This is a genomic window from Flavobacterium hibisci, assembly GCF_020026925.1.
Lineage (GTDB): Bacteria > Bacteroidota > Bacteroidia > Flavobacteriales > Flavobacteriaceae > Flavobacterium > Flavobacterium hibisci.
Genome location: NZ_JAIQDW010000009.1, coordinates 115,344 through 173,014, shown reverse-complemented (window position 1 = coordinate 173,014; position 57,671 = coordinate 115,344). Strand labels below are relative to the sequence as shown.

46 protein-coding genes (2 of these 46 cut by a window edge) are annotated in these 57,671 nt (G+C 33.4%); 22 read left to right on the top strand and 24 right to left on the bottom strand.

What is annotated here, in order from left to right; all coding sequences use genetic code 11:
- From K8B81_RS11430 to K8B81_RS11400, 7 genes are all read left to right on the top strand, one after another.
- Positions 1–397, top strand: the 3' end of a protein-coding gene (locus K8B81_RS11430; RefSeq protein WP_223681613.1) for a YfhO family protein. The gene continues 2,045 nt to the left of window position 1, outside the view; 397 of the gene's 2,442 nt are visible here — the last part of the coding sequence; the start codon falls outside the window, past its left edge; the stop codon is at positions 395–397.
- Positions 398–462: 65 nt separating this feature from the next.
- A complete protein-coding gene (locus K8B81_RS11425; protein ID WP_223681612.1) occupies positions 463–630 on the top strand; it encodes a hypothetical protein in 168 nt (55 codons plus the stop codon).
- Complete coding sequence (locus K8B81_RS11420; protein ID WP_223681611.1) at positions 627–926, top strand: hypothetical protein; 300 nt, start codon at positions 627–629, stop codon at positions 924–926. The genes K8B81_RS11425 and K8B81_RS11420 overlap by 4 nt, the downstream gene beginning before the upstream one ends.
- A gap of 13 nt (positions 927–939) precedes the next feature.
- A complete protein-coding gene (locus tag K8B81_RS11415; RefSeq protein ID WP_223681610.1) occupies positions 940–1,101 on the top strand; it encodes a hypothetical protein in 162 nt (53 codons plus the stop codon).
- A 32-nt stretch (positions 1,102–1,133) separates the two neighbouring features.
- Positions 1,134–2,417 (top strand): glycosyltransferase family 4 protein, encoded by a 1,284-nt coding sequence (locus tag K8B81_RS11410; RefSeq protein ID WP_223681609.1) that lies wholly within the window; start codon positions 1,134–1,136, stop codon positions 2,415–2,417.
- A gap of 53 nt (positions 2,418–2,470) precedes the next feature.
- Positions 2,471–3,940, top strand: coding sequence for an oligosaccharide flippase family protein (locus K8B81_RS11405; protein ID WP_223681608.1), 1,470 nt, complete (start codon positions 2,471–2,473; stop codon positions 3,938–3,940).
- 272 nt (positions 3,941–4,212) lie between these two features.
- Positions 4,213–4,512 (top strand): hypothetical protein, encoded by a 300-nt coding sequence (locus K8B81_RS11400; protein ID WP_223681607.1) that lies wholly within the window; start codon positions 4,213–4,215, stop codon positions 4,510–4,512.
- An 88-nt stretch (positions 4,513–4,600) separates the two neighbouring features.
- Here K8B81_RS11400 and uvrA read toward each other — a convergent pair whose 3' ends face one another.
- Positions 4,601–7,399, bottom strand: coding sequence for an excinuclease ABC subunit UvrA (gene uvrA / locus K8B81_RS11395; RefSeq protein WP_223681646.1), 2,799 nt, complete (start codon positions 7,397–7,399; stop codon positions 4,601–4,603).
- A gap of 188 nt (positions 7,400–7,587) precedes the next feature.
- Between uvrA and K8B81_RS11390 the strand changes: the two genes are divergently transcribed.
- The 10 genes from K8B81_RS11390 to K8B81_RS11345 all read left to right on the top strand — a co-directional run bounded on the left by K8B81_RS11390 (position 7,588) and on the right by K8B81_RS11345 (position 23,614).
- Complete coding sequence (locus tag K8B81_RS11390) at positions 7,588–10,389, top strand: triple tyrosine motif-containing protein (RefSeq protein WP_317196956.1); 2,802 nt, start codon at positions 7,588–7,590, stop codon at positions 10,387–10,389.
- Between the two features lie 242 nt (positions 10,390–10,631).
- Complete coding sequence (locus tag K8B81_RS11385; protein ID WP_223681606.1) at positions 10,632–13,667, top strand: SusC/RagA family TonB-linked outer membrane protein; 3,036 nt, start codon at positions 10,632–10,634, stop codon at positions 13,665–13,667.
- A gap of 11 nt (positions 13,668–13,678) precedes the next feature.
- Positions 13,679–15,166 (top strand): RagB/SusD family nutrient uptake outer membrane protein, encoded by a 1,488-nt coding sequence (locus K8B81_RS11380; protein WP_223681605.1) that lies wholly within the window; start codon positions 13,679–13,681, stop codon positions 15,164–15,166.
- Between the two features lie 8 nt (positions 15,167–15,174).
- On the top strand, positions 15,175–16,785 hold the full coding sequence (locus K8B81_RS11375; RefSeq protein ID WP_223681603.1) for a carbohydrate binding domain-containing protein: 1,611 nt from the start codon (positions 15,175–15,177) through the stop codon (positions 16,783–16,785).
- An 11-nt stretch (positions 16,786–16,796) separates the two neighbouring features.
- Positions 16,797–18,464, top strand: coding sequence for a glycoside hydrolase family 16 protein (locus tag K8B81_RS11370; RefSeq protein ID WP_223681601.1), 1,668 nt, complete (start codon positions 16,797–16,799; stop codon positions 18,462–18,464).
- An 81-nt stretch (positions 18,465–18,545) separates the two neighbouring features.
- A complete protein-coding gene (locus K8B81_RS11365) occupies positions 18,546–19,301 on the top strand; it encodes a glycoside hydrolase family 16 protein (protein WP_223681600.1) in 756 nt (251 codons plus the stop codon).
- A 318-nt stretch (positions 19,302–19,619) separates the two neighbouring features.
- A complete protein-coding gene (locus K8B81_RS11360) occupies positions 19,620–20,204 on the top strand; it encodes an RNA polymerase sigma factor (protein WP_223681599.1) in 585 nt (194 codons plus the stop codon).
- A 50-nt stretch (positions 20,205–20,254) separates the two neighbouring features.
- Positions 20,255–20,398 carry a hypothetical protein gene (locus tag K8B81_RS11355; protein ID WP_223681598.1) on the top strand — a complete coding sequence of 48 codons (144 nt, stop codon included), beginning with the start codon at positions 20,255–20,257 and terminating at the stop codon, positions 20,396–20,398.
- Between the two features lie 518 nt (positions 20,399–20,916).
- Entirely contained in the window at positions 20,917–21,981 is a 1,065-nt protein-coding gene (locus K8B81_RS11350) for a hypothetical protein (RefSeq protein WP_223681597.1), read from the top strand.
- Between the two features lie 568 nt (positions 21,982–22,549).
- Entirely contained in the window at positions 22,550–23,614 is a 1,065-nt protein-coding gene (locus tag K8B81_RS11345; RefSeq protein WP_223681596.1) for a tetratricopeptide repeat protein, read from the top strand.
- Positions 23,615–23,629: 15 nt separating this feature from the next.
- Here K8B81_RS11345 and K8B81_RS11340 read toward each other — a convergent pair whose 3' ends face one another.
- Positions 23,630–24,286, bottom strand: a complete 657-nt coding sequence (locus K8B81_RS11340; RefSeq protein ID WP_223681595.1) for an endonuclease III domain-containing protein — start codon at positions 24,284–24,286, stop codon at positions 23,630–23,632.
- 223 nt (positions 24,287–24,509) lie between these two features.
- On the opposite strand from K8B81_RS11340, the gene bcp reads away from it, so the two are divergent.
- Positions 24,510–24,962 carry a thioredoxin-dependent thiol peroxidase gene (gene bcp / locus K8B81_RS11335; RefSeq protein WP_223681594.1) on the top strand — a complete coding sequence of 151 codons (453 nt, stop codon included), beginning with the start codon at positions 24,510–24,512 and terminating at the stop codon, positions 24,960–24,962.
- A 224-nt stretch (positions 24,963–25,186) separates the two neighbouring features.
- Here the strand turns inward: bcp and K8B81_RS11330 are convergent, their stop codons facing one another.
- From K8B81_RS11330 to K8B81_RS11295, 8 genes are all read right to left on the bottom strand, one after another.
- Positions 25,187–27,907, bottom strand: a complete 2,721-nt coding sequence (locus K8B81_RS11330) for a DNA gyrase/topoisomerase IV subunit A (RefSeq protein WP_223681593.1) — start codon at positions 27,905–27,907, stop codon at positions 25,187–25,189.
- The gene (locus K8B81_RS11325; RefSeq protein ID WP_223681591.1) at positions 27,904–28,524 is read right to left on the bottom strand and encodes a hypothetical protein; all 621 of its coding nucleotides are present in this window, start codon (positions 28,522–28,524) and stop codon (positions 27,904–27,906) included. The genes K8B81_RS11330 and K8B81_RS11325 overlap by 4 nt, the downstream gene beginning before the upstream one ends.
- A gap of 10 nt (positions 28,525–28,534) precedes the next feature.
- The gene (locus tag K8B81_RS11320) at positions 28,535–29,605 is read right to left on the bottom strand and encodes a PDDEXK nuclease domain-containing protein (protein ID WP_223681589.1); all 1,071 of its coding nucleotides are present in this window, start codon (positions 29,603–29,605) and stop codon (positions 28,535–28,537) included.
- A gap of 11 nt (positions 29,606–29,616) precedes the next feature.
- Positions 29,617–31,491: a DNA topoisomerase IV subunit B gene (locus K8B81_RS11315; protein ID WP_223681587.1), complete on the bottom strand. Its 1,875-nt coding sequence runs from the start codon at positions 31,489–31,491 to the stop codon at positions 29,617–29,619.
- 162 nt (positions 31,492–31,653) lie between these two features.
- On the bottom strand, positions 31,654–32,829 hold the full coding sequence (gene pncB / locus K8B81_RS11310; RefSeq protein ID WP_223681585.1) for a nicotinate phosphoribosyltransferase: 1,176 nt from the start codon (positions 32,827–32,829) through the stop codon (positions 31,654–31,656).
- An 83-nt stretch (positions 32,830–32,912) separates the two neighbouring features.
- Positions 32,913–33,893, bottom strand: coding sequence for a transglutaminase domain-containing protein (locus tag K8B81_RS11305; protein ID WP_223681583.1), 981 nt, complete (start codon positions 33,891–33,893; stop codon positions 32,913–32,915).
- Entirely contained in the window at positions 33,893–34,420 is a 528-nt protein-coding gene (locus K8B81_RS11300) for an NADPH-dependent FMN reductase (protein ID WP_223681582.1), read from the bottom strand. Before K8B81_RS11300 ends, K8B81_RS11305 begins: the two co-directional genes overlap by 1 nt.
- Before the next feature lie 131 nt (positions 34,421–34,551).
- The gene (locus tag K8B81_RS11295) at positions 34,552–36,009 is read right to left on the bottom strand and encodes a TonB-dependent receptor (protein ID WP_223681580.1); all 1,458 of its coding nucleotides are present in this window, start codon (positions 36,007–36,009) and stop codon (positions 34,552–34,554) included.
- 91 nt (positions 36,010–36,100) lie between these two features.
- Here K8B81_RS11295 and K8B81_RS11290 point away from each other — a divergent pair, with 91 nt between their 5' ends.
- Both K8B81_RS11290 and K8B81_RS11285 read left to right on the top strand, forming a co-directional pair.
- A complete protein-coding gene (locus K8B81_RS11290) occupies positions 36,101–36,865 on the top strand; it encodes an MBL fold metallo-hydrolase (RefSeq protein ID WP_223681578.1) in 765 nt (254 codons plus the stop codon).
- A 13-nt stretch (positions 36,866–36,878) separates the two neighbouring features.
- A complete protein-coding gene (locus K8B81_RS11285; RefSeq protein WP_223681576.1) occupies positions 36,879–37,382 on the top strand; it encodes a hypothetical protein in 504 nt (167 codons plus the stop codon).
- An 83-nt stretch (positions 37,383–37,465) separates the two neighbouring features.
- Here the strand turns inward: K8B81_RS11285 and K8B81_RS11280 are convergent, their stop codons facing one another.
- The 4 genes from K8B81_RS11280 to K8B81_RS11265 form a co-directional block, all read right to left on the bottom strand.
- Positions 37,466–38,110, bottom strand: coding sequence for an alpha/beta hydrolase (locus K8B81_RS11280; protein ID WP_223681574.1), 645 nt, complete (start codon positions 38,108–38,110; stop codon positions 37,466–37,468).
- Positions 38,111–38,211: 101 nt separating this feature from the next.
- On the bottom strand, positions 38,212–38,538 hold the full coding sequence (locus tag K8B81_RS11275) for a hypothetical protein (RefSeq protein ID WP_223681573.1): 327 nt from the start codon (positions 38,536–38,538) through the stop codon (positions 38,212–38,214).
- 4 nt (positions 38,539–38,542) lie between these two features.
- Entirely contained in the window at positions 38,543–39,796 is a 1,254-nt protein-coding gene (locus K8B81_RS11270) for a dihydroorotase (RefSeq protein ID WP_223681572.1), read from the bottom strand.
- Between the two features lie 131 nt (positions 39,797–39,927).
- On the bottom strand, positions 39,928–41,856 hold the full coding sequence (locus tag K8B81_RS11265) for a vWA domain-containing protein (RefSeq protein ID WP_223681571.1): 1,929 nt from the start codon (positions 41,854–41,856) through the stop codon (positions 39,928–39,930).
- A 211-nt stretch (positions 41,857–42,067) separates the two neighbouring features.
- On the opposite strand from K8B81_RS11265, the gene K8B81_RS11260 reads away from it, so the two are divergent.
- Positions 42,068–43,180 (top strand): lactonase family protein, encoded by a 1,113-nt coding sequence (locus K8B81_RS11260; protein ID WP_223681569.1) that lies wholly within the window; start codon positions 42,068–42,070, stop codon positions 43,178–43,180.
- A 96-nt stretch (positions 43,181–43,276) separates the two neighbouring features.
- On the opposite strand, the gene K8B81_RS11255 is transcribed toward K8B81_RS11260, so the two are convergent.
- The 9 genes from K8B81_RS11255 to K8B81_RS11215 all read right to left on the bottom strand — a co-directional run bounded on the left by K8B81_RS11255 (position 43,277) and on the right by K8B81_RS11215 (position 56,903).
- Positions 43,277–44,626 carry a DEAD/DEAH box helicase gene (locus K8B81_RS11255; RefSeq protein WP_223681568.1) on the bottom strand — a complete coding sequence of 450 codons (1,350 nt, stop codon included), beginning with the start codon at positions 44,624–44,626 and terminating at the stop codon, positions 43,277–43,279.
- A gap of 96 nt (positions 44,627–44,722) precedes the next feature.
- Positions 44,723–45,085 carry a response regulator transcription factor gene (locus tag K8B81_RS11250; protein WP_223681567.1) on the bottom strand — a complete coding sequence of 121 codons (363 nt, stop codon included), beginning with the start codon at positions 45,083–45,085 and terminating at the stop codon, positions 44,723–44,725.
- A 19-nt stretch (positions 45,086–45,104) separates the two neighbouring features.
- Entirely contained in the window at positions 45,105–47,264 is a 2,160-nt protein-coding gene (locus tag K8B81_RS11245; RefSeq protein WP_223681566.1) for a DUF4838 domain-containing protein, read from the bottom strand.
- 178 nt (positions 47,265–47,442) lie between these two features.
- On the bottom strand, positions 47,443–48,648 hold the full coding sequence (locus K8B81_RS11240) for a YaiO family outer membrane beta-barrel protein (RefSeq protein WP_223681565.1): 1,206 nt from the start codon (positions 48,646–48,648) through the stop codon (positions 47,443–47,445).
- A gap of 84 nt (positions 48,649–48,732) precedes the next feature.
- Complete coding sequence (locus K8B81_RS11235; protein ID WP_223681564.1) at positions 48,733–52,533, bottom strand: sulfatase-like hydrolase/transferase; 3,801 nt, start codon at positions 52,531–52,533, stop codon at positions 48,733–48,735.
- A complete protein-coding gene (locus tag K8B81_RS11230) occupies positions 52,530–53,591 on the bottom strand; it encodes a HEAT repeat domain-containing protein (RefSeq protein ID WP_223681563.1) in 1,062 nt (353 codons plus the stop codon). The genes K8B81_RS11235 and K8B81_RS11230 overlap by 4 nt, the downstream gene beginning before the upstream one ends.
- Positions 53,592–53,778: 187 nt before the next feature.
- Positions 53,779–54,543: a TIGR02757 family protein gene (locus tag K8B81_RS11225; RefSeq protein WP_223681562.1), complete on the bottom strand. Its 765-nt coding sequence runs from the start codon at positions 54,541–54,543 to the stop codon at positions 53,779–53,781.
- Positions 54,536–56,236, bottom strand: coding sequence for an LIC_10190 family membrane protein (locus K8B81_RS11220; RefSeq protein WP_223681560.1), 1,701 nt, complete (start codon positions 56,234–56,236; stop codon positions 54,536–54,538). Before K8B81_RS11220 ends, K8B81_RS11225 begins: the two co-directional genes overlap by 8 nt.
- Before the next feature lies 1 nt (position 56,237).
- Positions 56,238–56,903: an ABC transporter ATP-binding protein gene (locus K8B81_RS11215; protein ID WP_223681558.1), complete on the bottom strand. Its 666-nt coding sequence runs from the start codon at positions 56,901–56,903 to the stop codon at positions 56,238–56,240.
- 187 nt (positions 56,904–57,090) lie between these two features.
- On the opposite strand from K8B81_RS11215, the gene K8B81_RS11210 reads away from it, so the two are divergent.
- Complete coding sequence (locus K8B81_RS11210; protein WP_223681556.1) at positions 57,091–57,381, top strand: hypothetical protein; 291 nt, start codon at positions 57,091–57,093, stop codon at positions 57,379–57,381.
- Positions 57,382–57,392: 11 nt separating this feature from the next.
- Here K8B81_RS11210 and K8B81_RS11205 read toward each other — a convergent pair whose 3' ends face one another.
- On the bottom strand, positions 57,393–57,671 hold the 3' portion of the coding sequence (locus K8B81_RS11205; protein ID WP_223681555.1) for a DUF6787 family protein. Its footprint extends 24 nt past the window's final position; the window shows 279 of its 303 coding nt (coding positions 25–303); its start codon lies beyond the right edge, outside the window; it ends in the stop codon at positions 57,393–57,395.

Here is a 57,671-nt window from a genome sequence, read left to right as displayed (position 1 = left end):
CAATGTACATGAACACGAAGGAAAATTTAGAAGTGCCCGTTTAAAAAAACAATGGGATACGACCGGAACAATCAAAGTGGTGCAATACAAACCAAATTATATCAAATACCAGTCGGATAATGGAAAAGACGGATTGGCTGTTTTCTCTGAAATGTATTATAAAAATGGCTGGAATGCTTACATCGATGGTAAGTTAACAGATCATTTTCCAGTGGATTATGTTTTAAGAGCTATGGAAATTCCGGGCGGAAAGCATACAATCGAATTTAAATTTGAGCCTCAGGTAATTAAAACCGGAAGTACCATTACCCTTGCAAGTTCAATTGGTATGTTGCTGCTTTTAATAGGAGGTGTTTATTTTGAAAAAAGAAAATCAATAGATCAAAGTCAAAGTTAATTTCTTTACCTATTGATTTTTATATCGTTTTGTATCTTTGTTTAAGATATTACAAAAGTTAGGTAATGAAAGATATTGTATTAAAATTTGGTACTCCAAAAGAATTGGAAGCTAAAAGAATTTTAGAAATAAAATCGCTTTCTTATTTAGAGAGACTAGAGCGATTGATGGCTATTGTTGAAATTTCCCATACATTGAAAACTGCTAAAATAATTCAATCTAAGAAACGATGAATGAGCAAATAATTGCTATTTGGAATAGTTTCTTTAAAAATAAGGTTAAGTATATAACTATTGGAGGTTTTGCGGTAAATATTTATGGCTATAGTAGAAATACAGTGGACATTGATATCTATTTAGAGGACACCATTGAAAATAGACTTAATTTACGAAAAGCATTAAAATCAATTAATTTAGGAGACTTTGAATCAATTGAAACAATGCAATTTATTCCTGGCTGGACAGATTTTACATTAAATTATGGTCTTAGGCTGGATATTATGGACCGCCGTAAAAGGTTTAGAAGATAAATCTTTTTCTTCTTTGTTAGAAGACGCAACAATTGTTATAATTGGTGAGACTCCTGTTTATTTTATTGATTATGAAAATTTAATTATTGCTAAAAAAGCTTCTAATAGACCGAAAGATATTTTGGATATTGAAGAATTAGGGAAAGTAAATAATGAGAATGAAGAAAATATTTAAATTTTGGATTAAGTTAAAATATTAAATTAAGATTGGAACAAAAGAAACTTTTAATAATTACCTATTATTTCCCGCCAGCAGGAGGGCCCGGTGTACAGCGCTGGCTTAAATTTGTAAAATACCTGCCGGAATTTGGTATTCAGCCAATTGTCTATGTGCCTGAAAATCCAACGTATCCAATTGTTGACGAAGGTTTAGTAAGTGAGATTTCAGATCAGGTAATTATTCTGAAAAATAAAATTTGGGAACCTTATCAGCTGGCTTCTGTTTTTTCAAAAAATAAAACGAAGAAGATCGCTTCGGGAATTATGCCCAATAAGAAAAAACAAAGCTTTCTTGATAAACTTTTTTTGTGGGTACGCGGCAATCTTTTTATACCGGACGCACGTGTTTTTTGGGTTAAACCTTCTGTTTCTTATTTAGAAAAATACATCACTGAAAATAATATTGATACGATTGTGACTTCGGGTCCTCCTCATAGTCTCCATCTGATAGGTTTGGAATTGCAGCAGAAACTGAAAGTAAAGTGGTTTGCTGATTTCCGTGATCCATGGACAACTATAGGATATCATAAAGCGCTCCGATTATCTTCGTATGCTGAAAAAAAACATAAAAAGTTAGAGCATAAAGTGCTTAATTCGGCAGATGAAATTATTGTAACAAGTAAAACGACTAAAGCAGAATTTCAGGAAATAACCGATAAACCTATTTCAGTTATTACAAATGGGTATGATATTGAAAATGTTGAGAAGCAGGTTTTAGATACTAAATTTACTCTTGCTCATATTGGTTCCTTTTTATCAGATCGAAATCCAAGGTTTTTATGGGAATGTCTGATTGAATTGTTAAATGAGGTACCTGATTTTAAATCATATTTAGAAATTAAATTAATTGGAGCTGTAAGTCAGGAAGTACTGGATTGTATTACTGAATTTAATCTCAATTCATATCTCAGCCTTCTCGGATATGTGTCGCATCATGAAGCAATTGCTCATCAAAAAAAATCTCAGGTTTTGCTACTAATCGAAATTAATTCTGAAGACACTAAAAGCATCATTCCGGGAAAATTATTTGAATACATGGTCTCAAATCGTCCAATAATTGCTATTGGACCTCAAGGTTCTGATTTTGCTGATATTATAAAACAAACCAATACAGGGGTATTTTTTGATTATTCTGAAAAAGCGAAATTAAAAAGTGTAATTTTGGACTTTTATAATCAGTTTTTAGCTGGAAACTTGCAGGCTCATGGAGTTGGCTTACCACAATATTCAAGGAAAAATCTCACCAGAGAATTGGCTGGACTGATAAAGTAACAAGTTTTACAAAACAAACCAAATAATCTAAATTCAACAATTTACACTCGAACATGGGTATTGTTTTAAATCAATCTTTCAAAAATACTATAATTACTTATATAGGTTTCGGTATTGGAGCCATTAATACGCTTTATTTGTATCCAATTTATTTAGGAGCAACGTATTATGCCTTAACAAATTATATTCTTTCTGCTGCAAATGTTATCATGCCTCTATTTGCTATCGGGATGCAAAATACATTAGTCAAATTTTATTCACAATATAATACTGAAGAGGAGAGAGAGCAGTTTTTATCTTTTACAGCATTGTTTCCGATATTAATGTGTATTCCTTTGGGGATTATCGGAATCTTTTTCTTTGATGATATAACAGATTTTGTTTCTAAGGAAAACCCTGTTGTCAGGGAGTTTATGCTTTTAATTCCGTTTATTGGAATTTGCATGGCCTATTTTGAAATTTTTTATGCGTGGGCAAGAGTACACATGCATTCCGTTTTTGGAAATTTTATAAAAGAAGTGGGATTGAGATTATTCTCCAGTTTTGCCTTAATTGGTTTGTATTTTAACTGGATATCCCTGGTTCAATTTGTTTACCTGACCGCAATAATTTATTTTGTAGCTTTTTTGATCACGATGTTTTACGCATTTTATATTAAAAGGCCGAATTTTCAAATTACAATTCCGGACAATGTAAAAAGTGTTATGGAATATACTTTTTATATTATTTTGTCTGGAAGTGTTGCGAATCTGCTTTTAGATGGTGATAAACTGATGCTGAATCAATACATGGAAATTAAGAATATTGCTTATTATTCTGTTGCAACTTATATTGCCTTAGTTATTTCAGTTCCAAGTCGCGCCATGCATCAAATCGTATATCCGATTACTGCTAAATTAATGCATGAAAACAAACATGACGAATTAAATATTTTATACAAAAAAACATCTATAAATCTTCAAATTGTAGGTGGTTTTGTAATGTTGTGCATATTTGTTAATATCAATCAGTTATATGAGATTGTTCCTGCCGAGTATAGGGGAGGGATTCCTGTAGTTTTTATGATTGGATTATCTAAATATTTTGATTTGATTTTAGGAAATAATAATGCTATTATTTTTAACACTAAATATTACAAAACAGTTTTGTTTCTTGGTTTAGGTTTGGTTGTATTAACGTTTATTTTAAATGTAATTTTCATACCCCTTTATGGCATTATGGGATCGGCATTTGCCACCCTGTTGTCAATTACTTTTTATAGTTTAGCCAAATTATTGTTTGTAGTTAAAAAACTTCATTTGTATCCTTTTACAATACAAAATTTATATTCTTTAGGAGTTACAACAGCTTTGTTTTTAGCATTTTATTTTTGGGATTTCCCAATTTATCCTTTGATTGGAATTGCTATGAAATCCATTTTGGTCACGATTTTATATCTATACCTGAATTATAAATTGAATATATCGCCAGATATAAATAAAGTTGTTGATGGTCTTCTAAGAAAAATTGGAATCAAAATTTAAACAAGATTTCTCTAGTACAAATAGTTAGCATTAAAAAAATGAATTAGTTTGATAAATATATAATCCATTTTCGATACTTCTAATCTAAATTTAACATTTGTTTTATTTGTAGTTTATAAGATAAAAACTACCTTTATGTTCTTGAATTAACAGAAAAATCTCTTTTACATTGAAAAATTATTTGTAAATCACTAAAAGTGGGTATTGTTAACAGTATTGAGTTTGTGTAATTTTGTTTAAAAATTTATAAGATTAGTTTTAATTTAATGATTATGAAAAACAATCAATTCAGCCAGGAGGAAAGTTTACAAGTATTTTCTAATATGATTTCTAAAAAGGTTCATAATGGATTTGTACTTGAGGAGCGCAATGACAAAATGCTTTTTGCGGTACTTTCAAAAGGAGGAAAAGCTGTAGATCATGGTTTCAATTTTATAATATTTTGTCTAACATTAGGTCTATGGTCAGTAGCATGGTTGTATCTTACAGTCCAGGCGTCTAAACAAAAAAAGATTTTAGTCGCTATAGATGAAGATGGTGTTCCCTTTGAAGAAAGATGTTTAGTTGCTTAACGCGCAGGACGAAGCAATTTTAAAAATTAGCCACAAATTATTACTTATTACAATTCAGTAAAAAGAATAATTTGTGGCTAATTTATTTTTAGTGCAGTTTTTCCTTTAAATAAATTCCTGTAACAGACTCGTTAATCTTTACAATGTCTTCAGGAGTTCCGGCTGCTAATAAATGACCGCCGTTTTCACCTCCTTCAGGACCTAAATCAATAATCCAGTCCGCACATTTTATGAGGTCAAGATTGTGCTCAATTACAATAATAGAATGCCCTTTTTCAATTAGGGCATCAAATGAAGCCAGTAGTTTTTTAATATCGTGAAAATGCAATCCTGTTGTCGGTTCGTCAAATACAAATAGAGCTTTATCTTTGGTTGCACCTTTTACTAAAAAAGAGGCGAGTTTAATACGTTGTGCTTCGCCTCCGGAAAGGGTAGAAGAAGATTGACCCAACTGTACATAGCCTAAACCCACATCCTGCAGCGGTTGCAGTTTTTGAGTAATTTTGGTTTGTTTGTTTTTTTCAAAAAAAGCAATAGCATCATCGATAGTCATGGTCAGGATGTCATTGATGTTTTTGTCGTCGAAATTAATTTCAAGAATCTCTTTTTTGAATCGTTTTCCTCCACAGGTTTCACACGGTAAAGAAACGTCTGCCATAAATACCATTTCGACATTTATAGAGCCTTCTCCTTTACAGGTTTCGCATCGGCCACCATCAACATTAAAAGAAAAATGCTTGGCCTGATAACCTCTTATTTTAGACAGTTTTTCTTTGGCGTACAAATCACGAATATCATCATACGCTTTTATATAAGTAACAGGGTTGGATCTGGAACTTCTTCCAATAGGATTCTGATCTACATACTCAATGTGTTTTATTTGAGAAAAAGATCCTTTTATGTCTGTAAACTGACCCGCTTTTTCTGAAGCACTTTCCAGTTTTTTCTGCATAGCCGGAAATAAAATCTTTTTAATAAGGGTACTTTTTCCGCTTCCTGAAACCCCTGTGACAACAGTTAAAACATCCAATGGAAAAATGACATTAATGTTTTTTAAATTGTTTTCCCTGGCCCCAATAATATCAATATGATTTTTGAATTTACGTCTTTTCTTAGGTACAGAAATTTCTAAATCACCATTTAAATATTTTGCAGTTAAAGACTCTGATTTTAAAATCTGATCATAAGTTCCCTGAGCAACAAGATTTCCTCCAAAAGTCCCTGCTTCAGGACCAATATCAATAATCATATCTGCAGCTTTCATAATATCTTCATCGTGTTCGACAACTATCACAGTGTTTCCTAAATCACGAAGTGATAGTAAAACTTTTATCAATCGTTCAGAATCTTTTGGATGTAAACCTATACTTGGCTCATCAAGGATATACATCGATCCTACTAAACTGCTTCCAAGCGAAGTGGCAAGATTAATTCTTTGGGATTCACCTCCTGATAGTGATGCTGAGTTTCTGTTTAAAGTAAGATAATCTAAACCAACTTCAGTCAAAAATGAGAGACGATTGTTAATTTCGACCATTAAGCGTTTGGCGATCTGTTGTTCGTAAACATTCAATTCGATGTTTTTGAAAAAAGTAACCAAGTGTTTTATTGGTAAGTCCACTAATTCAGAAACCGTTTTTCCACTGATTTTCACATATGAAGCTTCCTCACGTAAACGTTTGCCACGGCATGCATGACATTTAGTTTTTCCACGATAGCGTGACAACATTACACGATTTTGAATCTTATAATTTTTCTCCTCAAGTTCTTTAAAAAAGCTGTTTAATCCCTGAAAATACTGATTTCCTTTCCAGATTAAATCTTTTTGATCTTCTGTGAGTTCAAAATACGGTTTGTGAATTGGAAAATCAAATTTATAAGCATGTTTTACTAATTCATCTTTATACCAGCTCATGCTTTCGCCCCTCCATGGATAAATAGCACTTTCAAAAACAGATAATGCTGTGTTTGGTACAACTAAATCGGCATCAATACCAATGATGTTTCCGTAGCCTTCGCAAACCGGGCAGGCTCCATAAGGATTGTTAAAACTGAATAAATGAACGTTTGGTTCTAAAAATGTAATGCCGTCTAATTCGAAATTATTAGAATAAGAAAATCTTTTATCGGTACCTAATTCCTGAAGGAAACAAATTCCTTTTCCTTCAAAAAAAGCGGTTTGTACAGCATCTGCAAGACGGTTATAGAATTCTTCTTCCTCTTTAACAACGATTCTGTCAATGACTAATAAAATGTCTTTATTGTCTAATTTGTGAATATCGGAAGATGCAAATTCATCGAGACGAACCATTTCGTTATCAATTAATATACGCGCAAATCCCTGTTGCAAAAGGACTTTAAGTTTGTCTTCAAGCTTTCTTCCTTCTTCTAAATGAATAGGTGACAATAAAAGCCATTTGCTGTCAACTTCTAAAGTCTTTACATCTGAGATAACATCGGTTACGGTATTCTTTTTTACTTCTCTTCCGGAAACCGGAGAATAAGTACGGCCAATTCTGGCATATAAAAGTTTGATATAATCGTAAATTTCGGTTGACGTCCCTACAGTTGAACGGGCGTTGGTGGTGTTTACTTTCTGTTCAATTGCAATTGCCGGAGCAATTCCTTTGATGTATTCAACTTTAGGTTTGTCTAAACGCCCTAAGAACTGGCGTGCATATGATGATAAACTTTCAACATAACGGCGCTGTCCTTCGGCATATAAAGTATCAAATGCCAAACTGGATTTTCCAGATCCTGAAAGTCCTGTTATGACTACAAGTTTATTTCGCGGAATAGCAACATCTACATTTTTTAAATTATGTACCTGAGCGCCTTTAATGATGATATTATGTTTTGGGTCTAGTGTCGAAAGATCAATCTGCATAAAAAAGTCAATTTCTACAAAAGTAATCAATTTTGAAATGAGTTTTGTTAAGGTGGCTGTTCCAAATTTTAACAGAATCTGGATAGAAAACAATTTTTTAGACTTATATATTTTATATTAAAATTTGCTGGTTTGATTCAAAATAAGCTATTTTAGAACTGTTTTATAACAAATTAAACTGCATAAACTTGAAAACTAAACTTTCTTTACTTTGTTTTTTGATGTGTTTAAGCCTGTTTTCTCAGGAATTACCGCCAATTGTAAAATATCCTTCGACTGTTCATGGTGCAGGAAACCAAAGTTGGATGATTACGCAGGACGAACAAAATATAATGTATTTTGCCAATAATGAAGGACTCTTAGAGTATAATGGAACAAATTGGGAGTTATATCCAACGGCAAACGAAACCATAATGCGATCGGTAAAAGTAATCGATAATAAGATTTATACAGGTTGCTACATGAATTTTGGTTGCTGGACAAGACAATCAAATGGAAAATTAAAATACACTTCACTCAGCGACAAAATCAAAAACAAAATTCTGGACGATGAGCAGTTCTGGAATATTTTAAAATATGATCAATGGATTTTATTTCAGTCTTTGAACCGAATTTATATCTATAATACCAAAACAAAAAGATTTAAAATTATTGCGCCTAAAAATGGTGTTGTAAAATCATTTTGTACTAAAAATTCGATTTATTACCAAACTACAAATGAGGGGCTGTTCGAAATCGAAGAAGGAAAAGGAAAATTGATTTCAGAGCATCCAGTTCTTAAAAAAAATACCATTGTAAATGTTTTTACTGTTGATGACGGCTTACTGATTCTGACACAATTAGACGGATTTTATAAACTCAATGGAACAGTTTTAACTCCCTTTAAAACAGAAGTAGATTCACAGATAAAATCAGGATTTGTGTATAGCAGTCAAAAGCTTCATGACGGGAGTTATGCTTTAGGAACTGTTTCTGATGGGATTTTTATTTTATCGGATTCAGGAAAACTAAATTATCATATTTCACAAAGTAAAGGATTAAGTAATAATACTGCTTTGTCTTTGTTTGAAGATAAGGATCAGAATGTCTGGATTGGTCTTGATAACGGAATTAATTGTATCAATCTGCAGACTCCTGTACATAGTTTTACAGATGATACTGGAGTATTAGGGACTGTTTATGCTTCAATTGTACATAACGGAATATTATATGTAGGAACTAATCAGGGATTGTTTTGTAAAAGATACCAAAGCAATGGCGATTTTCAATTTATAAATGGAACAAAAGGGCAAGTCTGGTCATTATTTGAATATGACAATACTCTTTTTTGCGGTCATGATTCAGGTACTTTTATTGTAGAAAACACTTCGGCAAGAAATATTTTCAGGAATTCAGGAACATGGAAATTCGAGCCTACACCAAATCATAAAAATATATTGCTTCAGGGAAATTATTACGGGATTTCGGTTTTAGAAAAAATTAATAATCAATGGCGATTTAAAAATAAAATTGAAGGCTTTAATTATTCGTCGCGTTATTTTGAAATTGCTCCAAATCAGGAAATTTATGTGAGTCATGAATACAAAGGAGTTTTTAGGTTTAAAACTGATTATTCTTTTTTAAAGACAAAGGATTTTTATGCCTATTCTTCTCCCAAAAAAGGAAAAAATGCAAGTCTTACAAAATTTAATAATGCCATATATTATGCGTGTAAAGACGGAATATTCAAGTTAAATTCAGTTACAAAGCAGTTTGAAAAAGACAAATTACTGAGTTCTATTTTTGAAAAGGATGAATATACTTCGGGGAAATTGATTGTTGACAAATCAAATAAAATCTGGTTATTTTCTAAAAACTACATCCATTATTTTTCTGCCAGTAAGTTAAGTCATCAATTAAAGCAAAATGTGATTCCAATTCCTTCATCTTTAACGAATTCGATGCAGGGTTTTGAAAATATTACCCAAATTTCAAAGTCAGCTTATTTAATCGGGACTACAGATGGCTATTATACACTTAATATTGATGATTTAAGTTTTAAAAATTATACAGTTTCTATTTCGGAGATTTTAGTTAATAAACAGAATCAAACTTTAAAAAATGTAGTTTTAAATGAAGAAGGAAGTTTTAAATCGAATGAAAACAATATTACATTAAGTTATACTGTTCCGGAATACAATAAGTATATTAATTCAGAATACCAGTATTTATTAGAAGGTTTTCAGAATGAGTGGAGTGAATGGAGTACAAAATCTTCTGTAAATTTTAAAAATTTATCTCCCGGAAAATATACATTCAGAGTACGTGCAAAATATGCGAATACACTTTTACAGAACACTGCCACTTATACTTTTGTAGTTTTAAAACCGTGGTATTTAACGAATCTGGCACGTTTTATTTATTTGTTGCTGCTTGTTGTAATTGGCTACTTTATCAATAAAGCATATCGAAGTTTTTATCAGAAGCAAAAAGAGAAGTTAATAGAGGAAAATAATCTATTATTGGAGATCAAGGAACTTGAAAACGAACAGCAGTTAATGAAACTCAGAAACGAGCAATTGTCGAAGGATGTGGATAATAAAAACAGGGAATTAGCAGTTTCAACCATGAGTTTGAATAGTAAAAATGAACTTTTAGCTTTTATCAAAGAAGATTTAAAGAAAACGGCTCAGGATGACAATAGAAACATCAAATCCGTTATTAGAACTATAAATGACAATATTACTGAGGAAGATTCCTGGAAAGTTTTTAAAGAAGCTTTTGACAATGCCGACAAAGACTTTTTAAAAAGAATAAAACAGATACATCCCTTACTTACTCCTAACGATTTGAGGCTTTGTGCTTACCTGCGATTGAATCTTTCTTCAAAAGAAATAGCTCCCTTATTTAATATTTCGGTGAGAAGTGTCGAAATAAAACGATATCGTTTACGTAAAAAAATGGATTTGGAGCATGAAGTCGGCTTAGTAGAATATATTTTGTCTGTATAGTACATCCACAGTACGATATAAATACCTATACATCACCTCAACATTTGTGTTTTATTGTGAATTACACACTTATTTGTTAAAAAAATCAACATTTGTAATTCATGATAAGATAAAGGTATTTTTTGATGTATGTGTATTTTATATGCGTTTTTTTTGCGATGTATGTTTTTTGTTGAGGTTATTTTTATCTTATTCTTAAAGAGATACGATACATTTATCATTCAATAAAAAACTAACTAAATATGAAGCCAAAATTATTATTAATAGTATTGCTACTATTTACTTCTTTTGCATTTTCGCAGACATTTGATGTAAATGGTACAGTGCTGGATGCATCAGGTATGTCGCTGCCAGGTGTAAATGTAAAAGTTAAAAGTTCGTCACAAAGTACCACTACAGATTTTGACGGTTCTTTTAAATTATCAGGTCTTTCAAAAGGAACCGTAATTGTTTTAAGTTACATCGGTTTCCGGACACAAGAAGTTTCTGTGTCGGGTAACAAGATAACGGTCAAAATGAGCGATGATGCAAAGTCATTGGACGAAGTTGTCGTTATTGGTTACGGAAGCCAAAAAAAGAGAGAGGTTACAGGGGCGGTAGGAGTTGTTGACAGCAAAACTATTGAAGCATTAAAACCTGTAAAAGTAGAACAGGCTTTACAAGGGACTGTTTCAGGAGTCAATGTAACGAGCCAGTCAGGTGCACCTGGAGCTGGATTAGATATTCGTATACGTGGTATTGCAACTAATGGAGAAAATAAGCCAACGGCTATTATTGATGGTTATGTTGGAGATTTAAGTTTGCTTAATCCTGGTGATATCGAGACAATTACTGTTTTGAAAGATGCGCAGGCTGCTATTTATGGAACTATTGGAGCAAATGGGGTTATATTGATCACCACTAAAATGGGTAAACGAAACTCAAAAGCTAAGCTATCATATAACACTTATACAGGGTTTCAGGAAACTTCAAGAAAACTTCCTACTTTAAATGCCACAGAATATGTTCTTTTACTAAATGAAAGTTACGCAAATGCGGGACAGGGAATTAAATATCCAAATGTAAATGGTTTTGGGAAAGGGACAGATTGGCAAGAGGAAGTTTTTGGTAAAGGAGTGCCAATTATTAATCATGATTTATCTATTTCAGGAGGTTCTGAGAAAATTAATTATTCAGTAAGCGGATCACACCTTGATCAGGAAGGAATTGTTGGTGGAGAGAAATCCGGTTTTCTAAGAAATACTGCAAGAGTTGCAATAGGAGGTGATGTATCTGATAGATTGAAGTTTAAGACTAATGTGATTTATACCTATTTTACAAGAAAGACCTTGAATGAAAATGGACTTGGGTCTGTTCTCTTTAATGCATTAAATATTCCTGCTACAATAAGTCCTTATGATGCAAATGGTAATTTTACTATAATTCCACGTGATGGTTTAGGAAATGAGATTATTAACCCATTAGCGCAAATTGCTAATACATACAACACTTATAACTATAAGAAGATCAACGGCAATTTTGGTTTAGATTATAAGATTTTCAAAGGTTTTGTACTTTCTGGAAATATTGGTTTTAACACTTCAAATAGTGAATCGAAAAACTTTGCAAAACAAATAAGTTACGGTGATAAAGTATTTGATGTAAAACAAAGCTCTGTAACGCAGGGAGCCGTAAATGACAATGATTATTCATTTGATCTTTATGGTACCTATAGTAAACAAATAGGTGAAAATCACAATTTAGTTGGAACACTTGGTACTACAGTTTTTAAGACCTGGGGTAACGGACTCTCAGCTACAGGCTATGATGTGCCTTATAATTCCTGGGAATTTGCAGATCTTAGTTTGATAACAACTATTCCAAAAGTTTTGACTAACGGATCTTATAATTATGACCAAAGAAGATTGTCTTATTTTGGAAGAGTACAATATGATTATAAAGGCAAATATTTGTTATCTGCTATGATTAGGCGAGATGCCTCCACAAAATTTGGTCCTGATAATAAAATAGCATATTTCCCTTCTTTTACAGGAGGCTGGGTTGTTTCCGACGAAAATTTCTTTGGGAAACCAAAAGTAATTAACTTCTTGAAATTCAGAGCGAGTTACGGTACTTTAGGAAATGATCAGATTGGAGATTATCGTTATTTGAGCCAGCTTTCAGGAGAGGCAACCTATGTTTTTAATGATGAATTGGTTAGCGGCAGGGCTGAAGGCGTATTAGCAAACCCGAATGTTAAGTGGGAAGAGGCTAAAAAATTTGATGTCGGTTTCGATATGAAATTATTAGATCATAAAATTTCTGTTGTAGCTGATTATTTTATTGATACCAGAAAAGATTTATTAATACCTGGTATTGCAGTTACTGGTATTGGAGGTATAGGTGCTCCTGGTGCTGGTGCTCCAACAATAAATGCAGGTACAGTACGAAATTCAGGGATTGAATTTGCTATAGATTACAAAGAAAAATTTTCTGATGCTTTTTCAATGAGCGTTGGGTATAATGTAACTTTCCTTAAAAATGAAGTACTTGAAGTAAATAATGAAACTCATTATATAGAAAGAGGTGCTTTTTCTGTAGGTCAGCAAGCTCCAACAAGGATGGAAGAAGGAAAACCAATTGGCTATTTTTATGGCTATAAGACAGATGGTATTTTTCAAAACCAGGCCGAAGTTGATGCCCATCCATCACAGCTAGCTTTGGGAGCAAATGCGGTTCCTGGGGATTTGAGATTTGTAGATGTAAATGGTGACGGTGTCTTAGATAGTAAGGACAGAACCAATATCGGTGATCAGATACCAACTGCAACTATGGGTTTTAATTTACAAATGAATTACAAGAATCTTGATTTTGCTGTTTATACCTATGCTTCTTTAGGTAATGACTTAATAAGAAATTACGAGAGAAATCTTTCTGATGTTAATCATTTGGATTATGTATTAGACAGATGGACTGGTGAAGGGACTTCTAATTCAACACCGAGAGTGACAACAGGGGCTACAGCAAATAGCATATTCTCTGATTATTATGTAGAAGATGCTTCTTATTTGAGAATACAAAATGTACAGTTAGGGTACACATTAGATCCTAAATTAACTCAAAAAGCAGGAATTACAAAACTTAGGTTGTACGTCGGTGCTAACAATATTTACACCTTTACAAAATACAAAGGTTTTGATCCTGGAGCTTCTACCGGAGATCCTATTGCGGGAGGAATTGATTACGGGTTTTATCCTATACCAAGAACTTATCAATTAGGACTGAATCTTAACTTTTAATTGTTATCAAAATGAAAAAATATACACAAATATTTCTTTTAACAGGAATACTGTTTGCAGCACTTTTTATTTCTTGCTCGGATGATTTTGTAGAAACCAAACCACAATATTCTATAGATTCAGAAAATTATTTTAACTCAAAAAGTGATTATGACCAGGCTCTAGTGGCTGCTTATGACATACTTCAATCTACATATGTAAATGTTTTATTAGGAGAAATTGCTTCTGATAATACTTTGGCTGGGGGTGAAAGTCCTACTGATGTAGTGGGTTTTCAACAAGTAGATGATATGATTCATACACCAGTAAACAGCAATTTACATGATATATGGAACTGGATGTTTGCCGGAGTGCAAAGAACAAATTATATTCTTGAATTTAAGGATAAAACAGATTTTGAAGGAAAAGCACAACTCCTTGCAGAAACTCGTTTTCTTAGGGCATACTACCAATTTGAATTAGTAAAATGGTTTGGTGGCATCCCTATGAAGGGCGATGCAAGGTTTAAATTAGGGGATGAAGCTAAAATTCCGCGTTCTTCAGTAGCAGAGGTATATGCTTCAATAGAAGCTGATTTAACTTTTGCAATTGCCAATTTGTCTCCAACCACGACTCAAAAGGGAAGAGTGACTAAAGGTGCAGCACAGGCATTGTTAGGGAAGGCTTACCTATATCAGGATAAGTTTGCACAGGCTGCAACGACATTAGAAAGTTTAATCAGCACTTCTCCTTATTCTTTGGTAACAGATTATAATTCAATATTCGAAATGGATGGTGAGAATGGCCCGGAATCTATTTTTGAAGTACAATATACAGATGTTGAAGGTGCCGGGTTTGGGTGTTTACAGTGTAGCGAAGGGAATGTTGCTGTTGGTTTCAGTGGAATCAGGGGTTATGAGGGGCCTTTGTTTTCGCCTGGTTTTAGTTTTAATGTTCCAACTCAGGAAAGTGCGGATGCTTTTGAAGTTGGAGATAAACGTAAAGATGTAGCTATATTAGATATAAAAGCCTGGGCAGCAGCAAACCCGGGTGTTAAATATGGTAAAGGAAATGAAGATACAGGATTTTTTAACAGAAAGTATTTACCAAGAAAAAGAAGTGTCAATGCTGCAGGGGATTTGAATTTGACGAATCCGAATAATTACAGAGCGATCCGTTATGCAGATGTTCTTTTAATGGCAGCTGAGGCTTACAATCGCGGGGGAATTGATGACAGCAAAGCAAGAGGATATCTAAATGAAGTTAGAAAACGTGCTTTTGGAGACACTAATCACAATGTTTCTGCCTCAGGAGCTGCATTAACTGATTTTATTTTAGCTGAAAGAAGGCTGGAACTTTTCGGAGAAGGACATCGTTTCTTTGATTTGGTGAGAACGGGAAAAGCAGTTGGAACAATTCCTGGTTTTCAGGCTAACAAAAATGAATTATTTCCAATTCCAATTGAGGAAATTCAGTTTTCAAATGGAAACTGGCAACAAAATCCCGGATATATTAAATAACATCAATTATGAAAAAAATACATTTTATTATAAGTTTTTTCGTTTTTACAATCCTGATGGGTTGTGCAAGCGATGACAGCGATATTGATTTAGACGGTATAGCTGCACCTGAAAATATATCGGCTTTGACTACTGTAACACAGGATAATTCAGGCAAGGTCACTTTTTTGCCTAAAGGAGAAGGAGTAACAGAGTATAAAATAAATTATGGAGATGGTTCTGAGGAGTCCGATTACTTTTCTCCGGGAGGAACTGTTACTCATATTTATAAAGAAGGTGTTTATACTGCCAAAATCATAGCAACGGGATTAAATGGAAAAACTACAGAAGTAGCTCAGCAGGTAGTAGTCTCTTTTAAGGCTCCTGAGAATTTAGTAGTTATGGTAACAAATGATTTATCAGTTTCTAAAAAAGTAACTGTAAAGGCTAGCGCAGATTATGCTTTGTTTTATGATGTTTATTTTGGGGAAGCAGGAAAACCGGATCCAATTTCGGCAAATAACGGCGAATCGGTTTCCTATACGTACCAAAATGCAGGAGTATATACCATTCGTGTAGTTTCAAAAAGTGCTGCGATTGCCACAACAGAATATACCACTCAGGTTACCGCTACACTCGTTCTTAATCCAACAACTTCTGCGCCAGTTCCGCCAAACAGACAGGCAGGCGATGTAATTTCTATTTATAGTTCTAAATATACTGATATTTTAGGAACTGATTTTTATCCAAATTGGGGACAATCTACTGCTTTTACAGAATTTGATTTAGCAGGAGATAAAATGCTGAATTATAACAACCTGAATTACCAGGGTATTGGATTGGCAGAGGGTGTGACAATTGATGTATCCGGAATGGAGTTTTTCCATATGGATGTCTGGACTGCAGATTTAGGGAAAATCGAAACTTTCTTAATTAGTAAAACGAATGGAGAAAAACCGGTAAGTACAAACCTTACACTAAACGGATGGACCAGTATTGATATTCCAATTTCGGCATTTACAAGTCAGAATTTAACTGTTGCTGATATTTTTCAGTTGAAATTGGTTGGAACTCCTGCAGGAAAGAATGTTTACATAGATAATATTTATTTCTATAAAACAGCTGCTCAGTCTGTAAAATTGCCTCTTGATTTTGAATCTGCTTTAACGTATGCCTGGGGTGGTTTTGGAGATGCAGGTTTTGGACCAATTCCTGTTTCTGTAGTAACAAATCCTGATAAAACGGGGGTTAATGTATCTAACAAGGTGGTTAAAATTGAGAAAACATCCGGAGCTCAGGTTTGGGCTGGTGCAAGTCTTAATTTAGAAAATACAATTGATTTTACTAAAGGAACCACTGTGAAAGTAAGTGTGTGGTCACCTAAGGTTGGCGCAGATATTTTATACAAAATGGAAGTTTCAACATCGCCAAAAGACGGAAATGGAAACCCAACGGTATTTTTTGAAGCACATGCAACTACCACAACAGCAAATGCATGGCAGGTATTAACTTTTGACCTTACTACAGCGCCAAATTTTAGTACAGCAAATAAATACGACCGAGTAATTTTGTTTCCGGACTTCGGGCAAATGGGAACAGGTTCAACCTATTACTTCGATGATATAAAACAATCCAATTAAAAAAAGAAATCATGAGCAAAAAAATAATTATAAAAATAGTATCCTTATTTGCGATTCTCCTGATGATTGGTTGTCAGAAAGATGATTACGCTTTTGGAGACATAACTGCTCCAACAAATATTCAGATAACAGCAGAAATTGTTGGAAAAACAGCTGCAGAACCCTATGGAGACGGATCAGGAATTGTTAAACTTGTAGCAACCGGAGATGATGTTATTTCATATAAATATGTATTTAGTGACGGGACTTCAGAAAATTGCCCTGGTGGTCATTTTGATAAACGATTTACGAAAACAGGTGTAAACAAATACATCGTTACGGCTATTGCTTACGGAAAAGGGGGAATAGCTACCAATACTACAATTGAAGTTGAGGTCTTAAGTAATTTTAGTGATCCTGAAGCAGTTAATTTCCTGACTGGCGGAACATCTAAAAAATGGTATTGGTCGGCTTCTGAACCAGGACATTTAGGAGTGGGACAAAATGATGGTGATGCAACCAAAAATTATTATGCAAACTATTATCAGGCAGGTGCATTTGAAAAAGCAGCCTCACCAGCTAGCAGTTGCCTGTATGAAAATGTACTGACTTTTTCTTTGGATGGAGAACAATTAAAATACGAACTGAATAATGGGGGTTCAACCTTCTTTAATGCTGCTTTTGCAAGTGTTGCAGGAGGAAGTTCACCTGATGATGCCTGTTTGGCATACAATGCGGGAGGTGTGAAAAATGTATCCCTGAGTCCGTCAGAATCTGTTGTGACTAAAAATCCTAATCATGCCACTCAAACAAGAGGAACTATGCTAAACTTCTCAGATGGTGGATTTATGGGGTATTATATCGGTCAGAGTTCTTATGAGATTTTATCTATTACAGCTAACAGGATGGTCGTAAGAGCTGTTATGGGAGGTAATCCTGCCTTGGCATGGTATCATATTTTTACGACAACAAAGCCAACTCAGGTTCCGGGTACAGATGTAGATTATAGTAATTTAGTCTGGTCAGATGAGTTTAATACTGATGGTGCTCCTGATCCTTCTAAATGGGGTTATAATTTAGGAACCGGAGATAATGGCTGGGGAAATAATGAAAAACAGAATTACACTAATGCTGCTGCGAATGTAATCGTTCAGGGTGGAAATCTTAAGATTACGGCAAAGAAAGAATCTTCAGGAGGAGCGGCTTATTCATCAGCAAGATTGGTTTCTGAAAATAAATTTGAATTTAAGTACGGAAAAATAGAAGTAAGGGCTAAACTTCCTACAGGTGCCGGAACCTGGCCTGCCATCTGGATGTTAGGGCAAAATTATGCAACAAGTCCGTGGCCTGCCTGTGGTGAAATTGATATTATGGAGCATGTAGGAAACAATCAAAATGTAATTCATGGTACACTCCATTATCCAGGTCGCTCTGGAGGAAACGCTGATACAGGCAGTAAAACAATCGCAAATGTTTCAACTGAATTTCATGTTTATAAAGCGGTTTGGAGCCCGGCATCCATAAAAATATATACTGATGATACACTCATACATTCTGTTGCGAATACGGCTTCATTACCATTTAACAGCGACTTCTTTTTGATATTAAATGTAGCAATGGGAGGAAATCTTGGAGGGAATATCGATCCCTCTTTTACACAGTCTTCTATGGAGATTGATTATGTAAGGGTATATCAATAAAATAATTAATTAATATGATGAAAATTGGAAGGTCAGTTTTTGCTGGCCTTCTTAATTTCTTAATTTAAAAAAAATATTGACATGAAAAAAGTAATGTTGCTTTTTGTAATTAGTAGCTTCTGCATGGCTCAACAAGTAAAAAGAAAACTGATTTGGGAAGAAAATTTTAATAATAAGGTAAACGAATCTGTCTGGAATTTTGAAGTCGGTGACGGATGTCCTACTCTTTGCGGTTGGGGAAACAATGAAAGACAAATTTATACCAAAACCAATCATGAAATAAAAGAAGGTAATTTGGTCATTGAAGCCAGAAAAGAAGGCGAAAAATATACTTCGACAAAAATTACAACTAAAGGGAAAAAAGAGTTTTTGTATGGCAGGATCGAAGCAAGGGCCAAGCTGCCTGTTGGTCATGGCTTATGGCCTGCATTTTGGATGTTAGGGGCCAATATTGATGAGGTAAAATGGCCTAAAACGGGAGAAATCGATATTTTAGAATATATAGGAAGAGACCCGCATATGGTTTATACCACCCTGCATACTCAGGACAGTCATGGAAATACAATTAATACAAAAAGAACTGAGTTTCCTAATATAGAAGAAGGATATCATATTTATGCAATCGAATGGAATAAAGATAAAATTGATTTTTTCGTTGACGAAATTTTGGTTTATACTTTTAATCCTGAAGTTAAAAATGAAGATACCTGGCCTTTTGACAAGCCATTTTATATCATTATTAATTTAGCCATTGGAGGAAATTTTGGAGGACCGGCTGTTGATGATGCAGTTTTGCCTCAAAAATTTTATATTGATTATGTCCGTGTATATAAATAATATAAAATAACTACTATTAAAAAAAGAAGTGTAACTTGTTTAAAATAAATAATTTAGATGAGGATGCTTCTTTTTTTTAACTGTTAAAACATTTAAATTATTTAAGATTTAAACGCACTTTATCAATAAAAATTTAAAATTAATTAATATTATTTCGAATTTTACTACTAATTATTCTTCTGTTCATTTGCTTTTTAAAATAAAAATTTGTTAAATTTGGACAGATTATTAACAAACTCAAAAAACGATAAGCCTATACAATAAAATTACTTTTTAGAAAATTACTCCAAATTTAAACAACTAAAAAAGTAGTATATTATGGCTGATCTGCATATTCCTGACGCTCTATTGGTTAAAAATTATGTTGAAGGCAATGAAAATGCTTTAGCAACATTAATAAAAAGGCATGAGTCTAAAATCTATGGATTCATATATTCAAAGATTGCAGATAGAGATATTTCAAATGATATTTTTCAGGATACCTTTATTAAGGTTATTAAAACTTTAAAATCCAACTCATACAACGAAGAAGGTAAATTCCTGCCTTGGGTGATGCGAATTTCTCATAATTTAATTGTAGACCACTTTCGAAAAACCAAAAAAATGCCAATGTACAGAGAAACAGAAGAGTTTTCGATTTTTTCGATTATGTCTGATGATTCTTTAACTATTGAAGGTAAAATGATTTTGGACCAGGTCGAAGTTGATCTTAAAAAACTGATTCAGGAGCTTCCTGATGATCAAAAAGAAGTATTGATAATGCGCATGTATCAGGATATGAGTTTCAAGGAAATCTCTGAATTAACCGGTGTAAGTATCAACACGGCATTAGGCAGAATGCGTTATGCGTTAATGAATTTAAGAAAAATAATTGATAAGCATCAAATTATTTTAACCAATTAATACTATTTTAGATATTGTCGCGTTATACTGGTATAAAACATTTTCATAGTATGGCGAAAATTTACTCTAAAAAGACATTAGCTTCTAAAGATTTAAAACCAAACAAAGAAGTCGTTTCTTTTTTATTAAGTTATTCACAAGCTTTAAAAGTTGTGAAAATCGATAATAAAAGTTTTGAAGTTATAGCTAATTAAACAGCCCACTACTTTGTCGGATGTTTATTCGAAAGAGAACCAAATGGTCGTTTTGGTTGAAAGCTCACTATTCGTATGCAAATACAAATAGTGAGTTTTTTTTATAAAATAAATCCTAATTCATATGATGTCGTAAGACTGTTGGGAAATATTTGTAATAAAGAAATGGCGCAAAACAACTTGTTCTTGTAAGGAATTGTTTCTTTTAAACAGACTTTTGAAAAATAATTTGGATTTTATTTGTGTATTCGTTTTTTAATTCTATTTTTAGATAAAAAATAAATAACCTTCAAAAAATGATGTGAAAAAAAACATTTATAATTTTAATTCAGTTAAAAAATGAATTTTTTTATATGTATTGAGTGAACGTCTAACCGTATAAAATTTGTTGATATGATAAAAAACTACCCTAATTTTTCTATCTAGTTTGATGAAGCTTTTAAATCCCAGATTTACAAGCCTACAGTTTTGCATCTAAACGCAGCCCAAAATCTATTAACTATCAAACTAATCTAAACATGAAATTAAAATTTATAATGTTATCAATAGTATTGATACATGTTGGAGTATATTCTCAAAAGTCTCAGATAAAAGATGCCCAATCTTTGTTTGAAAAAGGAAAATCTGATGAGGCAATTGCAATTTTAAAAAAGACAGAATATCTAATTCTAAATGCCCCAGATGAGGAAAAATCAGATTTTTATTTCTTAAAAGGAAATGTGTTAAAGGACCTGGCTCTCAAAAACATTGATGCTGCCAATAATTTTTCTGCTGCATCACAATCTTATCAGGATGTAATTTTATATGAAAATGAAGCTGGTAAATACAAACTTTCCGTAAAAGCAAACCTGGCTTTAAAAGATATGAAGTCAAAACTTGTTAATGGTGCAATCAGTGATTTCAAGGCAGGTAATTTTAAAGAGAGTGCTGAAAAGAGCTATAAAGTATATTTATTCGATAAAAAGGATACAATGAATTTGTACAATGCAGCTGCTGCTTATTTAAATGCAAAGGAATATGTTTTGGCAATCCAATATTATGAGCAGTTAAAAAAAATCAACTTTTCAGGAAATGGAATTCTTTATTACGCAACCAATAAGAAAACAAAAGAAGAAGAAGCTTTTATCTCTCCAAAAGCAAGAGAATCCTATATTCAGGAAGGACTTTATGAAAAACCGAGAAATGAAGCTATTCCTTCCAGGAAGTTCGAGGTAAATAGAAACTTAGCATATGCTTATTTGGAGAGAAAGGAATTAATAAAAGCAGAGGCGACCTACAATTATCTTTTAGAATTAAATCCTAATTATATTGATGCGTACATCAATCTGGCTTATTTAAAGCTAGAATCAAAAAAAGAAATAGTAGACAAGATAGATGCTTTGGGGAATTCTAAAAAAGAAATGCTGGAGTATGATAAATTGTCAGCAAAAAAAGATGATATAACAAAAAGTGCCATTCCCTATCTTACAAAAGCACTTACTATCGACCCGAAAAATCCAGAAGTTAAAAAGATGCTTTTAGGGATTTACAGATCCTTGGATATGACAAAAGAGTATAATTCTCTAAAGACAATTAGTAATTAATAACAATGAATTTTATTAGATATTAATTGTTCAAAAGAGGCTTAGGGGGTTAAATTTTAAACTTTAAAGACTTTAGTTTTATCGAGATTTTTTATTTCGAAATAAAAACCAAATCGGCATTTTGCATCAAAGCTCACTATTCGTATGAAAATACTGATAGTGAGCTTTTTTATGCAATAATTTAATGATAAAATAGATAATCAATTTAAATGTGTGGTGACATAAATAACAGGATTTGCTGTTTAAATTTTTAATTAGTTAAAGTAATTGTGCTTTAATTAGGATTTTTATTATTACCGTGTTAAAGTTTAGTGCTTTGTTCGTTTGTCTGATTTTTATCTTTAGGTTATTGAAAAAAAGCTTTTATTTTGTACCAATTAATAGACCTAAATTTGTCTGATTAGAAATGAGTCAGAATAAAAAGAAATAATAATAAAATAAAAATTTAAAGCACCAATTTTACCATCTATGAAAAAAAACTACGATAATTTATTTTGTTTTGTTTGTGCCTTTTAAATGTATACTACATGCAATTAATCAATTATTTAATAATCAAACTAAACAAAAAATGAAAAATAATATTAAAATACTATCCTTTCTGTTATTGGTAAATGTTGGGGTATTTGCACAAAAAGATCAAATAAAAGAAGCTCAGTCTTTTTATGATAAAGGAAAAATCGAAGAGTCATTAACAATTTTAAAAAAAATTGAATATCTTATCGTAAATGCTCCTGACGTAACCAAATCTGATTTTTTTTATTTAAAAGGAAATAGTCATAAAGATTTAGCGAATAAGGACATAGATCCTAAAAATAATTTTACATTGGCTTCTGGGGCATATCAGGACGTACTTTTGTATGAAAATGATTCACGTCATTACAAATATGCTTTTAAGGCAGATTTAGCTTTAAAAGATATTAAATCAAAACTCGTTAAGGGTGCAATTAGCGATTTCAAAGAAGGGAAATACAAAGAAAGTGCTGATAAGAGTTATGAAGTTTACTTATTTGATAAAAAAGATACCTTAAACTTATACAATGCAGCAGCTGCTTCCCTAACAGGTAAAGATTATGTTTCATCTATCAAATATTACGAGGAACTTAAAAAAAAGAACTATACAGGAACAGGAACTATTTTTTATGCAACTCATAAAAAGACAAAAGTAGAAGATGCATTCGTTTCTTTAGGTGCGCGTGATTTGGCCGTTAGTGAAGGTGTATATGAGAAACCCAGAAATTTTTCGCCTCCTTCAAAAAGAGAAGAAGTTTTAACTAATCTGGCTTTTTCATATTTGGAGAGAAATGATTTTGCTAATGCAGAAAAAAATTATCAGGATGCTTTACATGTAAATCCTAATTGTATTAATTGTTGCATTAATCTCGTTTTTGTCAAAATGGAATTAAAAAAGGCATTGGTAGATCAGATGAATGCACTGGGAAATACTCCAAAAGAGGTAAAACAATATGATGAATTAAATGCTAAAAAAGATGAGATCGTAAAAAGTGCAATACCGATTCTTAAAAAGGCTTTAATTATCGAACCAGCCAATGAAGAAGCAAAAAAATCACTTTTAGGCATCTACAGAGCTCTGGAAATGACTAATGAATATAATGCTTTGAAAAACAGTAAATAATTTCTAAGGAAGCTGCTAAACTTTCTTTTTGGCAGCTTCTTCTATTATTGATTTTTTTCCAATAGTTCTCGTAATAATATCTTTTTCCAGACTCCAGCCCCTTGCAGGAGAATATTCACGTCCGTACCAGATAATCTGCAAGTGTAAATCATTCCATAAATCTCTTGGAAATAATCTTTTAGCATCTTTTTCTGTCTGGGCTACATTTTTTCCGTTCGAAAGATTCCATCGGTACATCAATCTGTGTATATGTGTATCAACCGGAAATGCCGGAACCCCAAATGCCTGAGACATTACCACACTTGCTGTCTTATGGCCAACAGCCGGCAAAGCTTCAAGAGCCTCAAAACTCTGAGGAACTTCTCCGTTATGTTTTTCAATTAAAATTTCAGATAATCCGTGAATCCCTTTTGATTTCATTGGTGACAACCCGCACGGACGAATAATTTCCTTAATTTCTTCTATAGACATTTTTACCATATCATATGGGTTATCGGCCTTAGCAAATAATAAAGGCGTAATCTGATTCACACGCACATCTGTACATTGTGCCGAAAGCAATACTGCTATCAATAAGGTATAAGGATCTTTGTGGTCAAGTGGGACAGGTATAGTAGGGTAGAGTTCTTTTAACGTATTTATAACAAATTGTACTCGGGCTTCTTTATTCATTTCCGTATTTTTATTACTGTAAAAATAGTATAATTTTAATGATGTGCCTAATCCGGCTTTCCGTTTCAACTCCTCATTGTCAAAGTAACATTTTTAAGCATTAACAAGAGCTTCCGCTGGTCGCTTTCTTAATGCAAAAAATGTAAACTTTCACAATTCCGGGGTTTTCACTGTAATCCGGGGCAGAAAACAAGTAACAATTCATAATTAACAATTATAAAACATGACGACATTACAAAAAGGGGATAAAGCCCCCAATTTTTCAGGAACAGATCAGGACGGAAAAACACATACACTGGCAGATTATAAAGGAAAAAAGCTGGTCGTTTTCTTTTATCCCAAAGCAAGCACACCGGGCTGTACCGCAGAAGCCTGTGATTTAAGGGATAATTTTGAGCGTTTTAAAGCTAATAATTACGAACTTTTAGGTGTAAGTGCTGATAGTCAGAAGGCGCAATTAAAATTCAAAGACAAATACGAATTTCCTTTTCCGCTTTTGGCAGATGAAGACAAATCAGTAATCAATGCTTTTGGAGTTTGGGGACCAAAGAAATTCATGGGAAAAGAATATGACGGAATTCACAGGACTACTTTCGTAATTGACGAAAACGGAATAATCGATGAGGTTATTTCACAGGTAAAAACAAAAGAACATGCAGCTCAAATTTTGAAATAATTAAGAGCCTGTTTAAATTTTAAATATTTAGATTTTTATGAGATTATTTTTCGATAGATGAGGCAAATTTTGAAATAATAATAGACTTATTTTTGAGTAAATTTAACGAAATATAGCGGAAAATAAGCCGTAAAAAGCAATTAGATAAAATTTAAACAGGCTCTAAGTAAAAAAAAATGCCCTTTTTTCGAAAAGGGCATTTTTTGTATATTTCTATTTTGAAATTATTCTAAAACCAGACCAATCTGGCCATCATCATCTAATTCAGTTTCTACAGGATCGTCTTCTGAAATTTCAGGTCTTTCTGGAACTTCTTCAACAGGTTCTTCGTAAGGAAGCGGTTCTAATAAATTGACTTGTCTTAACTTTTCTGTTGTTAATTGATTTCCTAAAGCTTTAAAACCTTTTACGGCTATAAAGTCTGCTACATCAATATGAAGATCTTCTTTCTGAACACCTTTTACTTTTGCAAAAACCAATTGTGCCACCGGACGATAATCTGTTGATACAATTTCCAACTGAGAATTCGGATGATCGGTAATGAAGCTTTCTTCTTTGCCTTCATTTTCCACAAGGAAACGCTTTAAGAAGTAGCGCTCTTTTTCACCATCGTAATAAATCGCAGAAATTGGTTTCTTAGGTTTCCACTTTTCCAGCACAATCATATCTTCTTCAAAGTGAGTAGATAACTCCGGAATAATTACTTTTAATTTACCGGATTGACTGATAACCAAAATCTTGTCGGTTGGTTTGAATTCGCCCAGTAATTCTCCTCTTCCGTCAACGTTTAGACGTTTAACGGTATCATCAAACCAGACTTTTCTAGGCAATAAAGTGGAAATTCCTTTTTCTTTTAATTCGATTTTCTTGATTGGATATTTGGTAACCAGATTTCCTTTCGAACTACGTCCTTTGATAGCTAATTTCGCAAAATCAATATCAAATTTCAGTTTTTTGATTGTTCCAATCTGGCGCAATAAAATCGTCACAACTTCAGCTTCACCGTTCGGATTGTGCGAGAAATAAACAACCTGAGAACCTTTGGTGCCATTCGTTAAATCATACGCTTTGTCTCTGGTGACTCCGCTAACATTGAAACGTTTAATATAAGACGGACCCGATTTTCCATCACGATAAATCATGTTGTAAATGGTGCGTTTATCGCTTTTATCAAATACTGCAACATGTATAATGTCTTTACCCACAAACGTTTTGCTATCAACTTTTGTAATCATCATTGTGCCATCACGCAAAAACACAATGACATCATCAATATCAGAACAGTCTCCAACGTATTCGTCTTTTTTTAAGCTGGTTCCTACGAAACCTTCTTCGCGGTTTACGTATAATTTGGTGTTTCTTAGAACTACTTTTGTGGCTTCAACATTATCAAAAACACGAAGTTCAGTCTGGCGTTCGCGCCCTTTTCCGTATTTCTCTTTTAACTTAGTGAAATAAGAAATGGCAAAATCGGTAAGATGTTCCAGATTGTATTCGACCTCTTTCATTTCTTCTTCTAACCTCGAAATCAATTCATCGGCTTTATCAGAGTCAAAACGGGTAATACGAATCATCGGAATCTGAGTCAGTCTTTGCAAATCATCATCATTGATTTCTCTTACGAATGATTTTTTGAAAGGCTCAAAACGGTCATACAAATATTTGTAAAGGGATTCCCTGTCGCCGTATAATTTGAAATCAATGTACATTTCTTCGCGAATGAAGATTTTCTCCAGAGTAGAAAAATGCCATTTGTTTTTTAATTCTTCTAATTGGATTTCAAGCTCTTGCTTAAGTAACTCAACTGTTCTTTCCGTAGAAATTTTCAACATTTGAGAAACACCGATAAACAAGGGTTTATTATCTTCAATAACACAACCTAAAGGTGCTACAGAGGTTTCGCAGGCTGTAAATGCAAATAAAGCATCAATAGTTTTATCCGGTGAAACCCCTGGGAAAAGATGAATTAAAATCTCAACATCTGCTGCAGTGTTGTCTTCAATTTTTTTGATTTTGATTTTACCTTTTTCATTGGCTTTCAAAATACTATCAATCAAACTCGAAGTATTGGTAGAAAACGGAATCTGTGTAATCACCAGTGTATTTTTGTCTAATTGGGAAATCTTAGCACGCACCCGCACACGCCCGCCACGCATTCCGTCATTGTAATTCGAAACGTCGGCAATACCCTGCGTCATAAAATCAGGATAGAGCGTAAACGGTTTTCCTTTTAAGATTTTAATCGAAGCGTCAATTAATTCGTTAAAGTTATGAGGTAAAACTTTTGTTGATAAACCAACCGCAATACCTTCTGCTCCCTGCGCCAAAAGCAATGGGAATTTTACAGGAAGATTAATTGGCTCGGCTTTTCTACCATCGTATGACAATCCCCATTCAGTGATTTTTGGAGAATACAGGACCTCTAAAGCAAATTTGGATAAACGTGCTTCGATATAACGGGGTGCTGCAGCACCGTCACCTGTTAAAATATTACCCCAGTTTCCCTGACAGTCAATCAATAAATCTTTTTGGCCAATCTGTACCATTGCATCGCCAATACTAGCATCTCCGTGAGGGTGATACTGCATGGTGTGCCCAACTACATTGGCAACTTTATTATAACGGCCATCATCCAGCTCTTTCAAAGAGTGCATAATACGACGCTGAACTGGTTTAAAACCGTCTTCGATTGCAGGTACAGCGCGTTCCAGAATTACGTACGAAGCATAATCCAGGAACCAGTCTTTGTACATTCCGGTTACTTTCGTAATAACGTCTTCGCCTTCTTCTTCCTGATTTTCGTAAAAATGCTGTCCTTCAAAGTTTTTAGCATCTACATCAATAATCTCATCATCATCCCCATTTTGATTATCATCAATCTGGTTTTCATCCTGATTATTCTCGTCGTCGTTTGGAATTAAGTTGTCGTCTTCTTCGTCTTTCATTTTTTATGCTGAATTATTTCAGTATTTTTATTTAATCGCTTTGATTGCCAAATTTTTTCTGCGAATGCTTCTTCTTTCGCTATTGCTTTTGGATCATCATTTTCTACAAAAAGTGTAATTCCAAATTTTTTAAATAAGTTACTCATATCATAATAACAATAGCTTTGAAAATCTTCTAAATTATCTGAAGCTCTTGAGCTTTGACATTCTAAGCAAAACTCATTATAACCAATAATTCTGTTTTTATTATCTCTAAACAGAATCATGTGTCTAGGATTATAGCAAGCTGACTCAATTTGATCAAGTGAACAACTATCACTTATCATTAAATTCAAAAGCTCTTTTTCCTGAATTTTATTTAAAACAACTCTTTCCTGTATCATTGTACTGTCGAAAGTTAATTTATATTTATCTACTAATACTTTGTGAATTGGAAATTCTCCTTTAAATTTAGTATCCCAATAATTTCTATTATAATAAGAAATCAGTTCAATCTTAGAATAATTCTTTATTGGAAACTCTCTTTTATTAATTACTTTACTATATGTTTTATCTGTATCATTCTTTTTACAAGAAATTAAAAGTAAGGTTACGATCAAAAATATAATTTTCTTCATTTATCGCTCTCTATTTATTTTGAAGAAGTTCTCTCAGAACCTCAACACTTGGCAAAACAGTCTTGTATTTACTAGCAAAAATATGTTCATTGTTTTCAGGCAATGTATATTTTACCACAGCTTCACTTTTATTTTGACAAAGAACAATTCCAATAGTTTTGTTCTCATCTTCCAAGCGCATTTCTCTGTCATAATAGTTAACATACATCTGCATTTGACCTAAATCCTGATGTTTTAATTCTCCGATTTTTAAATCAATAAGAACAAAACATTTTAATATTCTGTTATAGAAAACTAAGTCAATTCTAAAATGTTTATCATCAAAAGTAATTCTTTGCTGTCTCCCAACAAAAGTAAAACCATGACCTAATTCTAATAAGAAATGCTCCAGTTTATTAATGATCTCTTCCTCTAATTGAGATTCTGAATATTGATGCAATTCTGGCAATCCTAAAAATTCAAGAATATAAGGATCTTTAATTATATCTTTTGGCTTTTCGATAATTTGTCCTTGTTCTGAAAGTTTTAATATTCCTTCTTTATCCCGGCTTAAAGCCAATCTTGTATAGAGTGCAGAATCGTATTGACGTTTTAATTCTCTTAGACTCCAATTGTATTTTTCAGATTCTATTTCGTAAAAACGTCTTTCCTTTTCATCATCAATTCGCATTAAAAAAGAGTAATGAGACCAAGATAATGTGAAAAAACTATAAAGTAATTTTTGATTTTCGGGATTTCCAGATTTCCGCAACACTGTCTCGGAATTTTCAATTTCCAAAATCTGCGACAGTGTTGCAGATTTTGAATAAATTAAATGAAACTTCCTAATTCTTTCTAAAACATCAACAGAAAATCCTTTACCAAACTCCTTTGTCAATCGCTGAGAAAGACTTTTTAAAAGCTGTTTCCCATATTCAGCTCTATTTTTTCCATTTTGCTCTTCTTCAACAATTATTCTTCCAATTTCAAAATAAGTAATTGTCATTGTTGAATTTACGGCACGCAAAACCTGCTGTCGGGCATTTTGCAATAGCTCAACTACTTGCTGAAATATAAAATTATTTTGAAGATCGCTTGACAATAGTATGTTTTTTAAATAGTGGCATCTTCAAGCTCATCAATCTCCACCTTCAGATTCTTGATAATAAAATCCTGTCGATCTGGAGTGTTTTTTCCCATATAGAAGGATAATAATTGCTCAATCGAAGTATTTTTATCCATCATAACCGGATCAAGTCGGATCGTATCTCCAATAAAGTTTTTAAACTCGTCTGGCGAAATCTCTCCCAAACCTTTAAATCGCGTGATTTCTGGTTTTGGTTTTAGTTTTTCGATCGCTTCTTTTCTTTCTTCTTCAGAATAACAGTAGATTGTTTCTTTCTTGTTACGAACCCTGAAAAGTGGTGTCTGCAAAATATACAAATGTCCTTCTTTGATTAATTCCGGGAAAAACTGTAAAAAGAACGTAATCAAAAGCAAACGAATGTGCATTCCGTCGACATCGGCATCGGTTGCGATTACGATGTTGTTATAGCGCAATTTTTCTAATCCGTCTTCGATATCAAGTGCCGCCTGGAGCAAGTTGAATTCTTCGTTTTCATACACGATTTTCTTGCTCATTCCGTACGAATTCAAAGGCTTACCACGCAAACTGAAAACGGCTTGTGTATTCACGTCACGCGACTTGGTAATCGATCCGGAAGCCGAATCTCCCTCGGTAATAAAAAGCGTACTTTCTAAGTTTCTTGGGTTTTTGGTATCTGGAAGATGCGCACGGCAGTCTCTTAATTTTTTATTGTGAAGATTGGCTTTTTTAGCACGGTCAGTCGCCAGTTTTCTAATTCCTGATAATTCTTTACGCTCGCGTTCTGCCTGAAGAATTTTACGCAATAAAGCTTCAGCAGTTGTTGGGTTTTTATGTAGATAATTATCTAATTTGGTTTTGATAAAATCGTTTACAAATGTACGTACAGAAACCGGTGGAGTTCCATCGTCAGAACCCATATCTGTAGAGCCTAATTTAGTTTTGGTCTGAGACTCAAAAACCGGTTCCATGACTTTAATACTAATCGCACTTACAATCGATTTACGAACATCTGATGCTTCGAAATTCTTATTGTAAAACTCACGAATGGTTTTTACAACGGCCTCACGGTAAGCCGCTAAGTGCGTTCCTCCCTGAGTTGTATTTTGACCATTAACAAAAGAGTGATATTCTTCACTATATTGTGTTTTACTGTGTGTTAATGCGACTTCGATATCATGATCTTTCAAGTGGATGATCGGATATTCTAAATCTTCTTCATTGATGGTTTCTTCTAATAAATCACGAAGGCCGTTTTCTGAATAGTATTTTTCGCCATTAAAAATAATCGTCAAACCATTGTTTAAGTAACAATAGTTTTTGACCATCTTAATTACGTATTCTAAACGGAATTTATAGTTTTTAAAGATCGATTCATCTGGCGTAAAAATTACTTTTGTCCCCTTACGTTTTGTAGTATCGATAACGTCTTCTTCCTGAACCAGATTTCCAGCAGAGAATTCTGCTGCTTTTTGTTTGTCATCACGAACCGATTCAACGCGGAAAAAATTCGATAATGCGTTTACCGCTTTTGTTCCGACACCATTCAGACCAACTGATTTTTGGAAGGCTTTAGAATCGTACTTTCCTCCGGTATTCATTTTCGAAACTACATCGACCACTTTACCCAATGGAATTCCACGTCCGTAATCACGAACAGAAACTGTTTTATCTTTAATGCTTACCTCGATAGTTTTTCCGGCACCCATAACGAATTCATCGATACAGTTGTCTAAAACCTCTTTTAAAAGAATATAAATACCATCATCCGGTGATGACCCGTCCCCTAATTTCCCGATGTACATACCCGGACGCATACGAATATGTTCCTTCCAATCGAGTGAACGAATATTATCTTCGTTGTATTGATTTTGCTCTAGCATAAATGAATTTAGGATTTTTTGCTAATGTACCATTTATCGGTAAAAAATAAAAGTGTATTCCTTATTTGTTATGAATAATAACAGTTTAAAACCTATTTAAATTGACTTGTAAATAATAACTCCAATAAAATTATGAAAAAACTGATTTTTTAGCAAAAAATACTACTTGATTCCGAGTACTTGTTTAGCTAAATCAATCATTTCAGATGTTCCCGTGTTTTTGTTTTTTTCGTCAGAGAGTTTTACAACACCTTGCCAATGTGTATTGTCCGGTTTCGTATCTGTTAATTTTATGACCATATTCATTGCAGGAAGTCCAACGTCATTTGTAAAATTGGTTCCAATTCCGAATGACATTTTTATTTTGTCTTGACAGAAATCGACAATTCTTTTTACTTTTTCGAAATTTAACGAATCGGAAAAAACAATCGCTTTCGATTTTGGGTCAATTCCCATCTTGGTATAATGTGAAATTACTTTTTGAGCAAATTCTATCGGATCGCCGCTATCATGTCGTACACCATCAAAAAGTTTGGAATATTTTTTATCGAATTGACTAAAAAAAATGTTTGTTGTATAAGTATCTGTCAAAGCGATTCCAAGGTCGCCTCCGTAAACCTGAGTCCAGTTTTCCAGGCTGATCGAATTAGCCATTTTAAAACCGTACTGTGCAGCATGAAACATAAACCATTCGTGTGCGTGGGTACCTAAAGGCCTGCGGTTGTTAATCATGGCAAAATGTACGTTGCTGGTTCCCATGAAGCTTCCGGAACCGTAAGTTCTCAGTGTTTCATTTACTAAATGATGCACATCGTAAGAATGACGGCGTCTGGTACCAAATTCTAAAACAGCAGCGCCTAGTTTATTGTAATTGTCAATTTTGTTTTTGGTCAGTTCCTTTGTAGCGTCGTCATTTAATCGTATTAAAAGATTTGATTTATAAAAGAGTTCAGAAATTAAAGCCATCAAGGGGACTTCCCATAAAATAGTACGGTACCAATAACCTTCAATGGTAACTTTGATTTCTGAGCCTTCCTGAATAATGTGCACTTCAGATGGATCGTAGCTGTAACCCTGCAGAAAATCCAGATAAGTAGGATCGAGATATGGACAGTAGTGTGATAAATAATTCTTTTCGTCTTTGGTTAATCTCAGGTCTGCCATTGCGTCAACCGATTTTCGAAGCAAATCCGAAAAACCGGGCGGGAAAATATGTTTCCCCCGATTGATAAAACCATAGCGTACCCAGGCTTTTGGAAAAAGCCTGATTACAGCGTGCTGCATCGTAAATTTATAGAAATCATTATCTAAGATCGATTTCAAAAAAGTTGTTTCCATAATTCAGGTCATTGCTATTTTTAGCAATAACTACTAAGTTACGTCAATTCAGTAAAATAAGAAAGAAATCGGGTTAGCGATAATTATTTTTGAATCACTTTAAAAGAAGCAATACTATTTGTATCCAGATAAAATGTAATATAATTTCCAATCGTATTATCAAAAGTAACCTGAAATTCTAAACCACCTCTTTTCTCTTTTGAGTTTGTTATCCTGACAGGCTGGTTTTTTTTATTGAGGTAATAAAACGTATCTGATTTTGAAATGTTTTTAATCAAAAAAGTTATTTTATCCCCATTATTGACTTCGATTATTCCAGATTCCGGAGCTATGATTTTATTATCACCAGCAATAGTTTTGTTGTAAATTAAAGGGCCATTCAAAAACTCATCCTTATCTAATTTTTTATTAAGAAAGGAACACGAATCAGGAAAATGTTTTGCAAAAAAATAATCAGGTTCAGTGTCAAAATAAGCAGGATCAAAATCTTTTACCATTCTGCCCTTATTGCTGTCATAATAACCTTGTCCCCAGGTAACGTCAACTAATCGCCATTTTGCATTAATTAAAACAATGTTCCATGCATGATTTGAAGAAGTGCTTTTTCGACCAATATCAGCAAGTTTTGTTTTGGAGTCACCTCGGATAATTTCTGATTTAATTCCCACCAATGCGGTCAAATGCTGAAATAAAAGTGTAAAACCTTCGCAGACTGCTTTTTTTGATTTGAAAGCCTTTTGAAGTATTTGGTTATTAAACTCTTGTATTTTTTTTTGCTTTTCTGCTTCATTCCGATAAGAAAAACGCATTGATCCAGGAGGATTTAAAAAAGCATCATAATCATATTTTATGTTAAATGCTATCCAGCTGTAAATGGCTCTTGCCTTGTCATAATCTGAGTTGAAATCCTTGTCGATTTTTTGAGCTAATTCTTCGGTGCTGTCAAAACTTTTAGGGTATTTCAGGACAATCCCGTCAACAGCATTCAGTTTTTGAGAATAGGAGAGATGAATTGTAATGACATTTAAAAAAATAAATACAAAAACGAATGGTTTAAATTTCATCAATTAAAACTGTTTTTTACAATAGTTTTTAGTTCATTATCAAATTCGGGATTTGAAATTTCATTTTTTTCCAAATCAAAATTAGCATTGAAGGAAGGTAATGAAAAGAGGGCTTTTATCTGAGCGCCATATCTTGGAAATGCAGTTTTTGCAATTTCTAAAACAGAAGCACCGCCTCTCGCCCCAGGTGAAGTTGCCATTAATAGCATTGGTTTTTGCTGGAACACATCTTTTATAATCCTGGAACTCCAGTCAAATACATTTTTAAAAGCGGCTGAATAATTTCCGTTATTTTCAGCCAAAGAAACCACTAGTATATCAGCACTTTCTATTTTTTTTAGAAATGATTTTGCGGTTTCGTGCTGTCCTATTTCTTTTTCTAAATCAACACTGAATAAAGGCATTTCAAAATCATTTAGATCTAAAACTTCTATTTCTGCATTTTCAAACTGATTTGCGGCATAAGCAGCGAGATGTTTATTGATGGACTGTTGGCTGTTGCTTCCTGCAAAGGCTATAATTTTCATGGTTTGTTTTTTAATTAAAAATACTAAAATTAAGTTACAATTAAAAACGCAGTAAACTGAAATAAATTTTACAAAAAAAAGTCCAAAATGAATGATTCTTTTGGACTTTTATGATTTTGAATAGAGTAAATTTAATTCTGTTCTAATTGTTTTTCGGGATGATAGCCAAAAAGATGGTGTTCTTTTATGATTTCAGCAACTCCGGATGGAAGCATTGGTTCCCAACCAGGTTTTCCTTGTCCAATCATTTTTAAAACTTCACGAGAGAATACATTTAGAATACTAGGATTATAGTCAACAATATCAACTACTTTTCCGTTGAATTTAAAGAATTTGTACAATTCTTTCATTCTTGGATGTACTTTTAGGTTTTCAGAAGTTATAATTTCGCCATCTTCACCCAGCATTGGATATAAAAACACTTTCATATCGCGATAGAATAATTTTCCAAACGCCTCAAGTATTCCTCCGCTTAAATGGCGGTAGTATTTCTCATCAAAAATATCAACTAAATTATTTACACCCATTGCAAGTCCCATGCGGGCTTTGGTGTAGTTAGAGAAGTATTCTACCACTTTATAATATTCCTGGAAATTAGAAATCATAACGGTTTGTCCTAATGAGCAAAGCAATTCGGCCCTGTCCATAAAATCGCGTTCATCGATTTCTCCGTCTGAACGTAAATTTGAAAGCGTAATTTCAAAAACGACTAAAGTATTTTCTTTTTCAACCTTATTTTCTTCCAGAAACATTTTTAAAGATTTCCTGTACATGTCCACATTTACATTGGTAACTGGGCGGAAACTTCCTCTGAAAGCAAGAAGGTTTTTCTTGTATAAAATCGCTGCCGGTAAAATATTCTTTCCTTCCGGATTAAACATTACGGCATCAGTCATACCATTTTTAACTAACTGCAAGCTCATCAGACGATTATCAACATCTGCAAAACGGGGCCCTGAGAAGTTAATCGTATCGATCTCTAACTGATCTTTGTCTAAGTGATCGTATAAATGTCGAAGTAATTTTTTAGGATCATTATAGGTGTAAAAAGCACCATAAATCAGGTTAACACCCAAAATTCCTAATGTTTCCTGCTGTAATCGGGCATCGGTTTCTTTAAAACGAATGTGAAGAATAATTTCGTTATACGCTTCGTCCGGTTCAATCTGGTATCGGATTCCAACCCATCCGTGGCCTTTAAACTGCTTGGCAAAATCTATAGTGGCAACAGTATTCGCGTAACTAAAAAAGAGTTTATTTGGATGTTTTTCACGGCTCAGACGTTCTTCAATTAGTTCCCCTTCAAAGGTTAACATTTTTTTGAGTCGGTTTTCGGTAACATATCGTCCATCGCTTTCTGTGCCATAAACCGCGTCACTAAAATCTTTATCATAGGCAGACATTGCTTTTGCAATTGTTCCCGAAGAACCTCCGGATCTGAAAAAATGTCTCACAGTTTCCTGTCCGGCACCAATTTCTGCAAAAGTTCCGTAAATATTCTCGTTTAAATTAATGCGTAATGCTTTGTCTTTTATAGAAGGAATCTGAGCGATGACCTTGTCACCTTTGAGTTTTATTTCTGTGCCCATTTTATTTTGAATAGATTTGTTACAAAGTTAGTAAATTAGCGTTCTAATGAAAGAGAAATAATCCCTATTTTTGTAAAAAAAACAAGTTCAATTGAAGATTTATTTTTTAGGTACCGGTACTTCTCAAGGTATTCCCATTATTGGGATTGATCACCCTGTTTGCAAGAGTTCAGATGCTAAGGATAAAAGGCTCCGTGTGTCAATTTGGATCACATGGGACGAACATTCTTATGTTGTAGATTGCGGACCTGATTTCAGGCAGCAGATGCTTTCCTGTGGCTGTCGAAAACTCGATGCCATTTTATTCACACATGAGCATGCTGATCATACAGCAGGGTTAGATGATATTCGCCCGTATAATTTCAGGCAGGGCGAAATTCCGGTTTATGCACATCAGCGGGTTATTGATAATTTAAAAAAGCGTTTTGATTATGTTTTTGAAACGGTAAATAAATATCCGGGAGCACCAAGTGTAAAAACGATTGAAGTAATCAACAATAAGCCTTTTGCTATTGGAGATAAAATGGCTGTCCCGATAAATGTTATGCATGGTGATTTGCAGGTTTTTGGATATAGAATTGATGATTTTGCATATTTAACAGATGTAAAAACCATTGACAAAACTGAAACTGAAAAATTAAAAAACCTGAAAGTCTTGGTTGTAAATGCTTTACGCGTAGAACCTCATGACACCCATTTTAATTTGCAGGAGGCGCTTGATTTTATCAATTTAGTAAAACCTGAAAAAGCCTATTTAACGCACATCAGCCATGTTTTGGGATTTCATGAAGAAGTTCAGAAACAGCTTCCTGAAAATGTTTTCCTGGCTTATGATAATTTAGAAATTACAATTTAATTATACCTACAAAATGAAGAAATCCTTAATGCTTTATCTTTTTTTATTAGCAATTCTAATGAATATTTTTACTTATATGTTTTACAGCAGAGAAGTAAAATTTGAAAAAGAACGATATGATAATACGACGAAAAAGCTTAGAGACAGTATCAATCTGGTTTCGACAAAACTGGCTGAATCCAACTATTTTTCATTAGAAAACAATGAAAATGCCCAAAATTATTTTGATAACAGCGCTTCTGGCGGAAAGGTAATTTTATATGAAAAGCTGATTCCGGCGGTAACCGAAAAATTATTGGACTTAAATGCTAATCCAAACGGAAATCCTTACACAGGACAGGATAAAATTGGACCTAATAAATTTATCATCAATAAAGTAAAAATATTAAATCACAGGTGGATTATTGCTGATTACAGTAATGGTGAATTATGGGGAGAGGTATTATTGAAATACTTTGTTGACGATAAGGAAAATATAACTTTTGAAGTAAATCAAACGTGGTTATATCAAAAATAGGATTTTTTTAATCCTGTTTTTACAATTAATAAAAAATCCGATGCAAGTTATTGTATCGGATTTTTTATATGAGGTATTTTAAACTAGTCTGCCAGCCAATTCTTAAAATCAAAGAAATTCTGAGGTGCCACACCATGACCAACAGGATATTCCTTGTAAGTAGCAGGGATATTTAAATTTTCTAAAATAGAAGGCGTTTTTCTGGCCCATTCAATAGGAATAACCTGATCTACTGTTCCGTGTGAGGCGAATATTTTCAGGTTTTTAAAATCGTTTTTCTGGTAACCTTCTTTTATGATTTCTTCGTTAAAATAACCGCTCATTGCCACAACCCGCTGAATTTTTTCAGGATAGGAGAGTGCCGTTGCATAACTTAAAATAGAACCCTGGCTAAAACCGATTAAAGTTACATTATTAGCATCAATTGGATAGTTTGATATCAACTCATCAATGAATTTAGCAATTAAATCTCTTGAAATTTTGGCTTGTTCGTTGTCTGAAAACTTATTCTGGTCGGCATCAAAATTGATTGCATACCAGGCATATGCTCCGTATTGTAAATCATAAGGAGCTCTTGCAGAAATTACATAATAATGATCCGGAAGTTCGGTAGCAAACGAAAATAAATCGGCTTCGTTACTGCCATATCCGTGCAATAAAAGCAACAACGGATTTTTATCTAAAATTACTTTTGGCTCTTGTATTTTATATTCTAAAGATAAATTCATTTTTTATAATTTTTAATTTCTGTTTTCAGTTAAATCCTGATAGAAATTATTTTAAGAATTTGAAATTGATTTTTGATATTGGTATTGCCATTGATATTTTATTATCCTATAGATTTAAACCATTTTTGATATAAACCACCAACCAGAGGCACGGGTCTTGTGTGTCCTTGTATGGCACTAAAAATTCCGTAAGTCCACAAAACAGACATACAGATCCACATGGGAAACGTAATCAGAAAACTGTCAAAAGGACTGATAATTAAAGCCAGGGAAATAAAAGTAATCGATAGTCCTAAAGCCTGACGGATATGAAAAGAAGCAAAACTGTTTTTGTTTTCCGAATTCATGCTCATGGCAATCAGGACACCAATAATCAGAATATAACTGGTAATAGCAATTGATTTTCCTTCTTCTACTGAATTATTCATTTTATTATTTTGTGATGACAAGTTGATTTTGATTTAAAATTCCGTACACAGAACCTTTGATTTCAGTTCCTAAAAAAGCAGAATTTTTCGATTTTGAAAGAATGTTTTCTCTTGTGAAAATTGACTTTCCTTCCGGAGTAAAAAATGTAAAATTCGCTTTTGCACCTTCTTCAATCGTATTATTTTCTAAGCGGAAAACATCTCTTGAAGTTAGTTTTGAAATCACTGTTTCTAAAGGCAAAACCGTCAATAAAGCTCCAAAAGCACTTTCTAAACCTATAGTTCCGTTTTTCGCGGTATCAAATTCCATTTTTTTGAATTCAATATCAATTGGGTTATGATCTGAAGTAATCATGTCGATTGTTCCGTCTAATACTGCATTTAAAAGAGCTGTTCTGTCTGCTTCGCTTCGTAATGGAGGTGTGACTTTAAAGCGGGTATCGAAACCTTCCAGTTTTTCATCTGTTAAAACTAAATGATCTACAGAAACACTGCAGGTAATGTTTAAACCTTTGGCTTTGGCCTCTCTAATTAATTGAGCTGATTTTGCTGTAGAAATGGTCGGAATGTGAAGTTTTCCTCCAGTATATTCTAGTAAAAATAAGTTTCGGGCAATTTGTAATTCTTCGGCTAAATTCGGGATTCCTTTTAGACCTAATCTTGTTGAAACAATGCCTTCATTGGCCACTCCGTTTCCTTTGATATTAGCATCCTGCGAATAGGCAATTACCAAACCATCAAAATCCTGAACATATTGCAGGGCGATTTTTAGCAGATTGGCGTTTTCCAGACTTTTATTATAATCTCCAAAAGCGATGGCTCCCGATTTTTTCATGTCAAACAATTCGGCCATGTCTTTTCCTTCACTGGCTTTCGTTAAGGCACCAATAGGAAATAATTCTGTGGCAAAACCATTTGCTTTGTTTTTTACAAAATTTACCTGCGATTGATTGTCAATTACCGGAAAAGAGTTAGGTTGTAAAGCAATAGCTGTAAATCCGCTTTTTGCAGCAACATTCAAGCCGTTTGCAATTGTTTCCCTGTCTTCGTAACCAGGCTCTCCAAAAGAAACGCTGCTGTCAAACCAGCCTTGGGAAAGGTGTAAATTGTTGAACTTAACTTCGGTTGTGTCGTCAATGTCAAGAATGGAAGTTCCTATTTTTTCTATTAAACCATCTGCAATTAAAAGATCAACAGTCTGATTGTGAAACGGACTTTTTGAATCGATAATTTTGGCGCTTCTGATGATTATTTTCATAAGTAGAGAAATTTATTTTTTACTTAAAGATTCCGTTTTGTCATTTCGACGAAGGAGAAATCGCATCCAGAATTCCATATAGTTGGTTCTCAGCGTGTGTGATTTCTCCTTCGTCGAAATGACAGTGAAATCTATTTTACAAATTTGATAATTGCCATTTCTAATGCTAAAAATAGCAATGCAAAGATAACAAACCATTTCCAAATTTGGCTGTCAGTTCGTTCTGTTTGTAGCGTATTAAAAATAGTTGAAATCGTATCGGCGGTCTTAAAATCTGAAACTACGTTTGTGTTTACCTGATTCAAATCACTTTCGCTTCGGTTGTAGTTGAAACTCAGGTTTTCGACTGCTTCTTTTTTATCAAAGACACTGTAATTTCCGGCTGTGTCAGGGAAATCATTGAATGTTAGTTTGACTTTATTGTTCAGAATCTGCTGAATCGGAATAAATGAATCTTCCGTTCCTTTCACCTCTAAAATCGCATCTTTACTCAATAATACATCCACAAAATAAGGCTGATTATTGCCAATTGTCAAAGCATTTACACCTGTTTTTTGATTGTTTTGCCCCATTTTATAAAATAAAGGAACAATCAACGGAGATTGCTGGAAGTTTGAGTTGGTGCTATTTATTGATGCTGAAAAAACAGTAATTCCGGCAACCGGATTCTGAATAATGGTCACAAACGGACTTTGATCCTCATAGGATAAAACTGCCGGATATGGACTGGAAAGATCAAAAGAAGCATTGGTTTTTGGATACTGGAAATTCGTGATTTTATTTTCAAAAACGCCTGAAAACAGCGGATGATCAAAATTAATTTTCGTAATCAGCTTGCTTGCTGTTTTTAGATTGTTGAATTGAATTTTCCCAAAATTCCCTAAAAAATCATTTAGATTTGAAACGGAACTTTTTTCAGAAGGAATAATAACGAGATTACCGCCTTTTGAAACAAAAGCTTTTAAAGTCGTCTGCAAAGCCTGTGGAATTTCGGTTAATTCATTCAGGATTATAGTGTTTTGTTTTTCTAAGCTGTTGTAATCTAAAGAGCTGATGGAGTAATTGTTGTAATTGAATTCTGCCGGAGTGTAAATTCTCGACAAGAAGCCGCTTTTTTCCGGTTCCCCGATACTGATCACATTTGTTTTTTTAGCTTTTGAAATACTGAAGAAAAGTGTATTGTCATAAGAAAGACCGTTGTCTTCGATTGTCACATAACCATGAAAGGCTTCTTTCGGAATTGTAAAATTGACCTTCTTTTTCTTCGAATCAAAGTTAATAATTGTTTTGGCAATTAGCTTTTTCTGATTGTACAATGCCATCGAAACAGGTTTAAAATCCTCACCGTATGCCGATAAATGGATTCCTATTTCGTAGAAATTTTCTAAAGTCTGATTGATAAAAACGCTGTCAATAGAAATGTTGTTTTTTTGTTCTGCTTCCTGAATTATAAAATAAGGTTTTTCTTCGAAATCAATATTTTTCACCTCTTTTCCGGCTAAACCAACAGCATCAGTGATAATAACAATATCCTTTTTATGAACGGATTTGTGTGCTTTTATTTTTGCAGTTATGGCTGAAAGTTCAAATGGCGTAGCACTGTATTTTAAATTCTGGAGCGCACTTTTAGCCGATTTAATATCTGTGTTCCATAAATTTTCAGTGTTGGTCAGTAATGAAAATTTAGCAGTTTCTGGTGTATTTTCCAAAAGTTCCTGAACAGCACGCTTTAATAATTCGCCTTTTTTTCCTTTGGCCTGCATACTGAATGAATTATCCAGGACAATGTACATTTCGTTTGAGGCATTTTTGCTGTCTTTCGCTTCAAAAAAAGGTTGGGCAAAAGCAATAATAGCACATGTCAATAGTAATAAACGTGTAGCTAATAATAACCTTTTTTTGATTTTCGAACTTTTACGGGTTTGAACCGCAAGTTCTTTTAAAAAGCGGACATTTGTGAAATAGGAGGTTTTAAAACGTCGTAATTGAAATAAATGAACCAAAATTGGCACAATCAATAAGAACAGAAAGTATAGAATTTCGGGATTTTTAAAATGCATTCAGGTTTTGATTTATTTCACTGCGTTATATTTTGCAAATGTGCTTGCCAAAAATACAAATTTGTTGAGAGTTTAAAGCTTTTCAAAGCAGGATTTTTTATTCAAAAAATATTTGAATAATATAAGTTTTAGAAATTCATTTATAAATGAAAAATCTGTAGGAAAAGATATTATTACCTATTTTAGCTAATTCAAAAAACCACTTTACAATATGAAAAAAATGTATTTAATACTATTTTCAGCTTTAGTAGTCACCAATTCAAAAGCTCAAAATAAGTTTAACTTGTTGGTAGGAACTTATACCAATACCTGCGAAAGCAAAGGAATTTATGTGTATGAGTTTGATGCTAATTCAGGGGATTTTAAATTAAAAAAATCTTCGGAGGGTGTTGTAAGTCCGAGTTATTTATCGGTTTCAGCAGATAATAAGTTTGTTTATGCTGTAAATGAAAATGGAAAACAAAGTACAGTAAGTGCTTTTAGTTATGATTCTAAATCGGGCACAATAAAATTAATAAATAAGAATGATGCTTTGGGGGCAGATCCCTGTCATTTGATTAATGACAGCAAAAATGTAATTACGGCTAATTATTCGGGTGGGAATATTGCCGTATTTAAGAAAAATGCTGATGGAAGTATTACAGAAGGACAACAGCTCATCCAGCATGAAGGCAAAGGACCAAATGAAGCACGTCAGGAAAAAGCACATATGCATATGGTTGCTTTTTCTCCGGATAAAAAGTTTGTTTTAGCCAGTGATTTAGGTTTAGATAAAGTTTTTATCTACAACTATAATCCCGGTGCCGCACACGAGATTTTAAAATTAAAAGAAAGTGTAAATGTAAAGGCAGGAAGCGGACCAAGGCATTTGACTTTTAGCAAAGATGGTAAATTTGTTTATCTGATTCAGGAATTAGATGGAACCCTTACGACTTTTAGTTATGACAAAAGCGGAAGTTTAAAAAAGATTGCAGAAACAAGTATTCTTGCTAAAAATTTTAAAGGCGGTACAGGCGCAGCAGCAATTAAAATTTCACCAGATGGAAAATTTCTATATGTGACAGATCGTGTTGATGCGAATAATATTTCAGTTTATAAAATCCTTAAAAACGGCAGTGTTCAATTGGTAGAACAACAAAGTACAATAGGAAAAGGGCCGAGGGATTTTGCTATTGATCCAACGGGGTATTATCTATTGGTTGGACATCAGTACACTAATGAAATAATTATTTTTAAAAGAGATAAAACTACAGGAAAGCTTACGAATACAGGGAAGAAAATAGAGTTATGTTCGCCTGTTGGACTGGTTTTTACTAAAATATAGGGTATCAAATTCCAAAAAAATAAAAATTCCAAATTCCAATTTTAGACTTTAATTGGAATTTGGGATTTTTTTATTGTGATTTATTACTACCTGTTGTTATTTTTTTTTCTTCTTCTTCTCATTTCTTGTCTTCAACATATTTCTGTTAACAGATCCATGTGTTTTCTTTTTTGTTTTTGAAGGTCCGCCCAGATTGACTTTTTGGTTCTTTTTAGATTTTTCGTGAAAAGCTCCGTCACCTTCCAGTTTTACTTTTTTCATCAAAAACTTAATCGGCTGTTTGTCTTTTTCAGGCTCGATTAGTTTGGCTGAAATTTCAACTTCTTGAGGAAAATCAGTGATTTCAAGTTCCTGATCCATTAAAAGCTCAGTTTCGATTTTAAATTCTTCTTCTCTTGGGCTAACAAAACTAATGGCTGTTCCCGTTGCATCTGCACGACCTGTACGACCAATTCGGTGCATATACAATTCAGGTTCTTCCGGAAATTCAAAGTTGATTACATGTGTGATGTTAGAAATATCAAGACCCCTTGCCATAACGTCGGTTGTTATTAAGCCACGAAGATTTCCTTCCTGAAATTCGGCCATCGTACTCAAACGGTTATTTTGAGATTTGTTGGAGTGAATCACACCAAATTGTCCTTCAAAAAGCTCATCAATCCGATTGAAAAGCATATCCGAAATCTTTTTGTTGTTTACGAAAACTAAAATACGGCTCATACTTTCGTCAGTCTCCAATAAATGTTTGAGCAAATTTACTTTTGTATTGAAATTCGGAACGTTATAGGTAATCTGGGTAATTTTTTCAAGCGGTGTTCCTGAAGCAGCAAGAGTAACTTCTTCCGGAAAATCAAAATAATCATTTAAAATATCGTCAACTTCATCTGTCATCGTTGCAGAGAACAAAATATTCTGACGTTTGGTTTTCATCATAGCTAAAAGCGAAGTAAGCTGTGGTCTGAAGCCTAAATTCAGCATTTCATCAAATTCATCGATAACCAGTTTTTGTGTTTCATCAAAACGAACAACAGCGTCAAGCGCTAAATCCATCGTGCGACCCGGAGTTCCTACTAAAATGTCAACACCTTCGTAAACCGCTTTTTTTTGAGTGTTGATGTTTACGCCACCATAAATTCCCAGGGTTTTAACGGACATATAAGTGGTTAACTTTTCAACTTCTTCCACAACCTGAACGACTAATTCGCGGGTTGGTACCAGAATTACGATTTTGGGCGTATTGGTATTGGTGAATTTATATAATTTTAAAAGAGGCAGTAAATATGCAAATGTTTTACCGGTTCCGGTTTGTGCAATTCCCATCATATCGCGGCCGGACATAATTACAGAAAAAGATTTTTCCTGAATAGGAGTAGGTGTAACAAATCCTAATTCGTCAACAGCTTTTTGTAATGATTTTGGAAGATTGAATTTTTCGAAAGTACTCATTTGCATTAATTTTTTGCAAAGATAGCATTAAATCCTCTTTGAAACAGAGAAATACGAAAAACATCATGAGTTAGTGATGTCTTTTGTGGTAAAATGTTATTTTAAATATCTTTTTACCCGAAATAATAATTCGTTAGGACTAAAAGGTTTAGCGATAAAATCGTCAACGCCTAATTTGAAAGCATCCAAAACTGTAGCTTCCTCTTCACCCAGGGAAGACAAAGCAATGACAGGTGTTTTAGTAAAGTTGTCTTTGATGAATTTTATAACTTCAAGACCCGATTTCATAGGCATTAAAATATCTGTCATAACCAAATCAGGCTTTTCTTCCGGAATTCTTTCAATAGCATCTAATCCGTCTTTTGAAATTATAACTTCGTACCCTTCTTTAGAAAAGATATAATTTAATATCTGTATGGTCATGTTATCATCTTCAATAATAAATATCCTTTTTGGCATGGGGTGATCTTTAGGGCTATTATTTAAGTATTATTTCATCTATCATCAGCATGGGTTTTTTGTTTTTTCTTTCGCGCCATGCAGGTAATTTTTGTTCTGGGACTAAAATGACTTTGATTCTATCAAAATTACGGAAACTAATGTTGTTAAAACTGTATTTTTTTACAGTAAAGTCATAATTTTCAGTTAAATATGATTCTTTTTTCTCCTTTAAAGTTTTCCATTTCTGATTTTTGAATCCTTTTATGATAATTTTTGAGGGTGGAAAAATCCAGTGACGCTGATCTTCCAGACATTGAAATTCTAACGAGTTGAAATCTGTATTGTTACAATTAATAATTATTTCGGCATTTTGACCATACCAGCCTGTCCAGTTCAGATTAAAATCTTTGTATCCTTTTATCCCGTCTTGTAGTCCGTTTTCTTTTTTTAGGCTGAATTCAGGTTCGGGTTTTGTTGCAAATTCATATTTCAGGTTTTCCCCTACATGATCGACAACATTGTTTTGAGCGATGTAGTTCCATTGAATACTATATTCTTCAGGACTTAAGCCCTCTTCACTAAGCTCATAAATTCCAAATTCTTTACAATTTTGTACAAAATTATCAATCCTTTTTTTCAGATGACCTTTCACCGAAAACGAATCGCCATTTTTTTGAAACATTCCGTTTGGTTCTTTTCCGTAGAATTTTGCCTGTTCGAAATAGACATATTCTAATGCCAGTCTCAGTTTTAAAATTCTCTTGGCGATTACAGGATCGTTTTTGGAAACGATTTCTGCCTGGCTTATTAACTGATCGTACTGATTCATTGCCTCAGGTGATAGAAAAGTGTTTCTGCTTTCTATTGGACTGGTGTAAATATTGAGATAGCGGTCACTTTTTTCCTGATTTTGAATAAGTAATTCAATATATTTCTTAACAAATGGTGCCGCATCGCCATAAAATCCATTTATAAAATCATTCGTTACAGCTTCAGCATCAGTATCGGTATCCCAAATTATTTTTGCCAGAAGATATTGTCGTAATTCATATAAATCTCCGGCAATATCAGCATAGCCCTGTACAAACAATCCTTTGACCTTATTTTGTTTGTATAATTTGTAGTTTTTCGAAAAAGTATGAAAATTTGGAAAAGGGGAAAGATAATTGGTAAACTCAACGGTGTAATCCCATAAATACAAATTCTCAGTTGCGATATTCCATTTGTTGAGAATATGTACAAAACTGTTCTTGTCTGATGTTTCTTCGATAGCTTTACCGCGATTCATTTCTATTGGACAAAAAATCGTATAAATATTAGGCTTAATTTTTATGTTTTTTGGTGCCTGATAAGTGTGAAGATATGCTAAAGTTGTGATTCTCGTTTTTGGGAATTGTGCTGCAATTTTGTTCAGGAAATGATATAATGATCCTTGCGGTCCCCCATGTTTTTCGTTTAAAGCTTTGCATTTATCACATTCACAATAAACTACATCATCGTTTTGGCTTATTGAAAAGAAACGGGCATTAGGATTTTGATTTATAATGTCCGTCATTTTTTTTGAAACAATTTTGACTACAGCATCATTGGTCATGCATAATGATCCGGTGTTTCTCCTGCCTTCGTAGAGAGCAAAAAAGTCGGGATTTGTTTTAAAATATTCTTTCGCACTTACTAATTTATAAAAGGAGTGTCCCCAAATACCAAAATCAGCGATATGCCAGTCCAGTTTGTGCCACTCCCTAAAATTCTCATCATAACAGTCAGGATAAAATAAAGACCGGTATTCAAAGGAAGGTGTATATGTTTTATGGAAGTTTTTTGGGAATGTTACTTCTGTCAGCTTCGGAATAAAACTGTCTTTTGCAGTGTATTTTCTAAAACCCCATGTTTCCAGTAAAGTATAAATGGCATATCGCAACGTTTTTTCATTCGAACCAATCAGATAAATATTTTTTTCATCGCTTTTGATAATAAATGAATCATTTTTACCAGAACTTCCTTGATTAACTTCAAGAATTATTTTTGAACTCTCAGTGTTTTCTGATTTGGCATTCTGAATTAAATATGGATTATCAAAAGCCTGATCTAAATAGTTTTTTAAGAGTACGGCAGCTTTTTGAGTATTTTCATCAGAAGAAACAATAATTACTTCCTGTCCTTTCGTATTTGCTAAATGTAAGGAGTCTTGAGCCATAATTTTGCAGTTTAGAAAAGATAGGAAAACAACAATGTAAAAAATAATGTGTTGTTTGATTTGCATTTTTTAGAATTGATATTGAAGCTTCAAATGAGCCTTGATTTCTCTTTCTTATTACAAAATTGACTTCAAACGATTTAAGTATAAATGATTTACTTTTAATTTTCAAATGCAATTACCTGAAGCGGATTTCCCAGGACAATGCAAGGGTCGAAATCCAGAAATAATTGCCCTGGTCAAAAGGAATTTCCTGATGAATGATTCCAAGTTGCGCGCCCCAGGCATTTTGTTTGTTATGGGTCGAGAAATAATAAGAAACATTCAGTTTTTGCGATTGCAGGTTTACGATTCGGTTATCATTTTCAAAAAAGTAATTCTGATTGAGTTCTGGTGAAATTCCGGCGCCAATATTGATGCCGAAATAATTATCAGCATCAGTCCTGTATTTTCGGTATGTCAAGGTGCCTGAAGAGCTTAAACCATTATCTCCCGGAGTAAAATAAGGACGGAAAGACCAGTAATTATTTCCATTATACCAGGTTACAGAACCCGTATAAATCATGGTTGTAGTATCGTATTGCAAACCTCTGAGCCCCGCCGAAATTTCAAAACTTTTTGGAAGCGATTTATAAATTTCTGCGCCGTATCTGTAATCAGGGAATAATGAAGAACCGGATACACCAAAGTTCAGATATGCATAAGTTCCTTTGGCAATTTTGGGATATAAATCGACCTCGTACTGAGTTCCGTACTCACCAAGTCTTCTGTCGATGTTTACTCTCCCAATAATACTTCCATATTTGGTTTGACGTGCATATTTTACAGCATTGTAAAACATAGGATCAAATACATCAGAGTAAATATTCACTTCTGAAGTGACGCCAATAGTATTGTTTCGTACTTTTTTTCTCAATTCCGATTCCGATTCTTTGGATATAGAATCCTTCGGGATATCACTCGATAATGTTTGTACCCCACCAGCAGTAGCTGTTGGAATCATCGTACTTTCCTGTGCACTTTTCTGCAGCTCTAATATTTCAGTGTCATTCGGAAATTTTTTCAAAGCTTTCTTAGATAATTTTAGAGCAAGAAAAGGAAACTGTCCCCAGATTTCATTTTTAATTGCAGCAACCCAAGTGGTTTTCCTGTGTTGGTCTTTTGCTAAAATTTTTTGAAATTCAGTTCTTGCTTTTTTATGATCCCCATCCCAGGCATAGGTTGAAGCTAAAAATTCGCGAACATCATGATAATTGGGATATTTAGTCAGGATGTGTAATAAAGTATCCTGTGCCTGCTTTCGGTTATTATTAAAAGCCAGATCACGGGCCTTTGCAAATGAAACGTCAGGGTCGCCATTATACATCTTTTCTTGTCCGGTCATCTGAAACGATGCGGAAAATAAAGCTATGAGAAAAATATAGAGTTGAAAATTTCTATGTCCAATTTTTATAAGAGTCCCCATTACTTATTTGGTATTTGAATTGTTGATTGATTTTTGAGATCTTTCGATCTTTATTTTGATTTCCGGATTTTTTACACCGTTTGAAAGTGCTAATTTACCTGTTTCGATAGCTTTTTTATTCTGATCAGACCACCAATAAACATCCATCAGGGCTAAATAAGCATCATCATACAAAGGCATTCTTTTGATGACAATGAGTAACTCATTTTCTGCTTTTTTATATTCACCGTCCCAACCAAATATCCGGCCTTTTAAAGTCCGTACATCTGAATAATTAGGTAATTCATTTAATATATAATCACATAATAAAATTGCGGTTTTGTGCTTTTTATTGAAAGCTAATTCCCTTGCTTTGAAAAACATCTGGTCGGGATTTAATCCTTTGGTTAGTTTGCCGATCACCATTTGCTCTTCTTTAGTAAAATGGACGCCTTGTTCTTTGCTTAAACTCAAAGATTTTGGAATAATTTTGTCTTTTTGTGTCAAATAAGCATTCAGCTGTTTAAAAGTATTGAATTCGCTGGTAATTTTATCTAGAATAGCATCGTCATTGATACTTTCTACATCAAAATTGTCTTTTATTTTATACAACTCACCACTTGAGTACAAATATTCTTTATACACATAATCATCAATTGTTCCTTTATTGCGCGTTAAAGGGATGCCCTGAGTATTTCTGAACTCTTTCGCAGTATCAAGACCTTTTCCCATCCATGCTGTTTGATCCAGTCTGTTAAATTTGTAATTATTAAACAAAAAGGAAACAAGACTCGGTGTCACATCCCAGTGCGAAGAAACCGATTTAAATGATTCAGTTTTTTTCAGCATTGGACTAAAAATATACAAAGGTACATGAAAGCGGCATAATTTGTCTTTTTGTGTAATAGGAATCAAACGATGGTCGCCTGTAATTATAAAGATAGTATTTTTATAATCTGGTCTTTTTGCATACGCTTCCATATAATTTTTGATGGAATTATCAGTGTAATTCAGACAGGCAAAAATATCTTTATAAGAGCTAATATTATCTTTTTGTGATTTTAAATTTTCATGCGCATCAATAATGCCGTCAATTTTTTTCAGATATGCATTTTTTTCCGGAAAGTCAAAAGGTTCATGATTGGTAAGGGTTTGTATGATATCCAGTCTTGGAACCTTTATTTTGTTGGTTTCGATAAGTGCTTTCGTGAAAATTTCAGCATCAGGATACCCCCAGGAAAAACCTCCTGAATTGGCTTTTGTCTGCGTATATTCAGAGCCATAGCTGCTTTTGTCTATTGTGTTGTCGATACCGTTTTGATCCAAAAAGTTGATTTTTCTATCAAAATTAGCGTTATCACCCGAATAGAAAGATGTGGTATATCCGTTTGCCTTTAACACATTGATCAACGAAAGGTGTCTTGGATACGGATTTAATTCTAAAAAACCTTTTTGACCGTAAGTCAGTGAACCCAATAAAGACGAGAGTACGGCAAAAGTCCTTCCCCCGTTGCTTAAAAAATTCTCCCAATACAATGATTTAGGGATCATTGAATCTAAATAAGGTGTAAAGCCTGCATATTCATTTTTGCCAATAAATTCGGCTCCAAGACCTTCGACTACAATAACAACAATATTTGGTTTTTCATTTGTAATAGTAAAATAAGGCGCTAAAACATCCGGAGTCTCTTTAAATGGTTTTAGCATCGGATATTCCGATTTGAATTTAATGCTTTGAACGTTTTCGGCTATACTTTTATCTCTTTCAAACCTGATGATATCTTTGGTTATAAAGGCAAGTTTGTTTTCATACTTAGAATCAGAAAGGCCGGAAACAAATATTTTGATAACTCCAGCAATAATCAAAAATACAAATGTTGTTGCTAAAACGATCTTTCCTTTGCCTAATCTGGTAAAAGCAAAATTGATTCCCAGGTAAACCAGGGGAATTATAAAGAAGGGCAAAAAGAACATAAACGAAAGCGATTCTGATGCAGTGACAGTTGTGTACATGTCTGAAAAAGAATAACCCAGCAAGTCGGCTCCAAGGTTAACAAGTGTAGTAGAGCTATATTTTACCAATGCAAACTGTATGACTCCGACCAGGGTAAAAAGTACAGTCATAAAGCGTATGGCAAACGTTTTATTTATGTATCCAACAATTATGAATAAGGGCAAAAGCACTAAACTCACTGCGATCGCTGATAAAAAATCATTAGCTAATTTATAACCAATCTCAAGCCAGATGTTTGGAATTGTAATACCGTTTGCTATTTTTAAATACGTTTCTGCAAAACTGGATAGCCAAAAAATAAGTACTAAAGACGTGGTGAGATATAAGTATTTTAAATGGTGTGTTTGCATTTGTTTTATTTTATATTGTATAAAGTTTTCTTTTTCTTTGATTGTTACAGGATTATCAAAACCTTGCCGTTTCATATTTCCCCAGCTTTGCTCTTTTAGGCTAAAGAAATTATAATATCCTTTTAGTGAAGCATACACACAAATAGGGTGGTAGCAAAAAGGTTCAATAATGGCCATCAGCACTAAAATAATGATTTCTTTGGCATTGGCATAATTTTTATAAATAACATCATCCAAAAGGATGGATATAAAAGTCACGATAATGTAAAAGAAATAAACAGTTAACGTCAGATAAATAAAATTAACATAATCTTCATGAAAAAAAATAAAGCAAAGAATTAATACAATAGCCCCAATTACTTCCAGAATAGGAATCAGAAATTCAAAAAATAGAAAATAAGGGAATATTAGAAAAGCTGTCCTTTGGTATTTCGGATTAAAAAACATGTTTTTATGTAAGAATAATGTCTCGACCAAACCTCTTGACCATCGTACACGCTGGCGTATAAAAACTTCTCTTGTAGCAGGAACTTCTGTCCAGCAGAGTGACTCCGGGATATATTGTATGGAAAAAGGCAGTTTGTAATCATACATATATTTTCTCATTCGGGTTACCAGTTCCATGTCTTCACCTAAAGATTTATGAAAATAACCACCGGCAGCAATAGCAATTTCTTTATCGAACATTCCCAGGGCACCGGAAACCAATAGTAATCCGTTCACTTTGCTCCATGCCATTCTGCCAAAGAGAAATGCCCTGACATACTCCAGTTCCTGAAACCTGGGCAGCCAGCCTTTTGGAAAATGAACTTTGACCAAAAAACCATTTTTTACTTCGCAGGAATTTGAAATCCTAATGCCTGCGCCGGTTGCAATGACTCTTTTTTTGGACTCAATGAACGGTTTGGCTAGTTTTATAATCGTATCACTTTTTAAAATGCAATCAACATCTGTGCAGATAAATAATGGATATTGAGTAGAATTTATTCCAACATTAACCGCATCGGCTTTGCTTCTTGCATTTTCTTTATCCACTACCAAAAGTTTATGATAAAGCGGATTGGTAGATTTATAGTGGCCTCTGACAATGTGGGTTTTAATCTGTTCCTGATAATAGAAATCAACTTTAACCAGTTCAAATTCTTTAATTAGTTTTTCTAAAGTGCCATCCGAACTACCGTCATTGACTAGTATTATTTCAAATTTGGGATAATTTAATGACAGCAGGGATTTGACATTATTTACTACTGTAGCTCCTTCGTTGAATGCTGGCGCCACAATGGAAACCCCCGGAATGTAATTGGATTTTATGATAACATTGTCAGGGAGAAAATGTTTGGTATTAAGGCTTTTTTTGATTGCATAATAGGATAATCCTGCCAATATACTATAAAAGATGATATAGGTGATTGAAAATGCACCTATGAAATTCGTATAGAAGGATAAGATGTCGTCTGTCATTTTTTAATGGCTTTAACATGTTCAACCATTTTTTGCACATCTTCATTATCTAAAAAATGACAGCCAAAAAAGTTTGGATTTATTTTATACAGACAATAAACAGCATCCAGTTTGATGCTTTCATCAGTTTTGGTTTCTAATAACTGCGCAATAAAATTTTCTGATGCTGCTGTTCCTATTTTGGCGAGTGTGTTAAAAATTTCAAGCTTATTTTCGGTATTTTCTTTACTGAAATGTTTTATTAATTCAGTTTCAGCTTCAACTATGAATAAAGAATCGATAGCAAGAATGACTTCATGACGTACTACCGGGTCGTTGTGATTCAGTAATTCTACTATTTTTTTATTTTCATTGGCATAGTTGTAAAATATCATCAGCTTAATGCCCAATTTTACAATAGTTGGATTCTCAGCAACAATCCATTCTTTTAAATTTGCCGGCATTTTTGTCTTTTTATGATGCAGGATATCCATGATATTGATTTCTTCTGCAATTGTGATCTCATGCGAAAAATCAATCAGTGATTCTAGTTTATCTGGTCTTAATGAAATCAATGCTAAAAAAGCCCTGGATTTTATATCTCTGTTTTTGTGATTTAATAAAGGTGTGATATACAGTTTCCCTTTTTTATAGTCTAATGATTCAAGTTGAAACAACCCGAGGCATTTTAAGTAAAAATGACGGCTCTTTAAAAGTTTTTGGGTGTATCGAAATAAGTCAAATTGTTCATAGATGTAATGAAATTTATTAGTAACCTCACCTTTTAAGTTCTTTTTCAAAAAAATAATCTCGTTAAGTAATAATTTTTTGCACCAGTTTTTTTCAAAAGGAATCACTTTTTTAAATTGCTCTATTTCATAATGGTGAAGTTTTTCGTCAAAAGGAGAAAAAATCAGATTGGTCAGAAAGATATCAATTTCATTTTTTGTCGCATCAAATCTTGGGCTAAATGAGTCGTAGCGGTATCTGTTGATTATTAAAACTATGATTAATAGTACACAACCAATGATTAGTATAGGCAATATAAATCGGATAAAGTAATGAATAAATACTTCCATTTAGTACGTACTTATGAAACAATCGGTTCTTTTTTTTAAGAGCTAACATAAAGATAACGAATATTTTAAAAGTTTGAAATAAAGAAAAAACTTTCTTTTTTTATGAAGTTGAAATTAAAACTTGAGGAAGAATATTTAATAATTGCCTTTTGTAAAGTTGAAAAACTGAATTTTGTGAAGAAATTTTTTAAAACCCTTCAAAAACTCCTAATCCGAATAATGCAAAATCATATTTTACCGGATCAGTCGGGTCTAATTCACGTAATCTATGATCTAATTCAGCTAGTGCTTTTCCATCATTCTGCTTACGCAAAAGAAGTCCTAACTTACGCGCCACATTTCCGGAATGAACGTCAAGAGGGCAGGAGAGGGCCGATGGGGTAATGGTTTTCCAGATACCTAGATCAACTCCTTTTGTATCCTGGCGTACCATCCATCTCAGGTACATGTTGATGCGTTTTGCAGCAGAATTATTTAACGGATCCGAAATATGTTTCTGGGTACGGGGCAAATGATCGGTTTCAAAGAATGTTTTTTTGAATTCATGAATACTCTTCTGCAAGCTGTCCTTTTCCTGATATTTAGCAAAAACAGTTTCTAAGCCATTATGATTTCTGTAAATATGCTGTAATCCTTTAATAAAACCTGCAAAATCTTTCCCGTTAAAAGTACGGTGGACAAAATTTTCTAATCGTTGCAAATCTGAATCAGAATGTGACATGACAAAATCGTATGGTGTATTGCCCATCAATTCCATCATTTTATGTGAATTTTTAATGATCATTTTACGGTTCCCCCATGCGATGCTGGCACTTAAAAAACCAGCAATTTCAATATCTTCTTTCTGCGAAAATAAATGCGGAATTTGTACAGGGTCGCTTTCAATAAAATCAAAGTTGTTGTATTGATTGACTTTTTCGTCAAGAAATTCTTTAAGTTCAGTCTTATTCATCTTTTTGTACTTTTTTTGGATAAAACCCATCTTTTAAATCGTTCGTACGCATCTGAGGAATAGTTTCATAATATTTTTTATAATACTCAATCTGATCCTTATTGACACAAGGCAAATCACCGTCACCGTTTGACCAGAAAACGTCATTTTCTTCTGGCGAATGATAGATTAGGTTTCCTAAACGAATGGTTTCAAAATCAGTATCGCTTTTGGTGTTTTTATGAGGAAAAATAAAGTTGTCAATTGAAAAGTTGCTAATTTTCAGCATGAATTTATGATTCGCAAATTGATTTAGATTTAAAGGAAAAAACAAAACAATAAAAGTGGGGATTAAAGATAATAGCAGTAAAGAATAAATTGCTTTTTTATTTTGTATAAAACAAGTCATAAAAAACAGAGAAAAAAACATCAAAAAGTTCATGAAAAAACGATACTGAGGAGAAGTAACGAAAAGCAAAAACATTTGAAAAAGCATTACGAAATAAAGAATCCAAAGGCTTTTTTTATTTTGAAATTTATAAATTAAAAAGGGTGAAATCAACATGATAATAACAATAGTTTTATCAAATAAACCATTTAGTTTTGGAAGAAAAAGCCACTTTAAAAACAAATCCTTAACAGACATAGTATTGTATTGGAATTCGTTTACAAAATATCCATAATGTTTGATACTGTCATAGTAAGCGCTTCCAATCGTATTAGGAATCGCATAGCTGGTTTCTAAACTAGTAAATAGTTTTGATGGGAAAACCGGACCCCCACAAATAATCATGTTTTTTACAATATACAGAAACAATATTATGAACGACAATAAAGCAGGCTTTATAAGTTTTTTTGATAATAACTTAAAGTGCAGCGCAAATAAGATAATCGGAATTATTGCAAAAGCAATGGTTGTGTTCTTAATATAAATCAGAAAAAGAACTAAAATGACAATGAGGTAAAAAGACGCTGTAGTCATCTTTTTGAAATTATCTAAAAAATAAAAGAAAAGCACAAACGAAAATACGTAAACAGGAATATCCGGTGAAGGAGCACTGATAAACTGGAAAAGAAAAACATTAAATAAAGGAAGCAATCCAATAATAAGGTAGTACGTTTTTTTATTTTGATAAAATTCGTTTAGTTTTTGAACAGAAAAAATGCTGCCTAAAAACAAACAAAAACCACTTAAATCATTGAAGTTTTTATATAAAAACGAAAAATTAAAAATACTCTGTGTAATATGCCAGCCACTTGTTTGGCCGAGGTAAATATGCAAATTTGCAATTCCTTTTACAAAACCATATTCGTTAAGCCATTTTATGGTTTGAATGTAATAAGATTCGTTGTCAATTACAAAAGGAGCAGTACTACATTGTGCTATAATGGAAAGAGTAATTAAGATCAGAATTAATTTTAAAACTTTTTCTAGTTTTTTAAAATCAAGTAAAAATTGTTTGTAAATATTTAAAATTGAGAACTTGTATTTAAGTACCAGCAGTATGTTGAAGAACAATAAAACAAAGTGAAATTCAACATTTATTCTTCCGAAAATCGCCCAGATACTGGCTAAGATTGTGGTGAAAAAAAGACCTAATACAGAAGTTACTACAAAATTATTATTTTTTGTACCGATGATTTTATCAAATATAAACCCAAAATTTATAGTGGAGAAAAGAATGTAAATCCAACTTAAAAAAATTAAAAGCATCTTAAGATATAATTTGCCCGTCTGACATTATCAATTTTCTGTCGGCCATGTTTGCCAGTTCTTCGTTATGAGTCACAATTACAAATGTTTGTCCAAATTCATCCCTAAGCTGAAAAAATAACTGATGTAAATTTTCAGCAGAATGGGTGTCAAGATTTCCTGAAGGTTCATCGGCAAAAATCACATCGGGTTTATTGATCAAAGCTCTTGCTACTGCTACGCGTTGCTGTTCTCCGCCCGAGAGTTCGTTTGGTTTATGGTTAATTCTGTGAGATAGTCCTAAGTAATCCAGTAGTTTTTTAGCCTCTGCTTCTGTTTCAGAAGGCTTTTTGCCTGCAATGTAGGCAGGAATACATACATTTTCAAGAGCAGTGAATTCTGGTAAAAGCTGATGAAACTGAAAAATAAAACCTAAATTCAGATTCCTGAATTTTGATAAGGCTTTGTCATTTAACCCTAAAATGTTTTGTCCGTTTATAGTAAGAGAAGTGTCTGAATTTGTTTTTTCAGGTTTATCTAATGTGCCTAAAATATGAAGTAGTGTGGTTTTTCCTGCACCTGAAGCACCCACTATCGAAACAATTTCCCCTTTCTGAATATGCAGATCAACACCTTTTAAAACTTCAAGCTTATCATAGAATTTATGTATGTTTTTCGCGTGTATCATTTGAAAACTGTTTTTACAAAGAAACGAAGATTCTGTGGATATTGAAATGGTTTGTAACAGATTTTTATGAATCTGAAACGTAAGCGGTATGTTTATTGTATGGGAATTTAGAAATTAATTGTTCTCAGGGAGTAATGTATAAAAATGGATTCTTTTTAATTTTGAATGTAACTTAAACTATAATATCATGCAAGACTTGAAAGTGGTAGAAGATAACAGAATGCAAAAATTGCTAATTGGATTGCTTTTGGACGGAATTGGAATGATTTCTTTTTCGATTCCTCTGATTGGAGAGTTTTCAGATGTGATTTGGGCACCAATTGCGGCATTTATTATGACCAGAATGTACAAGGGAAGAGTAGGACGTGTGGCCAGTATTTTGAGTTTCGTAGAAGAAATAATTCCATTTACAGATGTTATTCCATCCTTTACACTCACTTGGATTTATACTTATTTTTTTCAGAATAAAAATAGTTAAGAAGAGAAAATTTAATCTTTAAATAAAAACCCCAATCCCATACTTTTAAGCATTTTTTTTTCAAAGTTCCAAAAAAAACGAAACTGACCAAATAGCGTTCCTATTCCAACGAGCAGAACCTGATAAATTGGAAAAATAACCAGTAGCCTGATTAAGGTAAACCAACCGCCAAAATCTTCTTTTGTAATGTTTAATAATTCGCAAAAGGGTCTGGACAGCCACGCAGATGCCGATCCAGTGATGGCAAATACGATAAATATAATGACAAGCTGAAAATTTGAGGTGATACC

Excerpts from the sequence above, each read along its gene's own strand:
- K8B81_RS11350 (WP_223681597.1), top strand. The coding sequence starts at position 20,917 with ATGAAATTAAAATTTATAATGTTATCAATAGTATTGATACATGTTGGA.
- K8B81_RS11230 (WP_223681563.1), bottom strand. The coding sequence starts at position 53,591 with ATGGAAGTATTTATTCATTACTTTATCCGATTTATATTGCCTATACTA.
- K8B81_RS11275 (WP_223681573.1), bottom strand. The coding sequence starts at position 38,538 with ATGAATAATTCAGTAGAAGAAGGAAAATCAATTGCTATTACCAGTTAT.
- K8B81_RS11255 (WP_223681568.1), bottom strand. The coding sequence starts at position 44,626 with ATGAGTACTTTCGAAAAATTCAATCTTCCAAAATCATTACAAAAAGCT.
- K8B81_RS11355 (WP_223681598.1), top strand. The coding sequence starts at position 20,255 with ATGGCGAAAATTTACTCTAAAAAGACATTAGCTTCTAAAGATTTAAAA.
- K8B81_RS11345 (WP_223681596.1), top strand. The coding sequence starts at position 22,550 with ATGAAAAATAATATTAAAATACTATCCTTTCTGTTATTGGTAAATGTT.
- K8B81_RS11260 (WP_223681569.1), top strand. The coding sequence starts at position 42,068 with ATGAAAAAAATGTATTTAATACTATTTTCAGCTTTAGTAGTCACCAAT.
- K8B81_RS11330 (WP_223681593.1), bottom strand. The coding sequence starts at position 27,907 with ATGAAAGACGAAGAAGACGACAACTTAATTCCAAACGACGACGAGAAT.
- K8B81_RS11405 (WP_223681608.1), top strand. The coding sequence starts at position 2,471 with ATGGGTATTGTTTTAAATCAATCTTTCAAAAATACTATAATTACTTAT.
- K8B81_RS11215 (WP_223681558.1), bottom strand. The coding sequence starts at position 56,903 with ATGATACACGCGAAAAACATACATAAATTCTATGATAAGCTTGAAGTT.
- K8B81_RS11270 (WP_223681572.1), bottom strand. The coding sequence starts at position 39,796 with ATGAAAATAATCATCAGAAGCGCCAAAATTATCGATTCAAAAAGTCCG.
- K8B81_RS11295 (WP_223681580.1), bottom strand. The coding sequence starts at position 36,009 with ATGGGCACAGAAATAAAACTCAAAGGTGACAAGGTCATCGCTCAGATT.
- K8B81_RS11340 (WP_223681595.1), bottom strand. The coding sequence starts at position 24,286 with ATGAATAAAGAAGCCCGAGTACAATTTGTTATAAATACGTTAAAAGAA.
- K8B81_RS11280 (WP_223681574.1), bottom strand. The coding sequence starts at position 38,110 with ATGAATTTATCTTTAGAATATAAAATACAAGAGCCAAAAGTAATTTTA.
- bcp (WP_223681594.1), top strand. The coding sequence starts at position 24,510 with ATGACGACATTACAAAAAGGGGATAAAGCCCCCAATTTTTCAGGAACA.
- K8B81_RS11210 (WP_223681556.1), top strand. The coding sequence starts at position 57,091 with ATGCAAGACTTGAAAGTGGTAGAAGATAACAGAATGCAAAAATTGCTA.
- K8B81_RS11425 (WP_223681612.1), top strand. The coding sequence starts at position 463 with ATGAAAGATATTGTATTAAAATTTGGTACTCCAAAAGAATTGGAAGCT.
- K8B81_RS11225 (WP_223681562.1), bottom strand. The coding sequence starts at position 54,543 with ATGAATAAGACTGAACTTAAAGAATTTCTTGACGAAAAAGTCAATCAA.
- K8B81_RS11250 (WP_223681567.1), bottom strand. The coding sequence starts at position 45,085 with ATGCCAAAAAGGATATTTATTATTGAAGATGATAACATGACCATACAG.
- K8B81_RS11285 (WP_223681576.1), top strand. The coding sequence starts at position 36,879 with ATGAAGAAATCCTTAATGCTTTATCTTTTTTTATTAGCAATTCTAATG.
- uvrA (WP_223681646.1), bottom strand. The coding sequence starts at position 7,399 with ATGCAGATTGATCTTTCGACACTAGACCCAAAACATAATATCATCATT.
- K8B81_RS11400 (WP_223681607.1), top strand. The coding sequence starts at position 4,213 with ATGAAAAACAATCAATTCAGCCAGGAGGAAAGTTTACAAGTATTTTCT.
- K8B81_RS11380 (WP_223681605.1), top strand. The coding sequence starts at position 13,679 with ATGAAAAAATATACACAAATATTTCTTTTAACAGGAATACTGTTTGCA.
- K8B81_RS11265 (WP_223681571.1), bottom strand. The coding sequence starts at position 41,856 with ATGCATTTTAAAAATCCCGAAATTCTATACTTTCTGTTCTTATTGATT.
- K8B81_RS11370 (WP_223681601.1), top strand. The coding sequence starts at position 16,797 with ATGAGCAAAAAAATAATTATAAAAATAGTATCCTTATTTGCGATTCTC.
- K8B81_RS11315 (WP_223681587.1), bottom strand. The coding sequence starts at position 31,491 with ATGCTAGAGCAAAATCAATACAACGAAGATAATATTCGTTCACTCGAT.
- K8B81_RS11385 (WP_223681606.1), top strand. The coding sequence starts at position 10,632 with ATGAAGCCAAAATTATTATTAATAGTATTGCTACTATTTACTTCTTTT.
- K8B81_RS11220 (WP_223681560.1), bottom strand. The coding sequence starts at position 56,236 with ATGCTTTTAATTTTTTTAAGTTGGATTTACATTCTTTTCTCCACTATA.
- K8B81_RS11245 (WP_223681566.1), bottom strand. The coding sequence starts at position 47,264 with ATGGCTCAAGACTCCTTACATTTAGCAAATACGAAAGGACAGGAAGTA.
- K8B81_RS11325 (WP_223681591.1), bottom strand. The coding sequence starts at position 28,524 with ATGAAGAAAATTATATTTTTGATCGTAACCTTACTTTTAATTTCTTGT.
- K8B81_RS11240 (WP_223681565.1), bottom strand. The coding sequence starts at position 48,648 with ATGACCGGACAAGAAAAGATGTATAATGGCGACCCTGACGTTTCATTT.
- K8B81_RS11305 (WP_223681583.1), bottom strand. The coding sequence starts at position 33,893 with ATGAAATTTAAACCATTCGTTTTTGTATTTATTTTTTTAAATGTCATT.
- K8B81_RS11360 (WP_223681599.1), top strand. The coding sequence starts at position 19,620 with ATGGCTGATCTGCATATTCCTGACGCTCTATTGGTTAAAAATTATGTT.
- K8B81_RS11365 (WP_223681600.1), top strand. The coding sequence starts at position 18,546 with ATGAAAAAAGTAATGTTGCTTTTTGTAATTAGTAGCTTCTGCATGGCT.
- K8B81_RS11300 (WP_223681582.1), bottom strand. The coding sequence starts at position 34,420 with ATGAAAATTATAGCCTTTGCAGGAAGCAACAGCCAACAGTCCATCAAT.
- K8B81_RS11375 (WP_223681603.1), top strand. The coding sequence starts at position 15,175 with ATGAAAAAAATACATTTTATTATAAGTTTTTTCGTTTTTACAATCCTG.
- K8B81_RS11235 (WP_223681564.1), bottom strand. The coding sequence starts at position 52,533 with ATGACAGACGACATCTTATCCTTCTATACGAATTTCATAGGTGCATTT.
- pncB (WP_223681585.1), bottom strand. The coding sequence starts at position 32,829 with ATGGAAACAACTTTTTTGAAATCGATCTTAGATAATGATTTCTATAAA.
- K8B81_RS11420 (WP_223681611.1), top strand. The coding sequence starts at position 627 with ATGAATGAGCAAATAATTGCTATTTGGAATAGTTTCTTTAAAAATAAG.